Origin of the sequence: Dactylosporangium sp. NPDC050588, from assembly GCF_040654975.1 — a bacterium.
GTDB lineage: Bacteria > Actinomycetota > Actinomycetes > Mycobacteriales > Micromonosporaceae > Dactylosporangium > Dactylosporangium maewongense.
This window is the reverse complement of record NZ_JBFAJA010000014.1, coordinates 114,757-155,202: the sequence shown is the minus strand read 5'-3', so window position 1 is coordinate 155,202 and position 40,446 is coordinate 114,757. Positions and strand designations below refer to the sequence as shown.

At 71.1% G+C, this 40,446-nt stretch carries 31 protein-coding genes (1 of these 31 only partly in view); 9 read left to right on the top strand and 22 right to left on the bottom strand.

All coding sequences use genetic code 11. From position 1 onward, the window contains the following. Positions 1-113 precede the first annotated feature (113 nt). Complete coding sequence (locus AB0I21_RS12125) at positions 114-3,461, bottom strand: discoidin domain-containing protein (protein WP_360560497.1); 3,348 nt, start codon at positions 3,459-3,461, stop codon at positions 114-116. 256 nt (positions 3,462-3,717) lie between these two features. Between AB0I21_RS12125 and AB0I21_RS12120 the strand changes: the two genes are divergently transcribed. Both AB0I21_RS12120 and AB0I21_RS12115 read left to right on the top strand, forming a co-directional pair. Further along, positions 3,718-4,290: a hypothetical protein gene (locus AB0I21_RS12120; RefSeq protein ID WP_360560495.1), complete on the top strand. Its 573-nt coding sequence runs from the start codon at positions 3,718-3,720 to the stop codon at positions 4,288-4,290. Beyond that, positions 4,226-4,648, top strand: coding sequence for a hypothetical protein (locus AB0I21_RS12115; protein WP_360560493.1), 423 nt, complete (start codon positions 4,226-4,228; stop codon positions 4,646-4,648). Before AB0I21_RS12120 ends, AB0I21_RS12115 begins: the two co-directional genes overlap by 65 nt. Positions 4,649-4,727: 79 nt before the next feature. Here the strand turns inward: AB0I21_RS12115 and AB0I21_RS12110 are convergent, their stop codons facing one another. Together AB0I21_RS12110 and AB0I21_RS12105 are read right to left on the bottom strand one after the other, a co-directional pair. After that, positions 4,728-5,288 (bottom strand): hypothetical protein, encoded by a 561-nt coding sequence (locus AB0I21_RS12110; protein ID WP_360560492.1) that lies wholly within the window; start codon positions 5,286-5,288, stop codon positions 4,728-4,730. Between the two features lie 533 nt (positions 5,289-5,821). After that, a complete protein-coding gene (locus tag AB0I21_RS12105) occupies positions 5,822-6,475 on the bottom strand; it encodes a class I SAM-dependent methyltransferase (RefSeq protein WP_360560490.1) in 654 nt (217 codons plus the stop codon). A gap of 220 nt (positions 6,476-6,695) precedes the next feature. Here AB0I21_RS12105 and AB0I21_RS12100 point away from each other — a divergent pair, with 220 nt between their 5' ends. Then, a complete protein-coding gene (locus tag AB0I21_RS12100) occupies positions 6,696-10,418 on the top strand; it encodes a helix-turn-helix domain-containing protein (RefSeq protein ID WP_360560488.1) in 3,723 nt (1,240 codons plus the stop codon). A gap of 27 nt (positions 10,419-10,445) precedes the next feature. Here the strand turns inward: AB0I21_RS12100 and AB0I21_RS12095 are convergent, their stop codons facing one another. Next, complete coding sequence (locus AB0I21_RS12095; protein WP_360560486.1) at positions 10,446-11,378, bottom strand: hypothetical protein; 933 nt, start codon at positions 11,376-11,378, stop codon at positions 10,446-10,448. Positions 11,379-11,380: 2 nt separating this feature from the next. Between AB0I21_RS12095 and AB0I21_RS12090 the strand changes: the two genes are divergently transcribed. Further along, a complete protein-coding gene (locus AB0I21_RS12090) occupies positions 11,381-11,506 on the top strand; it encodes a hypothetical protein (protein WP_360560484.1) in 126 nt (41 codons plus the stop codon). 82 nt (positions 11,507-11,588) lie between these two features. On the opposite strand, the gene AB0I21_RS12085 is transcribed toward AB0I21_RS12090, so the two are convergent. Further along, entirely contained in the window at positions 11,589-12,044 is a 456-nt protein-coding gene (locus AB0I21_RS12085) for a hypothetical protein (RefSeq protein ID WP_360560483.1), read from the bottom strand. Between the two features lie 117 nt (positions 12,045-12,161). Further along, the gene (locus tag AB0I21_RS12080; protein ID WP_360560482.1) at positions 12,162-12,848 is read right to left on the bottom strand and encodes an ElyC/SanA/YdcF family protein; all 687 of its coding nucleotides are present in this window, start codon (positions 12,846-12,848) and stop codon (positions 12,162-12,164) included. Between AB0I21_RS12080 and AB0I21_RS12075 the strand changes: the two genes are divergently transcribed. Further along, positions 12,847-13,890 carry a family 1 glycosylhydrolase gene (locus AB0I21_RS12075; RefSeq protein WP_360560481.1) on the top strand — a complete coding sequence of 348 codons (1,044 nt, stop codon included), beginning with the start codon at positions 12,847-12,849 and terminating at the stop codon, positions 13,888-13,890. The genes AB0I21_RS12080 and AB0I21_RS12075 overlap by 2 nt on opposite strands. A 5-nt stretch (positions 13,891-13,895) precedes the next feature. Next, positions 13,896-14,087: a DeoR family transcriptional regulator gene (locus AB0I21_RS12070; protein ID WP_360560479.1), complete on the top strand. Its 192-nt coding sequence runs from the start codon at positions 13,896-13,898 to the stop codon at positions 14,085-14,087. Between the two features lie 36 nt (positions 14,088-14,123). Here the strand turns inward: AB0I21_RS12070 and AB0I21_RS12065 are convergent, their stop codons facing one another. From AB0I21_RS12065 to AB0I21_RS12050, 4 genes are read right to left on the bottom strand one after another with little or no spacing between them, the layout of a single operon-like run. Beyond that, a complete protein-coding gene (locus AB0I21_RS12065) occupies positions 14,124-15,005 on the bottom strand; it encodes an ROK family protein (RefSeq protein WP_360560477.1) in 882 nt (293 codons plus the stop codon). Beyond that, positions 15,002-16,174 (bottom strand): sugar ABC transporter permease, encoded by a 1,173-nt coding sequence (locus AB0I21_RS12060; protein ID WP_360560475.1) that lies wholly within the window; start codon positions 16,172-16,174, stop codon positions 15,002-15,004. The genes AB0I21_RS12065 and AB0I21_RS12060 overlap by 4 nt, the downstream gene beginning before the upstream one ends. Beyond that, a complete protein-coding gene (locus AB0I21_RS12055; RefSeq protein WP_360560473.1) occupies positions 16,171-16,890 on the bottom strand; it encodes an ATP-binding cassette domain-containing protein in 720 nt (239 codons plus the stop codon). The genes AB0I21_RS12060 and AB0I21_RS12055 overlap by 4 nt, the downstream gene beginning before the upstream one ends. Beyond that, complete coding sequence (locus tag AB0I21_RS12050) at positions 16,890-17,963, bottom strand: sugar ABC transporter substrate-binding protein (protein WP_360560471.1); 1,074 nt, start codon at positions 17,961-17,963, stop codon at positions 16,890-16,892. The genes AB0I21_RS12055 and AB0I21_RS12050 overlap by 1 nt, the downstream gene beginning before the upstream one ends. A gap of 120 nt (positions 17,964-18,083) precedes the next feature. On the opposite strand from AB0I21_RS12050, the gene AB0I21_RS12045 reads away from it, so the two are divergent. Then, the gene (locus tag AB0I21_RS12045; RefSeq protein WP_360560470.1) at positions 18,084-19,283 is read left to right on the top strand and encodes an ROK family transcriptional regulator; all 1,200 of its coding nucleotides are present in this window, start codon (positions 18,084-18,086) and stop codon (positions 19,281-19,283) included. Between the two features lie 53 nt (positions 19,284-19,336). Here the strand turns inward: AB0I21_RS12045 and AB0I21_RS12040 are convergent, their stop codons facing one another. The 8 genes from AB0I21_RS12040 to AB0I21_RS12005 all read right to left on the bottom strand — a co-directional run bounded on the left by AB0I21_RS12040 (position 19,337) and on the right by AB0I21_RS12005 (position 31,718). Beyond that, positions 19,337-21,982, bottom strand: coding sequence for a glycoside hydrolase family 2 protein (locus AB0I21_RS12040; RefSeq protein WP_360560468.1), 2,646 nt, complete (start codon positions 21,980-21,982; stop codon positions 19,337-19,339). Between the two features lie 77 nt (positions 21,983-22,059). Beyond that, complete coding sequence (locus AB0I21_RS12035; RefSeq protein WP_360560467.1) at positions 22,060-23,661, bottom strand: family 20 glycosylhydrolase; 1,602 nt, start codon at positions 23,659-23,661, stop codon at positions 22,060-22,062. A gap of 202 nt (positions 23,662-23,863) precedes the next feature. Continuing rightward, complete coding sequence (locus tag AB0I21_RS12030; RefSeq protein ID WP_360560465.1) at positions 23,864-24,784, bottom strand: zinc metalloprotease; 921 nt, start codon at positions 24,782-24,784, stop codon at positions 23,864-23,866. 235 nt (positions 24,785-25,019) lie between these two features. Continuing rightward, positions 25,020-26,564, bottom strand: a complete 1,545-nt coding sequence (locus AB0I21_RS12025; protein ID WP_360560463.1) for an ATP-binding protein — start codon at positions 26,562-26,564, stop codon at positions 25,020-25,022. Positions 26,565-26,610: 46 nt separating this feature from the next. After that, entirely contained in the window at positions 26,611-27,990 is a 1,380-nt protein-coding gene (locus tag AB0I21_RS12020; protein ID WP_360560461.1) for a hypothetical protein, read from the bottom strand. Continuing rightward, positions 27,965-28,969: a sugar transferase gene (locus AB0I21_RS12015; protein WP_360560459.1), complete on the bottom strand. Its 1,005-nt coding sequence runs from the start codon at positions 28,967-28,969 to the stop codon at positions 27,965-27,967. The genes AB0I21_RS12020 and AB0I21_RS12015 overlap by 26 nt, the downstream gene beginning before the upstream one ends. 40 nt (positions 28,970-29,009) lie before the next feature. Further along, on the bottom strand, positions 29,010-30,896 hold the full coding sequence (asnB, locus tag AB0I21_RS12010; RefSeq protein ID WP_360560458.1) for an asparagine synthase (glutamine-hydrolyzing): 1,887 nt from the start codon (positions 30,894-30,896) through the stop codon (positions 29,010-29,012). 42 nt (positions 30,897-30,938) lie between these two features. Continuing rightward, positions 30,939-31,718, bottom strand: a complete 780-nt coding sequence (locus AB0I21_RS12005; protein ID WP_360560456.1) for a WecB/TagA/CpsF family glycosyltransferase — start codon at positions 31,716-31,718, stop codon at positions 30,939-30,941. A gap of 254 nt (positions 31,719-31,972) precedes the next feature. Here AB0I21_RS12005 and AB0I21_RS12000 point away from each other — a divergent pair, with 254 nt between their 5' ends. Then, entirely contained in the window at positions 31,973-32,554 is a 582-nt protein-coding gene (locus AB0I21_RS12000) for a hypothetical protein (RefSeq protein ID WP_360560455.1), read from the top strand. Here AB0I21_RS12000 and AB0I21_RS11995 read toward each other — a convergent pair. Together AB0I21_RS11995 and AB0I21_RS11990 are read right to left on the bottom strand one after the other, a co-directional pair. Beyond that, positions 32,524-33,519: a peptidoglycan bridge formation glycyltransferase FemA/FemB family protein gene (locus AB0I21_RS11995; RefSeq protein WP_360560453.1), complete on the bottom strand. Its 996-nt coding sequence runs from the start codon at positions 33,517-33,519 to the stop codon at positions 32,524-32,526. The two genes, AB0I21_RS12000 and AB0I21_RS11995, sit on opposite strands and share 31 nt — an antisense overlap. Before the next feature lie 285 nt (positions 33,520-33,804). Continuing rightward, positions 33,805-33,936, bottom strand: coding sequence for a hypothetical protein (locus tag AB0I21_RS11990; protein ID WP_360560451.1), 132 nt, complete (start codon positions 33,934-33,936; stop codon positions 33,805-33,807). A gap of 54 nt (positions 33,937-33,990) precedes the next feature. Between AB0I21_RS11990 and AB0I21_RS11985 the strand changes: the two genes are divergently transcribed. Then, the gene (locus AB0I21_RS11985) at positions 33,991-34,932 is read left to right on the top strand and encodes a hypothetical protein (RefSeq protein ID WP_360560450.1); all 942 of its coding nucleotides are present in this window, start codon (positions 33,991-33,993) and stop codon (positions 34,930-34,932) included. Positions 34,933-35,002: 70 nt separating this feature from the next. Here AB0I21_RS11985 and AB0I21_RS11980 read toward each other — a convergent pair whose 3' ends face one another. Both AB0I21_RS11980 and AB0I21_RS11975 read right to left on the bottom strand, forming a co-directional pair. After that, on the bottom strand, positions 35,003-38,707 hold the full coding sequence (locus AB0I21_RS11980; RefSeq protein WP_360560449.1) for a tetratricopeptide repeat protein: 3,705 nt from the start codon (positions 38,705-38,707) through the stop codon (positions 35,003-35,005). Between the two features lie 41 nt (positions 38,708-38,748). Then, on the bottom strand, positions 38,749-40,446 hold the final stretch of the coding sequence (locus AB0I21_RS11975; protein ID WP_360560447.1) for an NAD-glutamate dehydrogenase. 3,162 nt of this gene lie beyond the right edge of the window; the window shows 1,698 of its 4,860 coding nt (coding positions 3,163-4,860); its start codon lies off the right edge, out of view — the gene reads right to left on this strand; it ends in the stop codon at positions 38,749-38,751.

Genomic DNA, 40,446 nt, shown 5'->3' with positions numbered 1-40,446 from the left:
ACCCCCCTCTCCCCCCCCCCCCACCGTTTTGCCCCCCCCCCCCCCCCCCGCTTGTTTTGTTGGGGGGGGCCCGCCCCCCCCCCCCCCCGCGACGCCTTACCGTTGCCGGAACGTCACGCGTAGGCCTCGACCGACCATAGCGAGTAGCCGTACGACGTGCCCCGGGCGTTGCCGTAGATCCGCAGGTAGCGGCCCGATCCCGCTACCGTGAGGTCGTCCACGCCGCCGTCCCCTTCCCCCGTCGAGTAGACCGGGTCCCAATGGATCCCATCGTTGGACAACTGCACCAGGTAGTCCCGCCCGTACGCGAACTCCCAGGTCAGCCGCACCCGGGAGATCGACTTCGTCGAGCCGAGGTCGACCTGCAGCCACTGCGGGTCGCTGTACAGGCTCGACCACCGGGTGCCGGGGTCGCCGTCCACGGCGTACATCGCCGCCAGGGCCGGGATCTCCACGCTGGACGCGGTCGCGGGCTTCCCGTAGGCCAGGTCGAGCGGGTGCTTGGCGACCTGCTCGGCCGTCTGGATGGCGCCGAGCATGTAGTCCACCGCGGCGATGCCCTCGGTGAACCCCGGCACGGTGGCGATCCGGACAGTGGCTTCCTCGAGGCGCTGCCGCAGCAGCTCGGACCGGGAGCCCTGCAGCTCGTTGAAGCACGCTCCAATCGGATCCTTCGTGGTGTAGTTCGTGCAGGGAACGAACGTCGCGTTCTGGCGGGCGGTCGCGGTCGGCTCCGGCTTGCCGTCCTCCGGGGCCTTCACCACGCACTTGCCGTCGCCCGCCACCGACGCGCAGTAGTTGTCGCGGGCGGTCAGGAACGGTGTCAGCACCCGCTGCTCGCCGTGGTCCGAGGGCACCCGCTCCGTCCCCAGCAGGTAGAGCCCGACCCTCTCGTCCTGCCGCATCGACTTCGCGAACCCGAGCTTCGTGTATGCCTCGAGCAGCATGACGGTCCGGGTGAGCTTCGTGTTGAGGCCGTTGAGCGTTGTACCGGGTGTGACCAGCTCTCGCGTGACGTCTGCGTAGTACTGCCCGGCCGCGCCGTACAGCCAGTCACGCACCTTCCGCACCGCTTCGGCATTGTCGGAGCGGGTGGCGGACTGCTGGAAGGTCGCCTTGTACGTCGACACCCAGTTCGCCCGCATCGCGTCGTCGGGCTTGGTCATCCACGACTTGCGGGTGTCCCGCAGCGGGTAGTACTGCGCCATCTTCCCGTACGGGATCACCTTCGTCCACGTGCGCGCGACGACCGGCTGGCCGTTCCACACCTGCTGGACCCGGAACTGCACTTCCAGATCGGCGTAGAGCGCGTAAGGCTTGTCGCCGTCGCCCGGCTCGGTCATGTTGATCCACGCGGCCTGGTAGCAGATCTGTACCGGGGTGTCAGCCCGTCCGCGGTTGGCGACCCACAACTCATTCAGGTCCAGGCTGACCACGTTGCCCGGGCGGGAGGCGGTCATGCCGGACCCGGCGCAGACGGGGATGCCGCTCGGCTCTTCAGCCGGCTTCGGCACCTGCTGGCTGGGCAGTCCGGCGATGTTGACGTCCGTGGCCTGGTTGAGCGCGGCGAGCTCCTTCTTCTGGAACTCGGTGGCCATCGCGGACGCGGTGGTGCGGTAGGTCTCCAGCAACTTCGTGAAGACCGGGTTCAGTCGCGGGCCTCCTGCCGGCTGCGGCAGGCTGAACTGCCGCACCGCATACTGGATGGCCTCGCCCGCGGTGGTGACGTCAGCCGTCACGCCGTTGACCGGCGCGGCCTGCGCCGGGTTCTGCGCGAGCAGCGTCTTGTACCCCTCGGCGGCCAGCAGCCAGAACTCCACCGATGGCGTGCCGGTGACTCTGCTGGTCTGCGGCAGGCCGAGGTTCGCGTAGGCGTACTGGTTCAGCCATGCGATGGAACCGTAGTGCCCGTAGTCGCGCAGCGCGGCCTCCGGAGCCTGCACGTCGAGTGGCGCGGCCTGCGGGTGAACTGTGCTCACGTTCGACGCGGCACCCTGCAGGGACGTCGCCGCATCGTAGTACTCCCTTGGCGACATCTCCCGGCCGGACCTGACCCGGTAGTCCAGCGAGTTGTTCATCGTTTTGATGACTGCGTTCTTCTCGTCCTGCTGTTTGGCCGTGAGGAGTGCATGACCCCAGTAGTCCACCTGCTCCGTGAGCTGGGCGAGGTCGGCCGTGATCTGTTTGAGCTGGGCCTGGGTCGCCTGGTGCAGCTTCACCACAACTTCGAACTGGTCGTACAGCGCGTCGTAGAGATTCCCCAGCGCCGTCTCGATGCGGTCGAACCGCTCGTTCATCTCGTCTTTGAGGTCCTTGACCTGCTCCTTCAGCGCCGTCACCTGCTCGAGGATCTGCTGCTCCGGTGTCGGCCCGGCCGCGAACAGCGGCAACAGCGACTGGACAGCGCCGAGCACGTTGGCGGCCAGCCCGATGCCGGTCATCGAGAACAGCGCGCCGGTCAGACCCTTGGCCGCGATCGTGGGCAGGAAGTTGTTGACCGCCGTGGCGATCTGGACGGCCGCGCTGCCGGCGACCGACACGAACTTGCCTGCCTTCTCGTCAGCGAAGCCGACCAGGATCGACAGTAGCTTCACCGCGCCCGCCGCCTGGTCGATCCACACCTGACGGGCCGCCGCGTTGGCCTTCGCCACCTCATAGTCGGACGGGCTCGGGTTGGCGCCCTGCACGGGGAACTTGGTGTTCAACCGCTCGAGCTCCGCGTTGGTCGCGCCCACCTGCGCGTTGATCTCCTTGAGCAGCTTGGTCAGCTGCCGGTTGCCCTCCGCGAGGTAGAGATCGGAGTTGACCTGGAGATCCTTCAGCGCCTGTACGTCGACGAACGTACCGATCAGCGGGTCGGCCTCGAGCGCCTCCACGGTGGCGTCGGCCGAGACGCCGTACAGTGCGCCGATGTAGCCGTTCCACGCGGCGCGGAACTCCGGGTCGTTGGCGCCGTAGGTGGCCACCGCCGTCCACTGGTTGTCCATGATCTGGAAGACCTGGGTGAGGTATGCGCTCTCGAACTGCGACGCATAGATCTCGTCGACCATCGTCCCGTACTTGGTCAGCTGCTTGCCGAGCGTCTCCTGCATCATCTCCTGCAAGATGGGGGCGGCGATCGAGCCGGCCGGATTCTTCGCGGTCAGCTCGAGAAGCTTGGTCGCCAACAGGTACATCGGGCGTTCCAGGTCGTCGGCGACCAGGTGGCTCTTGTAGTACTCGTTCATCTTGACGCCGTGTTCGACCACCTGCCTCGCCGTGGCGTTCGGGTGCAGCTGCTTGTAGCCGACCATTTCCGCGCTGACGTACATGTTGCGCAGGCCCTCATGACCACTCGTCCGGCTGCGCATGTACGCCGAGAACAGGCTTCGGCGGCGCTGTTCCGGGTCGGTCGAGACGGGCGCCGCGTGCGCCGTCGTCGGCAGCACCACCACATTGCCCGTGCTGACGGCCAGTGCCACCAGCGCACCCGCCAGCAGCCGACCCCATCGGCCGGCGAAGGGCCCTGAGCGGGCCCTTCGATGTCTTATCTGGACCATCTATGCTCCTTCGTTGTACTTTCCGTGGCGCGTCCGCGGATCATGACCACGGCGCACGGTCACCGGACGATGCACTCGGATTGGTCGTGCCGGCGGAGCGTAGGTGGGGACGCTCAACGCCTGCGTGCAATTCACATGCACAAATGCACACGTGGGCCGGCCGGCGCCATCCGCGGGCATGGCACGCGAGGCGGGCATGGGCTACGGGCGTGCGCGTACGGCCGCGGAAGCGGCGCCGACCAGCGCGGCCAAGGTTTGCGCAAGGTGTATGGCAGGCCTGGTCGGCAGCCTGAGCCACGACTCGACCGGCCGAACCGTTCGGCCGGCGTGGCGAACGGAAACGGCTTTGAACCGATCGACCATCCGCCGGGCGGCGATCACCGCCCTGGTGCTCACCTGCGCCGGCCTCGGGATGTCCGCGCCTCCGGCGAACGCCTTCGCGATCTACGTCGTCACGAACGTCAACGACACCGGGGCCGGGTCGCTGCGGGACGCCGAGCACCCGGCCGACCGCAACCTCATCTCCGGCAACCGGCTGTACGGCGTCGAACTGCAGGGCACCGGCACCAAGGTGCTCGGCAACCGCATCGGCAGCGACGCGACCGGCACGACCGCGCTCGGCAACGGCGGTGGCGGCATCAAAGGGCAACCGTATCGGCACGGCGATCGGTGCCGCCGGAACGCTGGTGCCGCTGCCCAACACCGGCAACGGCATCACGGTCAACGCCGACCGGACGATCATCGGCGGTGACGACACGGGATCGGCGAACGTGATCGGCACCAACGGCGCCAACGGCATCGAGCTCGACGCCGCCACCGACGAGACCGTGATCCGGGGCAACGCGATCGGCACCGACCCCACCGGCGCGATCACCCTGTTCTTCGCCGCCGCGGCCTGCGGCGTGGGCGGCACGAGCCCGGCGGAGACCTTCCTCGGCGCCGTCACGGTCGTCACCAACGCCAACGGCAACGTCGTCGCGGCGACCGTACCGCCCGTCGGCACCCCGGCCGGCACCGTGGTCATGGCCACCGCGACCGAAATGCCTGCCGCGGCCACCTACGCCTCACGTCGGAGATCGGCGCCTGCGTCGTCGTCGTGTAACCCCTGAGGGGCGCCCGGACGTCAACCGGGCGGCCCTCACGAGGACGGCCGGCCCGGCGATCGCAGGGAGGGGCGTGGTGCGCAGGTCAGCAGCGGCGTTTCGCCTCCGCCTCGAAGTCCGCCGAGGACATGACCGTCTCGGACACGTCGTCCTCGCCGACCGTGAGGATCTGGCCGTCGGTGAGCGCCGTCACCGCCGAGCCGGTGAAGGTGACGCGCACCGACGGCATCGGTCCGCCGTGCGCCCGCAGGAAGTACTTCGTGTCCGGGATCAGGGTGATCGGGCCGCTCCGGTCGTCATGCCAGCCGGCCGGCACGGTGCCGAACTGGACCGTGTACGACGAGCGGTTGTCGGACTGGTTCGTGATGTGCCACAGGTCGTCGCTGAAGTCACCCTGGGTCCGCGCCGCTGTCGGTGGAGCTGTCGGCACGGTGTCGTCATGGAGCACGATGAACTGCGTCCGCTGCCCGGAGCAGAAGCGGACCTCCAGCGCCGGCGCGCCGCCGGCGTTGGAGACACCGATGAGCATCTTCGTCGCCGGCGCGTGGTGGACGGCATCGTCGCAGGCCGTCAGCCAGGCCAGGCCGGCCGTCACGAGGACGGCCAGCCCGGCGAGCCGATGGCGGGGCAGGGCGCGCATGGTCATGAGTATCCATGGGACGACGGCGCCGGCCCGGTGACTGACCCGGGACGTAGTCGAGGTAGCCACCCCAGTACAGGTTGGCGCCTCGCTCATACCGATCGGGTATCACGAGCTGCACGCGCGCCAGTACGCTTCGGACCGCGGCAGCGGTTGTCCGGCGTTCGAGAATCAGTTGTCCCAGTAATTGCAGATACTTACCGGACTGCCAGTCGTGTAGGCGGTCCCCACCCAGTGGCAGCGGTTCCCGACGAGGTTGCTGTGTGGAGGATTCTGCTGTTGGCAGAGGCTCGTCAGTCGGGAGCAGTAGTAGTAGTTGAGCACGCTGGTTGCCGACGCGGGTGCCGCCGTAACGACCAACATCGTGGCTGACGTCAGACTGACGACCGCCGCTGTGGACAGGTATCGCTTGATCTTTGTTCCGATCATGGCTTCTCCTTCTCGGTGCAACGTCTTCGGGAAAATCGAGGTCGGGTCGGGGATGACCTGCTGGCGGCGCCTGGAGGAATGGAACCTGGCCTTGTAATGCCGCCTTCCGGTCAGCGGAAGGCAAACATCCGCATGCCCGGGGTGGCTGGGGGTGTTTCCGCCGGCTGGATGGAGAGTTGATGCACGCCTACCCTGTTCCTCGATCCGGCAGGGCTGGTGAAGGACAGTTCCGCGAAGCCGTGTTCGTCGAAGCATGTCCGCACCTCGAGGCTCGGGTCGTCGCCGTTTTCGAGGAGGCCACGGGTCCAGATGACGATGCCGCCCGGAGCTAGGAGTGCCGGCAGGGTCGCGATGGTTCGCTGAATGTCTTCGGATGAGATGTTGCCGAAGACACCGCATGCGATGATCACGTGGGCCGGTCCAGCACCAAGGTACACGTCGATTTTTCCCGCGTCGGCAGTTGCTACCTCGACTTCCGGAAGTCCGAGGTCGGCGGCCGTTGCGCGGGCGCGCTGCGACAGGGTCGGGTCGAGTTCGACCAGCAGCGCCCGCGCACTACGGCCGTTGTCGTGTTTGGCCAGCACGGGCAGCACATCGCGCCCCTCTCCGGCGCAGATACTGATCAAGCGGCGGGTGCCGTCGGGGCCGTACGGGGCGTCGTCCAAAGCTCGACATAGGTTGTGTTGGACAATTTCCAGCCTCTTCGCCAACCACGAGTTCGGGTTGTCGTAGTCCTGGTGCCACCGGACCCAGTCTTTGGTCATGGGTGCCCTTTCAGGGAGCTGTGGGTGATTGCGCCGGAGTGCCCGCTCTTCGTGGGTGACGGACTCCAGGAGCCGTGCCGCAGGCGTTGCCGGCGCATCGAGGTTCGCAACGGGTGAAGGGTCCTGACCAGGCCTCGGGTCATCATCCGGACGGATCCGTACAGGGTCCTGTATCGGACGTACTCAGCCGTACGGCGTCGGACGCCGCTAGAAATAGGCCATGACCGATGTACGACCGGGGACGATCACGTCACGCGCGGACTTCGCCCGGGAGTTGTCGTCGCTGCGCGACGCTGCCGGGCTGACCGTGCGGCAGCTGGCCGCCAGGGTCGCGGTGGTCGGCGGGCACAGCACGATCGGCGATTGGTTCGCCGGCCGGGCCATGCCGTCGACGTCGTCCCGGCCGATGTTCGTCGACGTCTTGCGGGCGTGCGGGGTCACCGACGACGAGGAGATCGACCGCTGGCTGGCCGCGTGGCGGTCGGTGCGGCGGCCTTCCGGTCGCCGCGCCGCCGGCCCCGAGCCCTACCGCGGTCTGTCGCCGTTCCAGCCCAGCGATGCCGAGTGGTTCTTTGGACGCGACGAGCAGGTCGCCGCCCTCGTCGAAAGCATGGCGGCACTCGACCGGGCCGGCGGCGGACTGCAGTTGGTGGTGGGAGCGTCCGGGTCCGGCAAGTCGTCGTTGCTGCGCGCCGGCCTGATTCCGGCCCTGGCCGGTCGGCCGGTAGCGCTGACCGTCCCAGGCGAGGCGCCGGTGGCCGGTCTGCGCAACCAGGTTGGCCCGGACGCCAAGGTCATCATCGTCGATCAGATGGAGCAGGTCTTCGCCGCCGCGCCGGACGAGCAGCGCGCCTTCGTCGACGAGCTCTGCGCCCGGGCAACCAGCGGCGCCCTGGTCGTGCTCGGGGTTCGGGCAGATTTCTACCCGCAGCTCTTGGCCCACCCCCAGCTGCTCGCGGCGACGGGCGACCGTCAGCTGACCGTCGGCCCGATGACCGAGTCGCAGCTGCGCGAGGTGATCACCGCCCCCGCTCGCCGGGCCGGCGTCGAGCTCGATGACGGCCTGGTGGAGCTGCTGATGCGCGACGTCACCCCGGGCCACGCCGAGGCGGCCGGGCCTTCCGGCGGCAACGTGCTGCCGCTGCTGTCACACGCCCTTTACCAGACGTGGGAGAACTCGCCGAACGGCCGGATGACGATCGAGGCCTATCGGCACGCAGGCGGCGTCGGCGGCGCCGTCGCGGCGAGCGCCGATCGGGCCTACGGCGGCCTGACCGGACACCGGCGCGAGCTCGCGCGCCGAATGTTCCTGCGGCTGGTGCACGTCGGCACGGATGCCGCAGACACGCGCCGCCGCATCGGCGGCGATGAACTGCTCGCGTCGTTTCCGGCCAGGGACCGCGCCGATCTGCAGCAGGTGCTGGACGCCTTTGTCGAACAACGCTTGATCACCGTCGACCACGTGGCCGTCGAAATCGCCCACGACGCGCTCCTGCACGCATGGCCGACGCTGCGGTCCTGGATCGACGAGGACCGCGCCGGCCTGGTTGTCGGCCAGCAACTGGCCGTGGCCGCCGGCCAATGGCGCGACGACGACCGGGACCGGGCCGCCCTCTACCAGGGCGGGCGGCTCGCCACGGCCCAGGAGTGGCACCGAGCGCACGCCGCTGAGGCATCACCGCTGGTCACCGAGTTCCTGGCGGCCGCCACCGGCTACGCGCACCGGCGCACCCGTCGCCTCTACGGCATCGTCGCTGCGCTGGTGGCCCTGCTCGTCACGGCCGTCACGGCCGCCGCATACGGGTACAGCCAGCGGCAGTCGGCCATCGCCGAACGCGACCGGGCGATCTCCCGGCTCGTCGCCGGGCAGGCGCAGCGGCTGCGTGACTACGACCCGGCGCTGGCCAAGCAGCTCAGTCTCGCCGCATTCCGGATCTCGCCGACAACAGAGGCCCGCTCCAGCCTGCTCGACGCGCCCGTCGAACCCACAGTGACAAGGTTGTTGGCTTCCCCCCGCGCCCTGCAGGCGGCGCAGTACAGCTCCGGAGGCAGGCTGCTGGCCGCTACCGGATTGGACGGCGTGATCCGGCTCTGGGACGACGCCGACCCGAGCCGTGCGCCCGTCGCCCGGGCGGCGGTGACCGCGTCCACGCAGCCGCTGTTCGCGCTGGCGTTCAGCCCCGACGGCCGCATCCTCGCCGCGGCCGGCGTCGACGCCACGATCACGCTGTGGAGCCTGCTCGACCCGGGCCGGCCGACCCGGATCGGCGACCCGCTGACCGGTCCGGCGTCGACGGTGTATGCCCTCGCCTTCGACCCGGCAGGCGAACATCTCGTCGCAGGCAGCCACGACGGCCGAATCTGGCGCTGGGAGATCAAGGAACCGCACCGCCCGCGATCGCTGCCGCCGCTGCCGTCCAGCGTGGGTGAGGTGCACGCGCTGGCGTATGCCCCCAGCGGCAGCGTGCTCGCCGCCGGAGGCAGCGCCGGCCGCGTCGAGCTGTATCGCACCGACGCGCGATCGACGGTCGGCCCGCCCATCGGCGCCGCCGACGGAACGGTGTTCGCTCTGGCGTTCGCCGCCGACGGAGCCACCCTGGCCAGCGGCGGCAGCGACGCCCGCGTCCGGCTATGGGACGTGCGCGATCCCAGCCGGCCCAGCCCGCGGGGCAATCCGCTGTCGGGCCCGAACTCGTGGATCAACAGCGTCGCCTTCAGCCCGGACGGCACCAGCGTCGCCGCCGGCAGCTCCGACAAGACCGTCACGGTGTGGGACACCACCACCGCGGCAACGACCCTGACCCTGCCCCACCCGACCCCGGTCACCGCGGTCAACTACCGCGGCCAGGACACGCTGCTCACCGCCGGCACCGACGGCATCCTGCGGTTGTGGACGGTTCCCGGACCCGTCGCCGGCGGCACCGACGCAATCTTCAACACCGGGTTCAGCGACGACGGCCGTACCCTCGTCACCGCCAGCCACGACGGCACCATGCAGCTGTGGGACGTCGCAGCGCCGCGAGGACCTCGGCGCGCGGGCCCCCCGATCCGCACCCCGGCGGGCTCACCTGCCTACTCGGCCGCCGCAGCGATCGACCGCACGGGCAGTGCCCTCGCCGCCGGTACCCGCACCGGCGCGGTACAGCTGTGGGACATCACCGACCCGGCCCACCCGGTGGCCGGTCGGCTCCTGCACGGGCCGACGGCTCTCATCGAGTCCGTCGCCTTCAGCCCGGACGGGCAACTCCTCGGGGCGGGGAGCAACGACGGCCGGGTGTATCTCTGGGACCGCGAGGCCGCGACGGACGCCCCGGTCGCCGTTCTGAACGCCGCGGGCCAGGTCCTGGCGATCGCGTTCAGCCGCGCCGGCCATCTCCTGGCCTCCGCCGATACCGACGGCAACGCTCATGTGTGGAACCTCGCCGATACCCGCCACCCGGTCGAATTCGGCCCAGCCCTCGGCGGGTTCGACGGCTACGCCTACAGCGTCGCTTTCACCCCGGATGGACGGACCCTCGCGGTCGGCAGCGCCGATACGACGATCCGGTTCTGGGACCTGTCCGTCGACGGCGCCCCCAGACCGGTGGGAGGAGTGCTCCGCGGTCCGACCAGCTACGTGTACTGGCTGACCTACAGCCCGGACGGCCGGCATCTCGCCGCCGCAGTGGCCGACGGCACGCTGTGGCTGTGGCAGACCGGGCCGCACGGCGACCCGACGCCCTACGCCGCGCTCACCCGCCCGCGGACCGGGCTGTACACCGTTGCCTACGCTCCCGACGGCCGCATGCTGGCGGCGGCAGGCGCGGACGGGGCCGTGCGCCTGTGGGACCCCGATCCGGACAGGGTGGCCTCCTGGATCTGCGCCACGGCGGGAACCCCGATCACCCCGGTGGAGTGGGCCCGCTACATCCCAGGCGCCGCGTATCGATCGCTGTGTCCGTAGGCTCTCCTCGTCGGGCTGGGTCCAGTTCTAGTCCAGCTCCTTGAGCAGGTAGAACGCGGTGTCGCTGCCGTACTCGGCGAGGGCGGCCCGCAGCGCCGCCCGGTAGGCGTCCCGCTCGTCCTCGGTGCGCTGCGGTGCTCGGTACAACGGGAACAACGCCTGCAGGGCCATGTCTCTCCCGTCCTGGCCCATCTCGGGCGCGAGGGCCATCAGCTGCGTCCACGCGCCGGGCACGCGGCCGGCGCAGCGGGTGATCGGGTGGCTGAAGTCGTCGTAGTGGAACCGCCCGGGCTGCGCGCCGACCCGCACGAGCGCTTCCAGGGTCTCGGGCGTGACGCTGTCCATCCGCTCGAGGTGCCACGCGGCCTGCACGGCCCGGCCGTCGTCGGCCCCGTGCAGGTCGGCGAGCACCGCCGCGAGGATCTCGGGATCCGGCCGCAGCCCGGCGCAGACCACGCACCCGCAGCGCGCCCGCGCGGCGTCGGCGCGGTCGGTCTCCTCCTCGGTCAGCTCGTCGAGCGGCAGCAGGACGTTGTCGCCCCGCAGCCCGTCGTCCTCCACGAGCCACAGCCGGTCGCGCACGACCACGAACCGCTCGTCGCCCGCCGTCGCGTCGGGCCGCGGCCCGGTGATGGTGACCCCGTGCCGCCCGGCGACGTACCCGACCCGCTTCCAGTCGACGGCGACGGCGCCGGCGCACCAGTGCGCCCAGGCGAGCATCGAGCGCAGGCAGGTGCCGGCGGGGTTGGGGAACCACCAGTACATCCGCCGGTCACCGGCCCGATGCGGCTCCGCGGCCGGTTCGAGCCCGTCGAGGTAGTGGTCCAGCTCGTCGTACGCCTTGCCGCCGAGCACATGGAACCACTGCGCGAACGTCCGCATCTCCTCCCACACCGCCACGCGCGCCGTGTCGACGTCACCGTCGCCGTCAATGCCGATCGAGAACCCGATGCCACCCATGCGTGCGGACGCTACCAACCGCGCGCCACCCGCTCGGCCACTGGATCTGGGCACCGGCCCTGGACGAGCGGCTGGAGCACGAGCACCTGCTGCCCGAGCCGTCATTCGCCGGGCACACCCTGCGCTGAGGGTTCATGCACCCGCCGGTCACCACGGCGACGGCCGATCAGGCCAGGACCGCCCTGGCGCAGCTGCTGCGAGGCTGACGGGTCAGCGGGATGCTGATGGCGCGGGCGAGCCGGGCTTCGGTGTCGTGACGGTGCCGGTGAGCTTCGCCTCGCACCGCGGGCTCAGCGAGTGCTGCTGGGCGACGATCGAGCCGTCGACCCGCAGGATGCACTGCAGCTGCGGGATCTGCGCGCCGATCACGGTTTCGCCGTCCGGGGCGGCGTTGCCGCCGAGGACCACGGTCGTGACGTCCGGATACACCACGTCGACCTGCTTCGTCCAGGTCGACTGCGGGGTGTCGACCGACACCGACGCGCCCCGCTCGTCGGTGTAGGCGCCGACGATCTTCAATCCGGGACCGCCGGAGTGGAACAGCTCATAGGTCACCGTGTGGGTCACCTTCGCAGCCGGAGGCGAGTCTTCCGACGGTGTGTTGCAGCCGCTCAGTGCACCCGCCGCCACCAGCAGCACAGCGACCGGCGTTGCGACCCGCAGCATGCGTGAACTCCCCCGTGGCAGCCGACGGTGGCAGCTTAGCCTCGATGCCTCCTGACGGGGAAGGAGCGGTACACGGCCGTCGTGCTGGACAGCTCGGACAGCCGCGACCACCGTGACTCAACCGGCTTGCAGTGCGTCCCGGATCTGCGGGCTCGGTGGTGAGGTGACCGCCGGCGGTCGTCCGCGCACCGCGTCCCAGGCGGCCTTGCCGCTGGCGAAGTAGTCGCGCACGGCCTTGCTGGCCAGCAGGCCGGCGGCGCAGCCGCCGCAGCGGGCGTTCACGCCGTCGGTGTCGATGCCCACCTGCCGGCACAGTGTCACCGCGCGGGACAGGTGGTAGGCCTGGGTGACGATTAGGGCCCGGGTGATGCCGTAGACGTCGCGCGCCCGTACGCACGTGTCGTAGGTGTCCAGGCCGTGCGGGTCGGCCACGATGCGGCGCGGGTCGATGCCGAGGCCGGTCAGGTATGCGGTCATCACGGCCGGTTCGTCGCCGGACTCGCCGCCGCCGTCGCCGGATACCAGGATCACCCGGGCGCGGCCGCTGTCGACGAGCGCGGCGGCGGTGTCCAGCCGGCCGGCCAGGCGTGGCGCGGGCGTGCGTTTGTCCGCCGCCACTTCGCCGCCGAGCACGATGACGACGTCGGCGGCCGGCGCATCCGCCTCGTCGTGCACGTGGCCGCGCGCGGCGATCTGTGTCCACAGCCATGGCGCGCTGGTGAGCAGCAGCACGGCGGCCACGCCGAGCACCACCCGCCGGCGCCACCGGCGCACCGGTTTCGTCGTCTCCTGTGCGTCCGTCATGCGAAGCACACTATGCGCCGGCTCGACGGGCCGGCCGTCGAGCGGATTTCGACAGACCTCACTTGCCACGTGGCTTACCACGTGGCAAATCTCTGCCACGTGGCAAATCGGCCCCTACGAGGCCGGGGCGAGCACCATCCGCTACGGCTTCCCGTGGTACCGCGTCAACCCGGCGCGCGGCGTCTACACCTGGGACTGGACCGACCGCGTCGTCGACCGGCTGTGCGAGCTCGGCCTCGAGGTCATCGTCGACCTGGTGCACTACGGCACGCCCCGCTGGCTCGACAACCACTTCCTCAACCGCAACTACCCTGACGCGGTCGCCGAGTACGCGGCCCGGCTCGCCGCACGCTACGGCGACCGGCTCACCGCCTGGACCCCACTCAACGAGCCACAGTGGACGGCCCGGCTGTGCGGGGAGTCCGGGACCTGGCCGCCGTACCTCACCGGCCACGACGGCTACCTGCAACTCATGCGCAACATCGCACGCGGGATCGTCGCCACCCAGCACGCGGTCGCCGACACGACCGCCGGGCGGGCCACGATCGTCGGCGGCCGTGAGCGCGACGACGGCGTCGCCGGGCTCGAGGAGCTCGTGCGCGAGACCGCCGCCCGCTACGGCGTGCCCGTCATGCTCACCGAGACCAGCTACGAGGGCACGTGGGAGCAGCGGGCCGCCTGGCTGCGCGACTCGGTGGCGCTGCTGCGCCGGCTGCGCGGCGAGGTCGACGTCGACGGCGCCGGCCACGTGCAGATCTTCCTGCGGGTGCTGGCCCCGCTGCTCGTGCCGGCGGTCGCCGCGTTCGCCATCTTCCAGTTCCTGTGGGTGTGGAACGACCTGCTCGTCGCCCTCACCTTCGCCAACACCCCCGGCACCAACCCGATGACCGTCGCCCTGGCCAACCTGGCCGGCAGCCGGGGCAGCGCCTGGTATCTGCTCTCCGCCGCCGCGTTCGTGTCGATGGTGGTGCCGCTGGCGGTCTTCCTGTCCATGCAGCGCTTCTTCGTCCGCGGTCTGCTCGCCGGCAGCGTGAAAGGGTGACATCGATGAAGGATCTGCCCCTGCAACGGCGGCGCTGGATCGCCGACACGGTCCGCGGCCACGGCGCGGTCACCAGCCGGGAGGTGTGCCTGCGCTTCCAGGTCTCGATCTCCACCGCGATCCGTGACCTCGACGCCGTCTCCCAGCACCTGGGCCACCGCGTCCGCGGCGGCCTGGTCCGCGACGCCCTGGGTTGAGAGCTGGGAGCCCTCGGGACCTCTTTCCCGGTCGGATCACGCCAGTGCCAGGGCCAGGGCCAGGGCACCGACGAGCGGGGCGTCGTCGACGAAGGTGGCGGTCGTCAGCTGTGGCGGGAAGGGCACCGAGCGGGTGAGGGCTGTCGCCACCCGCGGGAGGATGTGCCGGGCGGCACCCATCAAGCCGCCGCCGATGACGACGCGTTGCGGGTCGAGGGTGATGCAGAGGTTGGCGATCGTCCGGGACAGGGTGTCCAGCGCCTCGTCCAGTAGTTCGCCGACGCCGGGTTCGGCGTGCAGGTCGAACAGTTCGGCGGCGGTCACCTCCCGGCCGAGCAGGGCTGAGCCGCGGCGGGCCAGGGCGCTGCCGGAGACCGCCTCCTCCAGCGGGGCGTGGCCGTCGGCGAAGGCCGGGGCGGCGGCGGAGTCGCGCAGGTAGCCGATCTCGCCCGCGGCGCCGTGGGCACCGGGCAGGACCCGGCCGCCGGCCACCAGCGCGGCGGCCAGACCGGTGCCCAGGTTGACGTAGAGGCCGATGTCGACGCCGCGGAGGGCTCCCCAGCGCAGCTCGGCGGCGGCACCGGCGTTGACGTCGTTGTCGATCGCGACGGGGGTGTCACCGAACTCGGTCCGCAGGAGCCGGGGCAGTGCCATGCCGTCCCATCCGGGCACGTTCGGGGCCAGGCGGATCACGTCGTCGCGGACCACGCCGAAGGTCGAGACCCCTACCGCCGCCGGGGTGCTGAGCAGGTCCCGCGCGGCCGTCAGGGTGCGCTCGACGACCTGCAGCGCCCCCCTGGAGCCCTGGGTGGGCAGGCGCATCATGGTGTGCGGGCGGCCGTCGGGTGCGTCGACGGCCGCCGTTCCCAGCGCGACCTTGGTGCCGCCGAAGTCGATCGCCAGTACGTGCCGCGTCACCTCGGCTGCCCCCGCCGGGCGAGCGAGTCGATCGCCACGGCTATGGCGAGCACCGCGGCGGTGACCATGTACCGCACCGAGGAGTCGACGCTGAGCAGCAGCATGCCGTTGGTGATCGACTGGATCACCAGGATCCCCAGCAGCGCGGCGTAGGCCCGGCCCCGGCCGCCGAACAGCGACGTGCCGCCGATGACCGCCGCGGCGATCGCCATGAGCAGGGTGTCGCTGCCGCCGGAGCTCTGGTTGACCGCGGCGAGCCGGCTGGCCGCGAGGATCCCGCCGAACGCGGCCAGGGCGGACCCGGCGACGAACGCGAGGACACGGATCCGGGTGATGTCGATCCCGGCCCGGCGCGCCGCCTCGGCGTTGCCGCCGACCGCGTACATGTGACGGCCGAAGACGGTGTGCCGCAGCATCAGGTCCAGGCACACGACCAGGGTGCCGAAGATGACGAGCAGCAGCGGCACCCCGCGGTCGGCGGTCAGCACCAGCACCACCACCGCGAGGACGGCGGCCAGGCCGGCCAGCCGCAGGGTCAGCCACAGGCCGGAGGTGACCGGCAGGTCGGCCTCGCGGCGCAGCCGCCGGTTGACCAGTGCGCCGGCGCTCCAGCCGGCGACGATGAGCGCGGCCACCAGCCAGCCCGCCCACGGCGGCAGCCAGGTGTCGCTCAGTCGCGCGAGAAACCCGTCGAACGGCAGGTTGATCGTCCCGCCGCGGCCCAGCAGGTACAGCATCAGGCCCTGCCAGCCGATCAGCCCGGCGAGCGTGACGACGAACGAGGGCATCCGCAGCTTGGTGAACATCCAGCCGTGCAGCAGGCCGACCAGCACGGCGCAGCCGAGCGCCGCGGCGACCGCGACCAGCGGGTTCCACCCGTGGCGCACGGACAGGATCGTCATGACGACCGCGCACAGGCCGCTGACCGAGCCGGCCGACAGGTCGATCTCGCCGAGCAGGATCACCATGATGATGCCGAGTGAGATGGTGCCGGTGGCCGCCATCTGCAGGGCCAGGTTGGTGAGGTTCTCCGCCGACAGGAAGTGCTCGTTGAGGGACCCGAACACGACCGCGATCAGGATCAGGCCGCCGACGACCGGCCATGCGCCGAGGTCGGTACGCGTCGCCGCGCGCAACGGTTGCAGCGGCTTGACGAGTGTCGTGGTCATACGGTGCCTCCGGTGATGGCGGCGACGACGGCCTCCGGGGTGGACTCCGCGGTGCTGAACTCGCCGGCGTTGCGGCCCAGCCGGAGCACCACGATCCGGTCGCTCACCGCCCGGACGTCGGCCAGGTTGTGGGAGATGACGAGCACCGCCAGCCCCCGGTCGCGCAGGCGGCGGATCAGGTCGAGCACCTGCGCGGTCTGTTCGACGCCGAGTGCGGCGGTCGGCTCGTCGAGGATCACGACCCGCGGCTCGCCGATGAGCGCCCGGGCGATGGCGACGGACTGCCGCTGGCCGCCGGAGAGCATCGCGACGGGCACCCGGATGTCACGGATCCGGACGTCCAGCGAGGACAGCAGGTCCCGTGCCGAGCGCTCCATCCGGATGTGGTTGAGCACCGTCCAGCGACGGCGTTCGGCGCCGAGGAACAGGTTGCCGACGACGTCGAGGTTCTCGCAGAGCGCGAGGTCCTGGTGGACGGTCGACACGCCGAGCTGCTGCGCCTCGTGCGGGCTCGCGATCCGGACCGGGCGGCCGTCCTGCTCGATCGCCCCGTCGTCCGCGGTGACGACGCCGGAGAGGACCTTGACGAGGGTCGACTTGCCGGCGCCGTTGTCGCCGACCAGGGCGACCACCTCGCCGTCCGGCAGGTCCAGGCTCACCCCGTCGAGAGCCTGGACCGCGCCGTAGCGCTTGCTGATGTTCGAGGCGGCGAGCACTACTGGATTCCCGCCTTGGTGCACGCCGGGACGACCGGTCCGGTGCAGATGTCGGACGCCTTGTAGAAGCCGTCCTTGACGATGGTGTCCTTGATCCGGTCCGCGGTGACCGCGATCGGGTCGAGCAGGAACGCGGGGATGTCCGCGGTGCCGTTGGCGACCTTCGTCGGCGCGGCCGGCTTCTCGCCCTTGGCGAGCGCGACGGCCAGTTCCGCGGACTTCTCCGCCTCCTGACGGATGTCGAGGTAGATGGTCATGTACTGCTCTCCGGTCAGGATCCGTTGCACCGCCGCGAGTTCCGCGTCCTGGCCGGTGATCGGCGGCAGGGCCGGGTAGCCGGCGCGCTTCATCGCCGCGATCGCACCGCCGGCCATGCCGTCGTTGGCGGACAGCACGCCGACGATGGTGTCCCGGCCGAGCGCGGTGATGGCCTGCTCCATCTCCTGCTGGGCCTTGTCCGGGCTCCAGTCGGGCGTGTCGAACTCGCGGCCGATCTGGACCTTGCCGTCGAGGACCTTGTGCGCACCGGTCTTGTAGTCGGCCGAGCTGGGGTCGGTCGGGGCGCCGTTGAGCATGACGATCTTGCCCTTGTCGGCCGTCCCGGCCTTGGTCAGCGCGTCGAGCAGGGCCTGGCCCTGCATCTCGCCGACCCGGACGTTGTTGAAGGAGACGTAGTACTCGTAGCTGATCTCGGAGATCAACCGGTCGTACGCGATGACCGGCACCTTCTTCTGCTTGGCCTGGTTCACCAGCGATGCGACCGCACTGGCGTCGACGGCGTCGAGCACCAGCACGTCGGCGCCCTGGGCCAGGGCGGCCTCCACCTGCTGCTGTTGCTTGGCGGCGTCCTGATCGGCGTTGGCGTAGAGCAGCTTGCAGTCGGCGCACAGCGCCTTCACCTTGGCCTCGAACAGCGGCCGGTCGAACGCCTCGTACCGGGTCGTCTTGGACTCCGGCAGGAACAACGCGATCGTCGGCGCGTCGTCGCCGGTCGGCTTGTCTTTGGCGTTGCCGCCACACCCGCTGACAACGGCGGCCGCGACGACGACTGCGACGAACCATCTGGCTCTCACGGAGGGACACCTTTCCTGAGAAGGGTTCTGCAAGCATGCTGAGCCACCTCGCGAGCCTTGGCAAGGTCCTTTACGAATTTGATAAATGACCTTTCTTAATGGGTGTGGCACGCTGGTCAGGTGCAGACCACCGGCACCGCGAGCACGACCAGCGTGCTGCGGGTGATGAACGAGCGCGCCGTCTTCGCTGAGATCTTCCGGCTGGGCAGGGTGTCGCGCCCCGAGCTGGCCCAGCACACCGGGCTGTCCAAACCCACCGTGGCCGTGGCGCTCACCAACCTCGAACGCGCCGGGCTGCTGCGCCAGGTCGGGATGCGCGCGGGCGCGGCCGGACGCTCCGCGGTGCTGTACGAGGTGCGCCCCGAAGCGGGCTGGGTGTTCGCGGTCGACGTCGGCCGCTCCTACGTCCGCGTCGGCCTGGCCAACCTGGTCGGCACGGTCGTCGCGCGCAAAGACGAGTCGTCGCGGGGCACCCGCGCCCGCGACCTCGTCGCGCAGCTCACCCGCCTCGCCGAGGAGATGGTCGCCACGGCCGGCATCACGCGCGACGACATCACGCTCGCCGTCTTCGGCACCCCCGGCATCCACGACAAGGCGACCGGCGCCCTGCATCTGGCGCCGAACCTGCCCGGCTGGGACCGGCGCGGGAGCGTCGAGCGGCTGGCGGGCATCGCCGGCTCGACGTATGTGGTGGAGAACGACGTCGACCTGGCGGCCGTCGGTGAGGCGAGCTACGGGCTCGGCCGCGGTGTCCGGCATTTCGTCTACGTCTCCATCGGCACCGGCACCGGCATGGGCATCATGATCGACGGCAAGTTGTACCGCGGGTTCCGCGGCGCGGCCGGCGAGATCGGCTACCTGCCGGTCGGTGAGGGCGACCCCCTGCTGGACGCGCCCGCCGCGCGACGCCGCGGCATGTTCGAGTCGGTGGCCTCGGCCGACGGCGTGGTCGCGCTGGCGCGGCGGCTGGGCCTGCACGACGCGGCGAACGCGAAGGACGTCTTCGACGCCGCCCGTGCCGGCGACGAGACCGCGCGGCTGGTCGTGTCCAGAGTGGTGGACCATGTCAGCCACGCGCTCGCCGGGATCACGGCGGTGCTCGATCCGGAGCTCGTCGTCCTCGGCGGCGGCGTCGGCGGCCAGCCCGGCGACCTGCTCACCGGCCCGGTCGCCGAGCGGCTCCGCAACCTCGTCGCGCTGCATCCGCCCCGTATCGAGGTCTCCACGCTCGGCACGGACGCCGTCCTGCTCGGCGCGCTCGCCGTCGGCCTGACCGAGGCACGCGACCTGGTCCTCGACCGGACGGCACCCGCCCGCTGACACCGGCGACGCCGGGGCGGCGGGCCCGCGACCCACCGCCCCCGGACTCCGGATCAAGGCACCGGCACCGAGACGGTCGGGACGTTGTAGCCGCGCACCCGCAGGTGGGCGGGCAACCCGCCCAGGTCGGCGGTGGCGTAGACCGCCGTGATCCGGGTCGACTCGCCGGGGAAGAGCGAGACGTAGTTGTCGGTGTAGGTGACCGGCACGACCTCGGTGCCGCCGCTGCCGGCGGTCACCTCCGGTCGTACGAAGAACGCGATGCCGGTCGGGCTCGTGTTGGTCAACGTGATCGTGACCGTCTCCTGCCCGCCGGCGACCGATCGGGACACGCCCGTGGTGACGCCGGTGTTGGCGGCGAGGCTGTTCAGCCCGGTGAGGTTGGCGTAGGTCTTGACGCTGGTGGAGTACCAGTTCTTCTTGTTGCCCAGCGCGTCGGCCGTGGTGGAGTACCAGTAGAGGTTGTTGCTGACGGTCGTGCCGCTGGAGTCCTTCAGCTGGAGGCGGACGAAGTAGGTCGACGTCAGTCCGGTGACCGCCGGCAGCGTCAGGATCGGCGCGGAGGCGTTCGCGGGCGCGCTGACCGCGATGCTGGTGGTGTACTTCTGGGTCAGGTCCGGGACGTTGTACACCGTGGCCGTGGCGGTCAGCCCGGTCCGGCCGGTGAGGGTGGAGTTCACGACGTATGCGTTGCGGCTGAAGTAGTCGTAGGCGATGTGGACCGGCTCGGTGGCCTTCCTGGTGCCGTAGAACGATCCGCCCGGCTTGAAGTAGTAGTCGTAGAGGTTCCAGTGCAGCGCCGGCCAGGCGTTGTTCTGCATCCACCAGATGCTGCCGAACGACTGGGTGTGCTGCCGGGCGCTCCACGCCTCGAAGAACGAGCGGGTGTTCTCGTAGTTCATCACCTCGGACTTCTTCGAGTAGTCCGCGGCGCTGGTCGTGGTGCCGTAGCGCCGGTTGAGGGCAGTGGTGTAGACGTCGGTGTTGTCGAAGACGCTGCCGCCCCGGCCGACGTGGTAGTTCCAGGCCGGGTTGCCGACCGGCCAGGTCTGTGCCGGGGTGAGGAACCGCGACAGGCTCTCCAGCGGCGGCGGCGCCTCGGTGCCCTCCTCACCGGTGGTCCCGAACGCGGAGCCCTGGCGGGTGAGGTCCCACCACAGCACCGGCGGCTCCCATTTGTAGGGACCGTCCATCTTCATGCCCGCGTTCGCGTTGGACCAGGTCGCGACGTTGTCCACGGTCGGGTTCTGCCAGTGCAGGCCGGCGGCGATGTTCTTGTACGCGGTCAGGTGCGCCGCCGTCGGCGGCTGGTCGCTGCCGTAGTTCCACATGAACGTGCTGGCGTGCGCGCGCAGGGCCCGCATCTGGGTGTCGAGCGATGCCTGGGCGACGGTGGTCTGCTCCGCCGTCCAGCCGCTGTCGTTCTCCCAGGCGCTGCAGCAGACGAATCCCGGCATGACCATGATGCCGGCCGCGTCGGCGAGGTCGTAGAGCTCCTGGTTGCCGAGCGTCCCTTCGAGGCGGATCGTGTTGAGGCCCATGCCCTTCACGTAGTCGACGTGCGCCTTGTTCGTCTTGGTGTCCCACCGTTGCAGCAGGTCCCAGACGTACCCGCCGCCGCGGAACAGGATCGGCTGGCCGTTGACCTTGTACCCGACGAAGGAGGTGCCTTGCACCGTCGTGCGGTAGTCGGTGAACTGCCGGACGCCGAAATTGACCGTCTTGCTGTCGGACGCCGCCCCGGAAACGCTTGCCGCCGTCGTGACCTGGTACAGCTCGGGGCTGCCGAATTGGTACGGCCACCACAGCACGGGGTTGACGACGTGCAGCTGCGGGTAGCCGGCGGGATCGAAGACGAGCTCGCGGCGCTCGCCCGCCGCCAGTGTCACGGTCTGGCCGGCCGTGATCGTCGGCTGGCCCGGCTTGCTGATGGTGGCGGTGACGGTCGTGGTGACCGGCGCCGCCGTCGCGTTGATCGCGTCGGCGTACACGGTGAGGTCGGCCGCGTTGGTGGCGGGCAGCGGCAGGACGGTCTTGACGTACGGGTCACGGACGGCGACCGGGCCCGTCGTGTCGACGGACGTGCGGCCCCAGATGCCGGCGTTCATGTCGGGCGCCTCAGGGTTCCAGTCGACGGTGCACACCGACAGGTCGGCGCAGGCGTGCCGCGGCGGGGTCACCCGGATCGCGACGGCGTTCAACGCGCCGGGCACGATGGCGCCCGTGACGTTGTACTCGTGCGAGACGAACGTGCCGACGGCGTTCGCGTCGAGCTGCGTGCCGTTGAGCCAGACCTGGGCGCGGTAGCTCAGGCCCTGCAGCCGCAGCCAGTAGACCTGCCCGGGGCTCGCGGCCGCGGCGGTGAACTGGCCGCGGTACCACCAGTCCTGGCCGGTCAGGTCCGGCACGGACTGCAGGTTCGTGCCGGCGTAGATGTCGGTGTAGACGTTGTTCGCCACCAGCCCGGCCAGCACGGTCGAGGGCAGGGCGACCGGGCTCCAGCCGGCGGCCGGGTAGCCGACCTGGGAGATCGTGGCGCCGGTGTCGGCCAGGCCGGTGGCGGAGCGCAGGGCCCAGCCCGAGGTCAGCTCGGTGGAGCCCACGGTGGCGGCCGAGGCGCCGCCGGGGCCGAGCGCACCGATGGTCAGGACCGAGGTCACGGTGAGCAGGAGCGCGGCCAATGCCCGACGAGACATCATCCGATTTCGTGACATTTTGCACCTCCGACGGGTGTGCGGAGCCGCACGCCCGGTGGGCGTTGCGGCTCCGCCGGCGGTTACGAGCCGCTCGGCCAGGTGACCTGGGTCGAGTGGTAGTAGTTGATGCCCATGACGTTCCAGCGTGGTCCCTGCGCACCGAGGCGCTGCTTGAACGCGGTGAGGTTGTGCGTGCTCCATGGCGACCAGGCCAGTTCGGCGATCGCGGGCAGCCGCGGGAAGGCCATGTACTCGATGTCGGCCGTGGTCACGAGCGTTTCCGACCACAGCGGTGCCTCGACGCCGAGCACGGCGGTCTCGCCGGCACCGGTGAGGTGGGCACCCGGGTTCCATTCGTACGCCGTGTTCACGTCGATGAGACCGGCCCACTTCTGACCGAGCCTCGTGTTGTTGCGGTATTTCATGTCCAGGTAGGTCTTGTCGGCCGGGGACATGACCACCTTGGTGCCGTTCGCCACCGCCGCGGCCAGCGGCGCGTTGCTGGTGGTGGTGCCCCAGAACTGGGCCACCGTCGAGGGCAGCAGGGTCGCGTTGGCCACGTCGTGCCATCCGACGACGGTCTTGCCGTGCGCGGCGACGATCTGCTGTACCCGGTTGATGAAGTACGAGTAGTCGGCCGCGGTGGTGGAGCTGGCCTCGTCGCCGCCGATGTGCACGTACGGCCCCGGGGTCAGCGCGGCGATCTCCCCGATCACCTGGTCGATGAACGTGTATGTCAGCTCCAGCGGCACGCACAGCGAACTGAACCCGACCTGCGTGCCGGTGTACCGGGCCGGCGCCACGCCGTTGCAGTTGAGCTGCGCGTACGAGGCGAGCGCGGCATTGGTGTGCCCGGGCATGTCGATCTCGGGAATGACCGTGATGTACCGGTCGGCCGCGTAGTTCACGATCGCCGTGTAGTCAGCCTGGGTGTAGTACCCGCCCGGCCCGCCGCCGACCTGCGTGCCGCCGCCGTAGGTCGCCAGGTTCGGCCAGGAGTTGACGGCGATGCGCCAGCCCTGGTCGTCGGACAGGTGCAGGTGCAGTACGTTGATCTTGTACAACGCGAGCTGGTCGAGGTACCGCTGGACCTGGGCCACGGTGAAGAAGTGCCGCGCCACGTCGAGCATCGCGCCGCGGTGCGCGAACCGTGGGAAGTCGACGATCTGCCCGCCCGGCACCGGCCACGGTCCGGACTGGAGGGTCGCCGCGTCGGCGGTCACGGGCAGCAGCTGCCGCAGCGTCTGCACGCCGCGGAACAGCCCGGCGGGCTGGTTGGCCCGGATGGTGATGGCGCTCGCGGTGACGTCGAGTTGGTAGCCCTCGGCGCCGACGCCGGGTGGCGCGCCGGTGAGCAGCAGGGCGATCCCGTCGGCCGGGCCGGCGACGGTGGTGACGACCGGCAGCGGCAGCCCGGTCGAGACCCGCAGCCGGGCCGCGAGCTGGTTGGCGATGGCCGCCGCCGGTGTGGAACCCGGCGCGGCGTAGATGGTGGTGGACGCGGTGATGCCGTGGCTGACCCCGGGCGTGGCGGTGGCCGTGACCGGGACCGGGACGACCGAGCTGAACGCGACAGCGGTCGCGGCGGCGGCGGGAGCGGTGGTGGCGGACAGGAGGGCGGCGACGACGCCGAGGCCGGTGAGGGCCCCGCCGAGTCGTCGTGGCAGGGACGGGGTGGCCATGGCGGTCCTCTCGCAGAACGCACCGGCCTGCGGGCGGGCTCGCACCCACCATCAGGCATTTGCATTTGACGATCCCCAGTCCAGCCAGGATGGCACGGGCCCAAGCGAAAGGCAAGGTGCTTTACAAATGGCGCTCGGGTCATGCGACGCGGCCCGCAGCGCACCGGTTCGTGCGCTGCGGGCCGTCGGCTTCGATCCCTGACTACTTCCCGCCACCGGCGCGGAATGCCACCCAGGCGTCACTCATCCGCTCCGCCTGCCCGGCGGTGAACATGTTCATGCACGAGTCCTGCGAGTAGTCCATGAAGTTGTGGATCGGGTCCAGCCCGGGAGCGCTGCACGTGTCCGCGCCGACCGGGCAGTCGAACTGAGGGATGGCCTCGCGCGGGGTGTCGGCCACGTAGTCGCCGGACGCGGCGCACCCGTGCGCGAAGGTGTGCTCCAGCATCAGCCAGTGCCCGACCTCGTGCGTGAGGGTGTCGCCCTCGGCGTACTTGCCGGCCGTCCCGCCGGGCATCGACTCGTCGAGCATGACCACGCCGTCGATGTAGTCGCGGCCGTTGTTGTACCCCTTCGGGAAGTACGCCCAGCCGAGCAGCCCGCCGCCGATGTTGCCCGCGTACACGTTGAGGGTGCGGGCGTCGCCGGTGTACAGCGCCCGCTTCATGTCCCGCTCGTTCTTGCCCGGCACGACGGTGTACCAGTCACTGTTCACCGTCCAGGTCGTGCTGGTGAGCGAGAACCGGAACGGTGTGTCGGACGCGTCCGCAGCCGTGCGACCCGAGTACGAGTCGTTGAGCACCGCCATCTGCGCCGCGATCAGCGTGTTCCACCGATCCTTCTCGGCTGCGCCGAACGGGTGGTCGGAGATCATGTGAAAGACCGTGGGCACGGTGACGCTGCCGTTGGCCAGACGCGGCGAATCCTTGATCACGCCGTAGGCGTTCGCTTCGTTCTTCGGGTACAGCTCCGGCTCCTGAGCCGTGCCGCCCTCGCTCATCCGCGCCCCGCTGGCACCCGGGTCGCACGCCGCGGCGCCCGCGGAGGCATGCACGGTGCCGGCCGCGCCGGCCACGCCGGAACCGCCGACCGCCGCCACGAAACTCGCCACGGCAGCGGTCATGACCGCCAGTCGTAGCGTTGATCTTCTGCGCATCGTTCACCTTCCACAGACCGCTGTAAGCAGGCGGGATCGTCGCCTCCCGGCATGAGAGCACGGTGCGGTGGTGGCGAGAAGACCCAGTGCGGCAACCAGGGGTCGTAATAGGGTCGGGCGCGTCGCAGCGAGACGAACGCGGCCACGGTCACGCACATGATCGACGGCAGCAGGAGACCTGTGGTGCGCGACTCTTCCGTCCCTATGGGCTGACCACAGGTCCAGGATCGCTCGGCGGGGAGTCTTCGTGCGACACGACGGGGAGCGTCGCGCGCAGTTCCGTGCCGCCGTCCGGCGGGGTCACGACGTCGATCGTCCCACCGAGCGCCTTGACGCGATCCTCCAGGCCGGTCAGACCCGAACCCCGGGCGGAGGCGGCGCAGCCGCACCCGTCGTCGCGGACGGACAGGGCGAGCGCGCGATCTGTGTTTCTGACCCGCACCGTCACGCCCGAAGCCCGGGCGTGCTTCGCCACGTTGCTGAGCGCCTCGGACACGACGTGGTACGCGGCCACCTCGATGCCCTCGGGAAACCTGGTGTCGATGCGTATGTCGTAGTCGGCGGGAACCGGGGAGCGGCGGATCAGCGCTTTCAGCGCGGGCTCGAGACCTCCCTCGGACAGGATCGTCGGATGGATCCCCCGTGAGAGCTCACGCACGTTGTCGGCCAGCTCCTTCAGGCCCTCCTTGATGGACGACAGCTGGACGTGCAGGTCGGACAGTCCCGGCGGGGTGGATGACTCGGCGATCGTCAGTTCGAGGGCCAGCGAGATGAGCCGCTGCTGCACCCTGTCGTGGAGTTCGCGCTCCAGCCGCCGCCGTGTCTCGTCGGACGCGGCGACGATACGGGCGCGGGAGGCGGTGAGCTCGGCCTTGTTCTGGGTGTTGGAGATGCTGGCGGCCAGAAGCTCGGTGAAGTCACAGATGCGAGCCTCGGATTCGGCCGGAAGGGGGGCGGGCCGCGTCACGGCGGCGATCGCGGCCCCCCAGAGACGCCGGTCGACGACGATCGGCGCGGCGACGGTCGAGCAGATGCCCAGTCGGCGCGCCAGGTCCGCGGCAGGTCCGAGGACCCGGGCGTAGTCGTCGACCCGCGCCGGGCAGTGGGACTGGAACACCGCCGTCGCGACGACGGAACCGTCGAGCTTGTAGTTGACGCCGGGCCGCAGAGCGCTTGGTCGTCTGCTCCAGACGGCGACCACGGTCGCGGTGGAGTCCGGCTCGAAGCGCACCACGGTCGCAAGGTCGGTGTCGAAGATCCTGCCGACCTCGGCGGCCACCGCGCCGAACACCTCGGACGGCGGCGCGTCCTGCGCGACCAGCGTCGCCACCCGCCGTAACGCGGCCTGCTCGCTGGTGAGAAGGCTCCGCGCCGTCTCCGCCGCCACGGTCCGGCGCTGGGCCATGGCGGCGAACTCGCCGACGGCGGTCGCCAGCAGGAGGAACACCACGGCCTCCGTCAGGTCGCCGCCGGCGGGGATCCCGATCGGATGCGTGGGTGGCAGGTAGTACCAGTCGAAGGCGAGGAAGCTCGCCAGCGCCACCGGGACGCCGAACACGACGCCGGCGTAGTGGGTGATCGCGACGATGCCGGCGATGCCGAAGACGATGAGGATCTCGATCGGGATGTACGGCCCGACGCGCTGGACGAGGACGCCCACAAGCGGAAACGCGGCAGCACCTGCCAGGAGAGCGAGCGCCGGTCTGCCACCTGCCCGTATGGCCCGCCAGAGTACGGACGTGCTCACAGCCCCGACACTAACGCGGCGCCGACCCGTTCCGGCCACGCCGGACTCAGGCGCTCGGCCGAACGGCAAGTCCCGGCCGCTCGAACGTGTCGGCGCCCGCGTCCGCCGGGCCGTGCGGGTTCTCGGGCACGTTCTGGATCCGTCTCAGGGCGTAGGCGTAGAGGGTGACCATGCAGATCAGGCTGGCGGTCGAGCCGGCGAGCAGGCCCCAGGCGGCGCCGCGCAGGCCGCCGTGGCCGGCACCGAAGGTGAGGCCGCTGAGGGAGACGACGACGAAGAAGACGTATTGCGCGAAGAGCATCCGGGCGCGGTGCATGCCGCGCATCGCGGCGGTGAAGGGGACCTGGAACAGGTAGAGCGCGCCTTGCAGGGCGATGGGCAGGACCAGCGGGGCGGCTTCGGCGAATTTCTGGGTGTGGACCAGTACATAGGAGACGACGGGCCAGAGGGTGAGCACCATGAGCGCGCCGACGACGGCGAAGGCGATCGCCAGTCGGCGGGTCTGGCGGCGCAGGGCGAGGGCGGCCCGGGCGCCTTCGGGGCCGGGTTCGGCGGCGTCGGCGGCATTGCGGGAGACGTGGGGGACCAGCAGGTTCTGGATGGCGGTGATCAGGTTCTGCACGGGTTGGAGCTGGACGGTCTGCACGAAGCGCAGGTTGGCCAGGTCGATCTTGGACAGGCGGCCGGCGACGATGAAGCTGATCGCCAGGACCTGGACCTGGGCCACGACGGCGGTGACGGTGAACCAGCCGGACAGCTGCCTGGTGTCGGCCAGCCAGGCCGGCGGGCTGCCCTGCCAGGGCAGCCGGTGTTCGCGGATGAGGTAGACGGTGATGCCGGCGGTGGCACCGAGACCCCAGCCGGTGAGCAGCCCGCCGGCGCTGCAGGTGTGGGTGAGGATCATGGCGGTGACCATGACGGCCTGGGTGCCGGCCCAGACCAGGTCGATGCCGAGGGCTTTGTCCGGACGGCGGTCGGCCAGATAGTCGAAGCGGGCGGTGTCGTGCAGCATGATCGGGACCATGAACGGCGCGAGCCAGATGAGCTGGCGCAGGTCGATCCCGCCGCGGCCGGGGTGCAGCGCCCACAGGACCACGAAGACGACAGTGGTGATCAGGCCGGAGCACAGCGCGGTGGCCAGGCCGTTGCGGGCCAGGCGCACGCGGGGCTCGCCGTCGTGGCGCGATGCCAGCGCGAGCAGCACGTCACCGACGATCGCCCGATTGAGGCACGTCGCGAAGTAGCCCACCGCGAGCGCCAGGGCGAGCGCGCCGAACTGCCCTTTGGGCAGCAGGATCCCACCCAGGAGGGTGTTCGCCGAGTTGGCGGCGGCGATGACCATCTGGTCGAGCAGCCCGGCACCGGCGAGCCGGCCCCGGACGCGCGGGATGCGCGTCCGCTCAGGCGTCCTGGGTCTGGCCGGCATGATCAACCAGCCTCGGCGGCTGTCCGTCGGTCCGGGTCGCCAGCACCGCGGCGGGAGCGGGCGCACCGAGCACCGGCTCGTCGTAGTGACGCTCGCCGCGGACCGTGGTCAGCACGGCGCGGACGAGCAGTTGGAGGTCGAGCCGCACGCCCTGGTGCTCGATGTAGGCGAGGTCCTTCGCCAGCCGCTCCTGCGGCGGCATGTGGAACCTCTCGATCTGGGCGAGGCAGGCGATGCCGGGCCGCACCGTGTGCCGTTCGGTGTAGCCGGGCACCGACTCGAGGTGCTTGCGGACGAGCACGGTGCGCAGCGGCCGCGGCCCGACCAGGCTCATCGAGCCGCTGAGCACGTTGATCAGCTCGGGGAGCTCGTCGAGGTGCCAGCGCCGCAGCCGGCGACCGACCCTGAGCGTGCGCGGGTCCCCGGCGGGCGACACGACCGGTCCCGTGAGCCGCTCGGCGCCGTACTGCATGCTGCGGAACTTGAACTGGCGGAACGTGCGGCCGCCGCGGCCCACGGAGTTCTTGGTGAAGAAGATCGGCCCGGGCTCCTCGAACCAGATGAGCAGTCCGATGATCGGCCACAGCGGCAACGTGAACGCCAGGCCGACGAGAGCACCTGTCACGTCCAGGACCCGCTTGCCCCGCGGTACCGGGCGCATGGTGCAGGCCTTGTGATACCCCAGGACCGCGCGCTGGACGGCGTGCGACGGCGGCGCGTTGTCCTCGACGATCCCGGCCGTGGCGCCGCTGAGCACGATCCCGCCGGCGAACGATCCGGTGATCAGGATCATGGCGACCCGTGCCGGCACCTCGTGGTCGAGGCGCAGCCAGATCCACGGCGCGGCGATCAGCGCCGCGGTGACGATGAAGGCGACCCGGCAGGCCCAGGCCCGAACCCGCCGGGGGACGGAGGAGGTGAGGACGACGGCGGGCAGCAAGGCCAGCAGCAGCGGGAAGAGCAGCCACCAGATTCTCACGGGATTTCGGACCTCCAGAGCAGGCGGGCACGGGCCGTCGTCATCGGTATGCCTTCTCCCGCTCGGCCCACATGGTGAACAGCAGCAGGATCCAGATCTCACGGGCGTGTTCGGCCACGCCGCTGAGGTGGCGCTCGACGATCTCGTTCACCGCGTCGAAGCGCAGATAGCCCTGCCGCCGCAGGACGTCCCGGCACAGGTACTCGCGCACCAGCGGCCGGAACTCGCCGCGCAGCCAATGCGGCAGCGGGGCGTTGAAGCCCTTCTTGCCCATGGCGAGCGTCCGTGGCGGCAGCAGGCCGGCCATCGCCTGCCGCAGCAGCCGTTTCGGTTGCCGGCCCGGGAACTTCATCGAGCCCGGCAACGAGAAGGCGAACTCGAGCATCGACGTGGCCAGCAGCGGGACCCGTACCTCCAGGGAATGCGCCATGCTCACCCGGTCGACCTTCGTCAGCACGTCGTCGGGCAGGTAGACGTGGGCGTCGGTGTACTGGAACCGGGTCAGCCGGTCGAAGCCGGCGCCGGCTTCGTAGTGCGCCTCGTGCGTGTCGTACGTGTCGCACAGCTCGGCGAGCACGTCCGGCTGCAGCAGCCGCGCCTTGTGCGCCTCCCGGAACACGACCCGCCACAGGTAGTGACTGCGGCCGGGCTCCTCGAGGGCGTTGTCGGCGAAGCGACGAGCCTTGAAGTCGAAGCTCGCCCTGGCGCTGGAGCGCGGAAGGAAGCGCAGCAGGCCCGGCACGATCCCGGCCGTCACGGCGCGCGGCAGGTGGCGGTAGTAGCGGGCGTACTTGTCGGCCTGGTACGTGAGGTAACCGGCGAAGAGCTCGTCGCCGCCGTCGCCGCTCAACGCCACCGTCACGTCCTGGCGGGCGAGGCGGCACAGGTAGTAGGTGGGCACCATCGACGGGTCGGCGAACGGCTCGTCGAAGGCCGGCAATATGCCGTCCATGACGTCCGCGGCCGTCGGTTCGACCACGAGCTCGGTGTGGTCGGTGCCGAACCTGGCCGCGGCGAGGGCGGCCCCGGAACGTTCGTCGTACGACCGGTCGGCGAAGCCCACCGAGTAGGTCTTCAGCGTGGCGTCGGGCAGTGCGTGCCGGGCGGCCGCGACGATCGTGGCGGAGTCCATGCCGCCGCTGAGGAAGAAGCCCACCGGCACGTCGGCCGCCAGTTGCTGGCGGACGCATTCGACCGTGAGGTCACGCAGGATCGCGCACGCGTGGGCGGCGGTGAGGTGGCTGCGTTGCGGCACGTCGGCGAGCGCCCAGTAGCGCCGCACCGTGCAGCGGTTGTCCTGCCAGACCAGCGTCGTGCCCGGTTCGAGCTTGCGGATCTCCCGGTACATCGTCCGCGGTGCGGGCACGTACATCAGCGACAGGTACGCGCTGAACGCCTGCAGGTCCGGTGTCCGATCGGGGATCGCGCACAGCACCGCCTTGATCTCCGAGCCGAACACGAGGCCGTCGGGGCGCTCGGCGTAGTGCAGCGGCTTCACCCCGACCCGGTCGCGGCACAGGACCATCCGGTGGTGGGCGCTGTCGTACAGGGCGATGGCGAACATGCCTTCCAGGTGCTGCGCGAAGCCGGTGCCGAACTCCTCGTACAGGTGCGGGATCACCTCGGCGTCGTTGCCGGAGCGGAAGGTGTGGCCGCGCGCGGCGAGGTACTGCCGCAGCCTTTGATGGTTGTAGATCGCGCCGTTGAGCACCGCGTGCACGGTGCCGTCCTCGGACCGCACCGGCTGCCGGCCGTGCAGCACGTCGATGACCGCCAGCCGCCGCACCGCCAGGCCGGCGGTGGCGGTGACGAAGAATCCGTCCTCGTCCGGGCCCCGGTGGGCGAGGCTGCCACACATGGCGCGCAGCCGATCCTCGTCCACGGCGGGCCCGTCGTCGGCCACTACGATTCCGGTGATTCCGCACATGAGTCCTCCGCCTCGGTCGATCGATGAACAGGCGAGCGCGGGTCAGACCGGTGCGGGTTCGGCCGGCCGGTGCGAGGGCACGGGCACGGGCGGCTCCCACAGCCCCACCTTCTGTGCCGACAGCCGCACGAGGTACCGGGGGCCGAGGATCAGGTAACGCCGCCACAGCCGGCGCGGCTCGAGGACCAGCCGCCACATCCAGGCCAGGCCGTTGCGTTGCATCCAGCGTGGTGCGTAGCTCAGCAGCCCGGCGTGATAGTCGAAGGCGGCCCCGACCGCCAGCAGCGGCATGGCGAGCAGCGGCCGCATCGCGTGGACGAACGACTCCTGCCGCGGACAGCCGAGACCGACCAGGACCAGGCGGGCTCCCGATGCGTTGACGCGTTCGGCGATGCGCGCGTACTCGCCCGGCTCGGCGTCACGGAACCGCGACGGTTCGACGCCGGCGATCCGCAGCGCCGGGACCGTCCGGGTCAACGCCCCGGCCAACCTCGCGACGGTCCGCTGCGTGGACCCGTACAGATAGACCGGCAGCTCCTCGACGGCCGCGCGCCACAGCACCCGGTGGGTCAGCTCCGGCCCGCTCACCCACTCGCGCAGCTCGGCCCGGTGCAGCAGGTTCAGCGCCCATCGCACCGGCTGGCCGTCCGGGACGACCACGTCGAAGGCGTTGAGCCGGGCGTTGTGCCGCCGATCGGACACCCCGGTCATCACCCCGTGCACGGCCAGCGCGGTCAGGATGAACGGGCGCTGCTGCTGGGCGGCCGCGAACACCTTCGCGACCGCCGCGTCGTAGTCGATGACGTCGACCAACACCCCCATGACGCTGCGTTTTCCCGCGTCGACCAACGCTCTTCCTTCCTCTCGCCCCGCCGGCACGCGCCGACCACGCCGGTCGGGTCGAGGCGACGAACGCCGGCCTCGACTGCGGGATGCTGAGCGCGCCTGTACCCACGCGGTTGCCGACAAACGCCGGATGGCGGCGCAGCGGAGGTGACTTGTGGTGGGCGGCCGCGTGACCGCGACGCCATGGCGATGTGTCCCTCGGCTCGCCACCTGCGGTATCACCTGTCGTCTTGACAGCTCCGGGTGAGGGCGCCGTCGAGGTGCTCGGCAGTACCCCGGGCACCGGCGGGACGGACTCCAAGCCGGCGTTCCTCGCGCAGGGCAAGCCGCTGTACCGCAGGTTCACCGTCGACGAGATGCTGCGCGCGGGCAGGGCGCTCAACCCGCGCTGGGACCACGCGTATGCGCACCGGCTCGGCTCGCAGAGCGGTCGCAGCCTCGTCCCCGACGACGCGTGGCGCGTGGGCTCGGCCTACTGCGACGCCGCCGGCACCGCCGTCGACTTCGATCCGTCCTCCTGCAAGAGCGCCGACGGCACCATCGAAACCTGCCTCAGCCGCCAGCGGATCGCCACCGTCAGCGCCTCGTTCCACCCCGACGGCCAGTTCTGGCGCCTGCAGCTCACCGAGTCCCTCATCTCCTCGTCGCCGCGACCGCCCTGCTCTCGCTCGGCGGCTGGGCGCTGCTCAAACGCCTGCTGTAGCGGCGCCGCACCGGGTCGTAGGTGTCCAGGCCGAAGCAGCACGGCGGAGACGAAGCGGCCCATCGCCGGGGCCGGCCGTCAGCGACGGGTCGCCGAATATGCCGAGTAGACCGACCGGTAGGCGTGGTAGAGCGGGCTCACCGGCAGTTCCCAAGTGCCGAGGTAGTACCGGTAGTCGCCGCCGAACGACAGTTTGAACTTGGTCAGTCCGGCCCACGGGTGTTCCGGCTCGCCGGGCGGCGCCACGCCCAGCGAATCGAAGGTCTTCTGCCCACGATCCTGGGCGTCCAGGACCATCGTGGCGCGCATGATGGCGCCCGGGTGGACGTGCCGGTGGGCGTGCATGCTCCCGGAGTGTCCGACGTGGCGGGTGGTCGGGCTGTCGAAGACGATCGCCGCGGAGACCGGCTCGCCGTGGTGCCGGGCGATGTACAGGGTGGCCGCGTCGCGGGGCAGCAGCACCTGCGCCATGGTCCGGTAGTAGTCGTCCGGGTGCTGGACGATGCGGTTGTGGACGGCCACCTCGTGGACCACCATCAGCAACGCTTCCACATCGCCGGGATCATGGCTCGCCTCGATGCGCACACCCACCTTGGCGGCATTGCGGTACCGCTGCCGGTTGTTCTTGGACATGTCCTTGAGAATCTGGTCGCGCGGCTTGGTCAGATCCTGCAGCCACACCAGTGAGGGTTGGATCTCCTTCAGCGCCGGCCGATGTTTGAGCCGCTGCAGATCGGCCTTCGTCACCGGCGCCCACGGCTCCATCCGGACGAAGATGGCGCCCTGGTCCTGGGCCAGTGCCTTCAGCTCCGCGATCGCAAGCTGGTAGCTCACCATGCTGTCGGCGACCGGACCGTACGGGCAGTAGAGGCGGGTCGCCTTGTTGGACCGCTCCAGGATGGCGAAGCACTGCCAGCCGGGGCCCTGGCCGAAGAACAGTTTCCGGCCGAGCTGCTGGTTGAACGCGCCCCAGTGGGTGCTCTGCAGGAAGTGCCCGCCGCGGGCGAACAGGTCGTCGTCCCACGACGTGCCGGGCAGCTCGTCGGACCACGCGATGGAGGAGTGCCGAGACATGCGGAGGGTCACCTTTCGGGGGGAAAGGAGTGGGTGAGCCGGGACAAGCGCCGCGCTGGAGGTGCGCCGGTGGCGGAACGGTAAGGAGGCAGTCGTGCGGATCCGATGAAGAAGCCGTCCGGAAGTCGCGAACGGCCGGGATCGGATCGAAACCCAACGCGGGCTTCACAGGTTGCTCATGATCGGCCCGGTGGCGGCGCTGACGATGGGACGTCGCGGCCCTCTCGGGGCGCGGCCTCGGCACAGTGTCGGTGGCGGCTCACCCGCCCCGCATGACCCTGCGGGTCAGGCCGCGGACCGGTACGAGATGCGCAGGTCGCCGCAGGAGAGGGTGCGGGAGCGGCGGCGTTCGGCGACGAGGTCGGCGGCGAGGTGGTCGAGGGGGACGTCGGGGGCGCTGGCCAGCCGGGCCGCCACGATGCGCAGCGCGAGCGGCAGGCCGCCGCACAGTTCGACGAGGGTCTGCCGGCCGTGCCGCAGCGGCAGTCCACGCTGGCCGCCGGCTGGCAGGTGTCCCTCAACGTGCCCGGCATGGCGCCCACCAGCGAGGGCGTGATGACCTCCGTGTTCTGGGTGACGCAGAACGCCCACATCACGGCGACGGCGAACCAGGACGTCGGCCCGACGCCGTACTACATCCGGATCTACCGCAACTCCACGCAGTTCGCGATCTGTGGCACCGGCACCACCTGCTCGGTCGACGCGACCAGTTCGGTGATCGACTCGGCCTGGTTCAGCGCCGACATCAGCGACGCCGCCGGCAACAAGATCGTCGCGTCGAACCCGCCGTTCGTCCTGGTCGACTGGCACTCGACGACCGTCGGGCTGAGCACCAGCCAGACGACGACCAGCATCGGCAGCGCCGTGACGTTGACCGCGACGACGGCGTTCGACGTCGGTCCGTCGCCGTTCTACACCCAGATCTTCGACCTGACCACCGGCGCCCGGGTGCAGATCTGCGGGACCGGCACCAGCTGCTCGGTCGGCATCGCCCAGTCGAGCGCGACGACGCACAGGTACCGGGCGTTCGTGGCGCACAACAGCGCCACCTTCCCGCTGCCGGCCGTGCAGGCCACCAGCCTGATCAACTGGGTCACCTGGTCCAACAGCGGGCTCCGGGTCAGCCTGACGGCGCCGGTGTTCACGCAGACGACCGAGACGGTCACCGCCACGGCCAACTCGAGCGTCACGCCGACACCCTGGTACATCGAGATCTTCGACGCTGACACCGGTGTCCGGATCGCGTTCTGCGGCAACGGGTCGGTCTGTTCGCTGACCGGCTACACCCCGCCCACGCCGAACGTCGACACCCATCTGATCGCGTTCATCTCCAGTCTCAGCACGGCCTTCCCGCCGGCCAACATCCAGGCGTCGTCCAATGTGGTCACGACGATGCACTACGTCCCACGCTGACCGCCGCGAGACGGAGGTCGACGGTCCGGGCCATCCGACGCGGCGGATGACCCGGACCGCCCGGCGAGGTTCACGCCAGATCTGGAATGGGTTGCCCAGGCTCGCGGAGCGCCCGCAGGCGGATCTCGTCGTAGGCGGCCGGCGTGCCCGCGAGCCGGTGCAGCTCCACGGCCCGCTCGTGGTGCGCGACCGCCGCGTCCCGGTCGGCGCGGGCGGCGGCCAGGTTGCCCAGCTGGCTCCACCCGGTCGCCTCGTCCATCGGGTTGCCGAGCGCCGCGTTCATGGCGATGCCCTTGCGGGTCAGCTCCTCCGCGCGGGCGGCGTCGCCCCGCTGGGACGCCAGCATGCCCAGCTGGTGCCAGGTCGCCGCCTCGCCCGAGCGGTCGGCCAGCCGCCGGTACAGCTCCAGCGCCAGCATGTGGTGCGCCTCCGCGTCGTCCAGGTGGCCGCGGCGTTGGGCCACGTTACCGAGCTGGTGGTGCCCGACGGCCGCGTCGCGCCGGTTGCCGAGGCGTTCCGCCTCCGCGAGCGCCAGGCGGTACAGGCGCTCCGCCTCGGTCAGGTCGCCCTCCGACTCGGACAGCAGGCCCAGCTGGTGCCAGATCGCCGTGACCGCCGCCGCGTCGCCGAGCTCCTCCGCGATATCGAGGGCCTGGTGGTACTGCCGGGCGGCGTCCCGCAGGTCGCCCCGCTGCTGGGCCAGCTCCGCGAGCTGGTGCAGCTCCCGCCCGACCGCCTGACGGTCACCGAGCGCCTCGGCCATCGCCAGCGCCGAGGTGTACCGCGCCCGCGCCGTCGCGAGGTCGCCACGCAACCGCGCCAGCAGACCCAGCTGGTGGTGGGCCGCCGCGACCGTCGCCCCGTCCGCCGGGAACCGGTCCATGTTGCGCTCGAACGCGGCTGCCGCCTCGGCGTGCTCGCCCCGCAGGTACATCAGCATCGCCAGCTGGTGGTGCACCAGGGCGGTGTCCCCGGCGGACCGGTACAGCCGCTCGGCCTCGTCGTGATCGCCGCGGTCCTGGGCCACGCGGCCCAGCTGGAAGGCGGTGGCCGCCCGGTCCGGCGCCAGGCGGATGAGGCGTTCGGACTCCACGACGTCGCCGCGGCGGTACGCGATGATGCCCAGCTGTCCCTCGAAGCGGCCGCGCGCCGGGTCGCCGGCGGGCAGCAGCCGCAGGGTGTCGTGGATGATGCCTGCCTCCACGTCCCACGCGCCCAACGCCTCCAGGACGGCACACAGCTCGCCCGTCACCTCGACCGCCTGCGCCACCTCACCGGCGGCGAGCAGGTGGTGCCGGGCCTCGGTCAGGTCGTGCGCGTCACCCGCCGCGGGCTGCGGCCAGCTCCGCACCCGCCAGCGCCGGAACGCCGCCGCCCGCCGGTGCGCCTCGGTCAGGTCGGCGAACGCCCGCAGCCCGGTGGCGGTCGACCGGTGCACGAAGAACTCGCGCATCAGGTCGTCGCCGTCGACAAGTCCACTGTGGACCAACGTGGTCAGCGCGTCGCCCATCTCGGGCGGTGGGCGCAGGGCGGGGCGCGGCAGCCCGCCGCACGCCTCGACGACCTCCATCAGCTCGGCCCTGGCGAGCGGCGGGCTGTCGGGGTCGCCCAGCACGTCGTTCAGGTCGGCCACCGTCGCGCCCAACCGGTCCAGCAGCAGCCGCAGCGCGTGCTTGTGCGGTGTCACCGCCGCGTCCGGGTCGGTGTGGCCCACCGCGTGCGCCACGCCGTACAGGTCGACCGGCGAACGGTGGACGCTCAGCCCCACCAGCAGGTCGACCGCCCCGGGGACCCGCGACAACCGGGCCAGGTGCTCGCCGAGCAGGATCTCCTCCGCGGCGACGGCGACCACCGAGGCCATCGCGCCGGCGCCGTCCCCGGTCCCGGTCGGGCTCGGGGTGGCCGCGCGCGCCAGCCGGCGGGTGACCTCGCTGGTGCGGCCCTCGCCGTCGCCGAGCAGCGCGTCCAGGTACTCCAGGGATCTCGGGTGCCCGCCGACCGTGCGCCACACCGACTCCGGGTCGCCGTGGCGGTCGAGGTTCGGCAGCGACCAGATGAGCTTCTCGGTCTCGGCGAAGCTCAGCGGCGGCACGGTCTCGCGGCGCAGCCGGTCCTCCGCGCCGCCCGGCAGCCGCACCGGGAACCGGGACGTGACGAGCAGCCGGCAGCGGCCCGGGTCGCCGGCCAGATCGGCCAGCAACGCCGCCAGGCCCGGGTCTCGGACCGTGCCGGTGCCGTCGTCGCCGACGTCCAGGTTGTCCTCGAAGTTGTCGAGCACCAGCAGCACCGGCAGCGTGTCGAACACGTCCTCGCGCAGCAGCCGCGACCTGTCCCGCCACGGCTCCGCCACACGGTCGGCGACCCGGGCCGCGTGCGCCACCCGCGGGTCCACGGACTGCGCCCGTAGCAGCTGCACCCGCACCGCCGCGGCGACCGCGCCGAGCACACCGTCCACTGTGGCCGGTCCGACGACCGTCGCCAGCAACCAGCCCGCGCCCAGCGACACGACCAGCTCGGCGGCCAGGGCGGTCTTGCCGATGCCGCCGATGCCGCTGAGCACCAGCCCCGCCCACCGGTCGCCGGTGAGCACCCCCGGCAGCACCCGCAGCTGGTGCCGCCGTCCCACGAAGGACCGCCGCGCCCCCAGCCCGCCCAGCCTCGGCACCCGCACCGGCGGCGCCGGCACCTCGGCGGCGCCGTCGACGACGGACAGGTCCGGCTGCCCGCACAGCAGCGTGACGACACCCCACTCGTCGTACGCCGCGAGACCGTCGTGCGACTGCTCCAGCGTGCGCTGCACCGACCGGCGCGCGTCACCGACGGCCCGCGCCAGGTCCAGGTTCCGGGTCAGCCCGGCGTACACGGCGGAGAACAGCAGCGTCGCATACCGGTCGGTGACGCTGGTCTGCGTGCCCACCACGGCCCGGGCACCGCGCTGCGCGAGCCGCGCGGCGTACGACGGGCCCTGCCCCTCACCGTCCACATCGGAGTAACAGGCCGCCAGCGCGAGCACCGGCGGCATGCGGCCCGGTGGCACCGCCTCCTCCAGGAAGACGTCGGCGGTGACCGGGCGGGCCGCGCCGTGCTCGTCCTCCAGGAACAGCACGCCCGGCGCGCCGTGGGCGCAGATGTGCAGCACGTGCACGCCGCCCGGCACGTCGAGCGCCTCGCGGATCGCCGCCGTGGTCGCGAACTCCACGACGGACACCCGCGCCCTGCCCCGCCGGGCCCCGCGGACCGCCGCGAGCACGCTGCGCAGCTCGTGCTCGTAGTTGAGCAGCGCCCCGCCGCCGTGCTCCGGCGCCGCCACCGCCACGACGATCCTCAGCGGGCCCGGCAGCGCCTCGCCGCGGTCCGCCCCGCCCCGGCGGTACACGGTCACGAGCGGGTGCAGCGCCAGCGGCCGGCCCGACACCGGGTCGGGCAGCGCTTCCCACGGCAGCGCCGCGAACTCGGGCGCGTCGACGGCGAGCCGCACGTCGAGCGTGCCGGCGTCGGCCCGGCGGATCAGATCGGCGAGGGCGGCGGCGACGGGCGGCGGCAGGAAGGACTCGGCGAGCAGCCTGCCGGCATGCCGCAGCGACAGCCGCCCGCCGCCCTGCGCGGGCAGGTCGCGCGAGCGCTGGTGCGCCGCCCGCGCCCGGCCGCGGCGCACGTCCTGCAGGGCGTTGACCAGCCCTGCCCTGACCCCGCCGTGCGGCGCCGACACGTCGGCGGTATCCGTCCGCAACCGCACGGTGGATGCGGTCACGGTCAGCGACGCATCGAGGCTCACAGGGGGACTCTGACGGACCGCCCGCCGGCACAGGACGGGGGTCAGGCGGCGGAGGTGCGGACCAGCGTCCTGATCTGGCGGAGCACCACCGAGATGGCGGCCAGGTCGCCCGTGGACCCGCCGAACTCGCCGATGGCGTTGCGGGCGCGGGCGATCAAGATCGCGTTGCTCTGCTCCCACTCGTGGACGCGGGCCTCGGCGTCGTCGTCGGGGGCCGTCGCGTTGAGGACCTCCGCCGTCAGGGCGGCCAGCGCGGCGTACAGGTCGTAGCGCAGCGCCATGCGGGCGAGCGTCTGCCAGCGGTCCCCGCGCGGCAGGTTGGAGATCTTCGTCAGCAGGTCGTCGACCCGGAACCACTCCGACAGCACGTAGTAGACCGTGGCGACCTCGTTGACGTCCTGGCTGGTCTGCGAGGCGACCTCGACGATGTCCAGGAGGCCGAAGCCGTACATGACCCGGGTCGTCATGTCGGCGACCTCCGCCGGCAGGCCCAGGCCGCGCAGTATGGCCGCATTGGTGTGCAGCGCCTCGCGCTCCTGGCCGCGGAACAGCGTGTCCAGCCGCGGCAGCAGGCACGAGATGCCGGGGCGCAGGTGGGCGATCTCGCCGGGGACGTCGATCGGCAGGCGCCGGTTGGAGACCAGCCAGCGGACCGCCCGGTCGAGCAGCCGGCGGATCCTCACGTTGACCGCCGTCTGCGCCTCCGTCGGGACCTGGTTGTCGAGGGACTCGACGGCGCGGCGGAGCTCGCCCAGCCCGTACACGTCCCAGATCACCACGGACGCCCGGAGGATGTCGGCGGCGCCGGCCCCGGTCTCCTCGGCGGCGCGGTGGAAGAACAACGGGCCGCCGCGGTTGACGGCCTCGTTGACCACCTGCGTGGTGACGATCTCGCGGCGCAGCGGGTGCTCCGCCATCGCCTCCACGAAGCGCTCCCGCAGCGGGGTCGGGAAGTAGTCGACGAGCACCTCGTTGGTCCACTCCTCGTCGGGCAGGCCGGAGTCGAGGATCTCCTGCTCGAGCACGATCTTCACGTAGGACAGCAGGACGGCGAACTCCGGCGAGGTCAGCGCGACGCCGGTCACGGCCCGCGTGTCGAGCTCCTCGTCGGTCGGCAGCGCCTCCAGGGAGCGGTCGAGCTGACCGCGGCGCTCCAGGTCGGCGATGAGCCGCTTGTGGACCGGCAGCAGCGCGCGGGACTGGGCGCGGGCGTTGCCCAGCGTGGTGGCCTGGTCGTAGTTGTCCTTCAGGACCAGCTCGCCGACCTCGTCGGTCATCCCGGCGAGCAGCGCGTTGCGGTCCTTCGGGTCGAGCGTGCCGTCGACGACCGCGCGGTCGAGCAGGATCTTGATGTTGACCTCGTGGTCGGAGCAGTCGACGCCGGCGGAGTTGTCGATGAAGTCGGTCGCGACGCGGCCGCCGCCGAGCGCGAACTCGATCCTGCCGCGCTGGGTGAGACCCAGGTTGCCGCCCTCGCCGACGACCTTGGCGCGCAGCTCCCGGCCGTTGACCCGGAGGTAGTCGTTGGCCTTGTCGCCGACGTCGACGTGCGACTCGGCGGTGGCCTTGACGTAGGTGCCGATACCGCCGTTCCAGAACAGGTCGACCGGGGCCGACAGGATCGCGTGCATCAGCTCGTTGGGCGTCAGCGCGGTGACCGCCGCCGGGAGGCCGAGCGCGTCCCTCGCCTCCGGCGAGATCGGGATCGACTTCGCCGTCCGCGGGTAGACGCCGCCGCC

Excerpts from the sequence above, each read along its gene's own strand:
- AB0I21_RS12120 (WP_360560495.1), top strand. The coding sequence starts at position 3,718 with ATGGCACGCGAGGCGGGCATGGGCTACGGGCGTGCGCGTACGGCCGCG.
- AB0I21_RS12110 (WP_360560492.1), bottom strand. The coding sequence starts at position 5,288 with ATGACCATGCGCGCCCTGCCCCGCCATCGGCTCGCCGGGCTGGCCGTC.
- AB0I21_RS12105 (WP_360560490.1), bottom strand. The coding sequence starts at position 6,475 with ATGACCAAAGACTGGGTCCGGTGGCACCAGGACTACGACAACCCGAAC.
- AB0I21_RS12100 (WP_360560488.1), top strand. The coding sequence starts at position 6,696 with ATGACCGATGTACGACCGGGGACGATCACGTCACGCGCGGACTTCGCC.
- AB0I21_RS12095 (WP_360560486.1), bottom strand. The coding sequence starts at position 11,378 with ATGGGTGGCATCGGGTTCTCGATCGGCATTGACGGCGACGGTGACGTC.
- AB0I21_RS12085 (WP_360560483.1), bottom strand. The coding sequence starts at position 12,044 with ATGCTGCGGGTCGCAACGCCGGTCGCTGTGCTGCTGGTGGCGGCGGGT.
- AB0I21_RS12075 (WP_360560481.1), top strand. The coding sequence starts at position 12,847 with ATGCGAAGCACACTATGCGCCGGCTCGACGGGCCGGCCGTCGAGCGGA.
- AB0I21_RS12080 (WP_360560482.1), bottom strand. The coding sequence starts at position 12,848 with ATGACGGACGCACAGGAGACGACGAAACCGGTGCGCCGGTGGCGCCGG.
- AB0I21_RS12070 (WP_360560479.1), top strand. The coding sequence starts at position 13,896 with ATGAAGGATCTGCCCCTGCAACGGCGGCGCTGGATCGCCGACACGGTC.
- AB0I21_RS12060 (WP_360560475.1), bottom strand. The coding sequence starts at position 16,174 with ATGACCACGACACTCGTCAAGCCGCTGCAACCGTTGCGCGCGGCGACG.
- AB0I21_RS12040 (WP_360560468.1), bottom strand. The coding sequence starts at position 21,982 with ATGATGTCTCGTCGGGCATTGGCCGCGCTCCTGCTCACCGTGACCTCG.
- AB0I21_RS12035 (WP_360560467.1), bottom strand. The coding sequence starts at position 23,661 with ATGGCCACCCCGTCCCTGCCACGACGACTCGGCGGGGCCCTCACCGGC.
- AB0I21_RS12030 (WP_360560465.1), bottom strand. The coding sequence starts at position 24,784 with ATGACCGCTGCCGTGGCGAGTTTCGTGGCGGCGGTCGGCGGTTCCGGC.
- AB0I21_RS12020 (WP_360560461.1), bottom strand. The coding sequence starts at position 27,990 with ATGCCGGCCAGACCCAGGACGCCTGAGCGGACGCGCATCCCGCGCGTC.
- asnB (WP_360560458.1), bottom strand. The coding sequence starts at position 30,896 with ATGTGCGGAATCACCGGAATCGTAGTGGCCGACGACGGGCCCGCCGTG.
- AB0I21_RS12005 (WP_360560456.1), bottom strand. The coding sequence starts at position 31,718 with ATGGGGGTGTTGGTCGACGTCATCGACTACGACGCGGCGGTCGCGAAG.
- AB0I21_RS11995 (WP_360560453.1), bottom strand. The coding sequence starts at position 33,519 with ATGTCTCGGCACTCCTCCATCGCGTGGTCCGACGAGCTGCCCGGCACG.